The organism is Streptacidiphilus sp. BW17 (genome assembly GCF_041262485.1).
In the GTDB taxonomy this organism is placed as follows: Bacteria; Actinomycetota; Actinomycetes; order Streptomycetales; family Streptomycetaceae; genus Streptacidiphilus.
The window spans coordinates 1-55,994 of sequence record NZ_JBGCCR010000023.1 but is presented as its reverse complement, the minus strand read 5'-3'; the positions used below and the strand labels follow the sequence as shown (position 1 = coordinate 55,994).

The window sequence follows — 55,994 nt, the reverse complement described above, 5'->3', positions numbered from 1 at the left end:
TGGGCCATCGGCAGCTCGGGCAGGCGGCCGAAGAGTCCGTTGAAGTAGATCTCGTTCTGGTAGTCGCCGAACTGCGCACTCATCGAGCCGATCGCCTCCCTGGCAGCGGGTGTCGCCCGCCAGCCTCCCGCCTCGGGTGATCACTGGCAAGCACGCGAGCCAGGGGGGAGGAGGTGAGAATGGGGACGTGGTCACCGGCGTGGTGGACATCGGCACCGAGGTACGCGTGGACGAGGCCGTCCGCGCCGCGCCTGCGCCCGCGCTGCACGGGCTGGTCGGCTGGTACTCCGGCTACCGCCAGCGCGGCCTCCCGGAGGCCCGCCACCGCGGCCTGCCCTCGCCGTGGCTGACACTGATCCTCACCCTGGACGAGCCGCTCAGCATCGCCGCCCACCCGGATCCGGCAGGTGCGCCCGGCGAGTACCCCACCCTGCTCGGCGGCCTGCACACCTCGCCCGCACTGATCGCCGTGCCGGGACGGCAGTCAGGCGTGCAGATCGCCCTCAGTCCGCTGGGCGCGCGGTCCCTGCTGGGGCTGCCGGGCGGCGCGCTGGCCGGGATCGACGTCCACGCCGACGACGTGCTGGGCGCTGACGCCCGCGAGGTCCACGAACGGCTGCGCGCGGCCACGGGATGGCCGGAGCGGTTCGCGGTCGTGGACGGCTGGTTGGTGGGTCGCCAGCTGCGTGGCGCGGTGGCGTCCGGCCGGATCTCGTCCGTGCCGCCCCCGGAGGCGGTGCACGCGTGGCGGTTGCTGGTCGCCAAGGGCGGGCACATCCGCGTTGACTCGCTTGCCGCGGAGGTGGGTTGGAGCGCACGGCACCTGCAGAGCCGGTTCGTCGCGGAGTTCGGCCTCAGCCCGAAGGCCGCGGCCCGTGTCGTCCGCTTCGACCTGGCCAGACGCCTCCTGGCCACCCGCCCGGACCGCCCCGACCTCGCCGGTCTGGCCGCGGACTGCGGCTATGCCGACCAGTCCCATCTGGACCGTGAGTTCGCCGCGTTGGCGGGGTGCTCGCCGAGTGCGTGGCTCGCGGAGGAGTTCCGAAACATCCAATCCGGCCACCACCCGGCGAGTTGATGCTGGGAGCAGCAGCCCGTCCGGAGAAGCCGGAGCAGCAGGAGCAGAAGGAGGCGCATCCACCATGCCCACCGATCCCGCACCGCAGGTCTGGCCGACCTTGCGCGCGAACGACGCCCGCGCGCTGATCCGGTTCCTGGTCGACGCGTTCGGCTTCGAGGAGACCGTTGTCCACGGCGAGGGCGACGACGTCCAGCACGCCCAACTGAGCTGGCCGGAGGGCGGCGGCGTCATGCTCGGCTCGGTCCGCCCGGACCAGACGGGCGACGCGTGGCCGCTTCAGCCCGGCACCTTCGGCGCCTACGTCGTCACCGCCGACCCGGACGCGGTCCACGCCCGCGCCAAGGCGGCGGGCGCGGAGATCACCGCGGACCTCCACGTCACCGACTACGGCTCCCGCGACTTCGCCGCCCGCGACCCGGAGGGCAACCGCTGGTCCTTCGGCACGTACCCGGGCGAGCCGAGGTAGACCGTGCTAACGGCCCGGTAGGTGCACCACGGGGGCGCGGGGATTCTTGAGGCGAGCAAGCGCGCGCTTGGCCCGAAAGGCTTGCTCAGTGCAGTGCCGGATGGTCGGCGACCACCGTGCAGGAGCCCGGGGCGATCTCGGTGAAGCCGGCGTCGCGGACCAGCGGCAGCCCCGCGTCCGGTGACGTCAACTCCGCCCACCGCGCGGCCTGCGCGGGGCGCACCGCCAGTGGGAAGCCCTCGGCGCGCCAGGCAGCGCGCGCCTCGCCCCCGAGTGCCCACCAGGCGAGCTGCGCGGCGTGGCCGACCTGGGCCATCGCCTTGCCGGTGGACATGGTCAGCTCCGGGTTGAGCCAGAGCACCGGGGTGTCGGGGGCGGCCGGGGGAGGGGGAGTCTCGTCGGTCAGTTCGGTGCCGGAGACCTGGAGCTTGGCCAGTTCCTTCGGCCAACCGTCCAGCGGGATCGGCGGGAAGACGCGGACCTCCGCGGCCTTGCCGACCGTGGTGAGGCCGGGCAACTCCGCCGCGCGGCGCCACTCGCCGCCGCGGGCGCGGCGGACCACCTTGCGGATCCGGGCGTCCTCCCAGGCCGCGACGGCCTCGGCCCACTCGCCGTCCGGCTCGGTCACCCGCTCGTCGCTCAGGAAGGCGAGCACGGCGCGTGCCGCGGTCTCCAGGGCATCGGTGTGACCGGGCGGGTCCGCGCGCTCGACCCGGACGACGAGGGGGAGCACGTACTGCGGAGCGCTGTCCCGCAACTCGGCCTGGTCGGCGAAGGGGTTGGCCGACGGAGTGTCGGTCGGGGCGGGTGCGGAAGAGGAGTGCTCAGCGTTGGTCGTCACCGGTCCAGTCTCCCAGGCGTGTGGAGCGGTCGTCCGGTGCGCCCTCTGCACCGCGCGCCCCCTGCGCGCCTCCCCTGTCCGCGCCTCTGAGGTTCCTCTGAGGGTGCTGGTTCGATCACGTTCTGCTACGCGCGCTTATGCGTCATGACCAGCGCAGATCTACTCGACAGTAAGATCTGCTGATCTTGCGCCCAACAAGTGCATGTTCTGTGCATGTTGACGAGATGTCAGGCCCCTGCTTCGCTGTGCATGCACAACACCACCACAGGTGGTGGCAGCCCTGTTTCCCCTGATCCACGCGCTACGGGCAGTCACGTGTACACCCAAATGATGTGTACACGACAGGACGTTCTCCATGAGAGGATCCGCAGACGATGGGCATCCCCCTTCGCGGTGGAGCGGCACGCGCGGCCATGGCCGGCCTCGCCTCGCTCTCCCTGGCCGGCGCAGTCGCGTTCGGCATGGCCACACAGGCCGACGCGGCCCCGGCACACACCGCCGGCGCATCGACCGCAAGCACCCAGTCCGCCAATCCGTACAACCCGGCCACCGGACACTCCTACCGGCACGGTGTGATCCCGACCCTCTCGCAGAACGCGAAGATGAAGTCGTGGGCGGCCTCGCACGAGTCACCGCAGGCCACGACGGGTCCGGAGACGCTGTCCTACGGCGGCGGCATCAACAGCGTCGGTGTGCTGGACGGTCACGCCAAGGTCTACCTGGTCTTCTACGGCAACCAGTGGGGCACCCAGAGCACCAACAGCAGCGGCGACGACACGTTCTCCGGTGACCCGGACGGCGGCGCGCCGGCCGCGCAGGAGATGTTCAAGGGCATCGGTACCGGTAACGAACTGTGGTCGGCGACGCTGACGCAGTGGTGTGACGGCACCGGTGTCTCCTCGGGGGCGACCAGCTGCCCGGCGTCCGGCGCCAGCTACGTCCCCTACATGAGCGGCGGCGTGCTGTCCGGCGTCTGGTACGACAACTCCAAGGCGGAGCCGAGCGCGGCGACCGGCAACCAGCTGGGCACCGAGGCCGTCAGCGCGGCGGCGCACTTCGGGAACACCACCTCCGCCGCCAACCGTGACGCCTACTACGTCATCCTGTCGCCGACGGGCACCAACCCGGACAACTACCAGGGCCAGTACTGCGCCTGGCACGACTACACCGGCGACTCCTCGCTGACCGGCGGTGCGGTCAACTCGCCCTACGGCGACCTGGCCTTCTCCAACCAGCCCTACAACATGGACTCCGGTTCGGGCTGTGGCGTCGGGTTCGTCAACTCGCCCGGAACGCTGGACGGGTGGACCATCACGATGGGCCACGAGTTCGCGGAGACGGTCTCGGACCAGTTCCCGGCGGGCGGTTGGACCAACCAGCAGTCCGGCAGCAGCTACAACGGCCAGGAGAACGGCGACGAGTGCGCCTGGCTCTCTCCGGGCACGGCGGGCGGCGCGGGCATGGTCTCCATGGGCACCGGCTCGTTCGCGATGCAGGCGACCTGGTCCAACGACACCAACGAGTGCGACCTGTCGCACGCCATCGTCAACCACGGCGGTAACACCGTCACGGTGACCAACCCGGGCAGCCAGACCTCGACCGTCGGCACCGCCGCCTCGCTGCAGATCAGCGGCTCCGACTCGGGCGGCGCGAGCCTGACCTACACCGCCACCGGTCTTCCGGCGGGTCTGTCCATCTCCTCCTCCGGTCTGATCTCCGGCACCCCGACCGCCGCCGGCACCTCCAGCGTGACGGTCAAGGCCACCGACAGCACCGGCGCGAGCGGCACCACCTCCTTCACCTGGACCGTCAACTCGCAGGGCGGCAACGAGACGGTCAGCGTGACCAACCCGGGCAACCAGACCGCGACGGTCGGCACCGCTGCCTCGCTGCAGATCAGCGGTTCGGACTCGGCGGGCAAGTCGCTCACCTACAGCGCCACCGGTCTTCCGGCGGGTCTGTCGATCTCGTCCTCCGGTCTCATCTCCGGCACCCCGACCACGGCCGGGACCGACAGTGTGACGGTCACCGCCTCCTCGGGCACCGCGTCCGGCAGCACCTCCTTCACCTGGACCGTCAACTCGTCCACCGGCGGTTGCACCAGCCCCGGCCAGAAGCTCGGCAACCCCGGCTTCGAGTCCGGTAACACGACCTGGTCCGCCACCTCCGGTGTCATCGGCCAGTACAACTCGTCGGGTGAGCCGGCCCACTCGGGCACCTGGGACGCGTGGCTGGACGGTTACGGCACCACCCACACCGACACCCTCTCCCAGAAGGTCGCGATCCCGGCCGGCTGCAGCGCCAACTTCTCCTTCTGGCTGCACATCGACACCGCCGAGACCACCACGACCACGGCTTACGACACCCTCAAGGTCCAGGTTCTGAACAGCAGTGGCACCGTGCTCGGCACCCTGGCCACCTACTCGAACCTGAACGCCGCCAACGGCTACAGCCAGCACTCGTTCAACCTGAGCAGCTACGCCGGGCAGACGGTCACCCTGAAGTTCACCGGCAGCGAGGACGCCAGCCTGCAGACCAGCTTCGTGGTCGACGACACGGCGCTGAACGCCTCCTGAAACACCCGCTGATCGGATCTGATCCGACGGCACGGCAGTAACCGGCCGGTGGCCGTGACGCTCAGCGCGTCGCGGCCACCGGCTCCGTGTTGTCCGGCAGCACTTCTGTTTCTGCCCGAAGCATGGACAGGGCCTGGCAGCGGGCCTAGCTTGACGAGCGCGCTCCGCCCCCGCTCGAAGGGAGTTGTCGGATGACCCGCGACCTCTGGCCGGTCGGTATGCCCCGCACGCTCGACTATCCGACCACCGGGCTGCACACCCTGCTCCCCTCGGCGGCCCGTGCCCACGGTTCGCGCACCGCGCTGGTCGACGGCGAACTACGGCTGAGCTTCACCGAGTTGCTCGACAAGGCGCTGCGCTTCGCGCAGGGGCTGCGGGAGCGCGGAATCGGCCGAGGCGGTGTGGTCGCGCTGGTGCAGCCCAACAACCTCTGGTTCTCCGTCAGTTACCACGGCTCGCTGCTCGCCGGGGCGACGGTGTCACCGATCAACCCCACCCAGCCGCCGGAGGCGCTGGCCGCCGCGCTGCGTGAGGTCGACGCCGCCGCCCTGGTCACCCACCCCGCGTACCTGACCGCCGTGGCGCAGGCGGTGGAGGAGTTCGAGCCGCCGCTGATCGTGCTGGTGCCGCCGACGGCGACCGCGCCCGCGCCGCCGCCCAAGCCGGGTCCGCCGACCGCGAGCCCCGCGTCCACGGGGGCCGCCGGGGTGGTCCCACTGGCCGAACTGCTCGCCGCCGAGCCGGCTCCCGCCACGGTACGAACGCCGGACGACCTCGCCCACCTCTCCTTCACCGGCGGAACCACCGGCCGCTCCAAGGCGGTTCGGGTCCGCGACCGCCATGTCTGGGCCAACGTCCTGCAGTCGCTCTGCGCTCGTGCCGCCGTGCTGCCCGAGTACGACGCCGACGGGATGGTGACGCTCCGTCAGGTCGCGGGCGCGGCAACGCCGTGGACCGCGCAGATCGGTGCGGAGCTCGGGGTCAACGTGGTCCCGGTCTTCCACGCCATGGGCCTGATCAGCGCCAGTATCGCGGTGTTGGGCGGAACGACGGTCGTCGCCCACGGCCGGTTCGAGCCGCACGCGTTCCTCGCGGCCATGGTGCGCAACGGCGCGACCGGGCTGACCGGCTCGCCCGCCCTGCATCACGCACTGCTCGCCGCCATCGACGCGGGGTCCTACGACCTGCGGGCGGTGCGCCTGGTCAACTCCGGTGCCGCGCCGCTCGATTCGCCGACCATCGCGCGCCTCGCCGCGGCGTTCCCCAACGCGGCCGTCGCCGAGGGCTACGGGATGACGGAGGCGACCATGGCGCTGACCATGGTCACGCCTGACCGCGACCACCCCAACGAGCCCGGCAGCGTGGGCGTTCCGCTCTTCGACACCGAGTTGGAGATCCGCTCGCCCGCCGACCCGGCCAAGGCGCTGCCCGTGGGCGAGACCGGCGTGGTCTTCGCCCGCGGCCCGCAGATCGTCGACGGATACCTGAACCGCCCCGAGCTCACCGCCGAGCAGTGGGTGGACGGCTGGCTCAACACCGGTGACGTCGGGCGGCTGGACGAGGACGGTCAGCTGTTCCTCTCCGGGCGAGCAAAGGACATGCTGATCTACAAGGGCTACAACGTCTATCCGACGCAGCTGGAGGAGGTGCTGGCCGCGCATCCGGCGGTCGCGCAGGTCGCCGTCATCGGCGCACCGCACCCGGACGCGGGCGAGGTCCCGGCCGCGTACGTGGTGCTGCGTCCGGGCGCCGAGGTGTCGGCGGAGGGGCTGACGGCGTTCGTGGCCGACCGTGTCGCGCCCTACCAGCGGATCAGGGAGCTGTACTTCCTGCCCGCGCTGCCCGTCTCGGCGGCGGGCAAGGTGCTCAAGACCGAGCTGCGCGCACTCCGCGCCCGCAAGGGCCGGAGGGAGTGACCACAGGCGGCGCCGCGAAGTCGTCACCGTCGAGGCACTCCCGGAGAACGCCACCGGGTCGGGGGTCGTAGCCTTCCTCTAGAGTGCAGGCAAGCCTTACGACCGAGGAGCAAGCGTGTCCGACCTGGCGTCCGCGTCCCAGCAGCAGGTGCAGCAGGAGATCGCCCGGGATCTCCAGGTGAGCCCGACCTTCGACGCCGGGCAGGAGATCGAGCGCCGGGTGGCCTTCCTCGCGGAGCGGCTCACGTCCACCGGGCTGCGCGCGCTGGTGCTCGGCATCAGCGGCGGCGTGGACTCGACCACCGCCGGTCGGCTCTGCCAGCTCGCTGTGGAGCGGGTCCGCGAGGCCGGGGGCAACGCTACCTTCTACGCCATGCGCCTGCCGTACGGCGTCCAGGCCGACGAGAAGGACGCCCAGCTGGCGGTGGAGTTCATCCGCGCCGACAAGGTGCTGACCGTCGACGTGAAGCCCTCCAGCGACGCCGCGCTGGACGCCGTCCTGGCCGGTGACGCGGTCTTCCGCGACGAGCACCACCAGGACTTCGTGCAGGGCAACATCAAGGCCCGGCAGCGCATGGTCGCCCAGTACGCCGTGGCCGGCGCGCACGACGGGCTCGTGGTCGGCACCGACCACGCCGCCGAGGCGGTCTCGGGGTTCTTCACCAAGTTCGGCGACGGCGCGGCCGATGTGGTCCCGCTGACCGGCCTCACCAAGCGGCGCGTCCGGGCCGTCGCGGATGCGCTCGGCGCGCCCGCCGAGCTGGTCCACAAGACCCCGACCGCCGACCTGGAGACGCTGAACCCGGGCAAGCCCGACGAGGACGCGCTCGGCGTCACCTACGACGACATCGACGACTTCCTCGAAGGCAAGCCGGTCGCCGAGGACGCGTTCGCGGCGATCGTCCGTCGCTACGGCATGACCGAGCACAAGCGGCAGCTGCCGATCGCTCCCTGAGCGTTCTGCCTTTTGCTGTGGCCCGGGGTCTCGTGCTCCGGGCCACAGCTGTAGACGTCCCCGGGTCAGGCCTTCGGGATGTCGAAGTAGTGCGTCAGCCGGGCGGCCAGGCTGAGGTCCCCGGTGACCTTGAGCTTGCGCGAGAAGAACATCGTCACCGGGCTGGCGTTGCCCGAGACCAGGCTGAGGAACTCCGCGTCACCGAGGGTCAGCGTGACCTTGGGGGTCTCCTCGCTGCGGCCCTCGGTCACGGCGCAGCTGCCCTTGTCGATGGCGGTCTCGAAGACGCTCTCGCCGTCCTCGCCCACCTTCCAGCGGATCAGCGCCACGGTCTGACCGGCGTTGTCCGGGCGGAACTGGCGCTCCATGCGCCCGAAGACCTCGCGCAGGACCTGGAGACGCAGCTCGCCGCGCATGATCTCGCGGATCTCCTTGGCGGAGAGCCCGTTGACCAGCCGGGCGAACTCCTGCGGGGAGACGGTGGCGAAGTCCAGCTCGGCGAGCTGCGCTGCGGTGGTGTCTGCCATGACGGGCTCCTGTGACTGATGGGTGGGGTGGGTGGTGCCCGCGCGACGGGCGGACGGGCGGACGGGTGCACGGGCGGATAGGCCCTATGTGGCGCTGACCCGGCCGAGCAGATGGCGGCGGTCCGCCGTCGGGTCGGTGAGCTGGAAGGACCAGTCCCGCTCCGCCACGCGCGCCGCCCGGAACCGCACCGAGCCGGGGAGCAGCACCGGCGTGCGGAAGTCCACGCCGACGGTGAACGCGTCGGGCAGGTGCGGCTCCAGAGCGGCCAGGCAGCGGGCCTTGGTCCACATGCCGTGTGCGATCGCGCGCCGGAAGCCGAAGAGGCGGGCGGTCAGCGGGTGCAGGTGGATGGGGTTGCGGTCGCCGGAGACCGCACCGTAGGCGCGGCCCAGGTCGCCGGGCAGCGTCCACGACGCGTCCAGCTCCGCGCCGGTCAGCTCCTCGTCGACCGGGCGTGGGCCTTTGGCGTCATCGCCAGGTCCGCGGTGCAGGTAGGTGCTGACGGAGCGCCAGACCCGCTCGGCGTCGGCCGTGGTGGCCTCCGCGACGACGTCGAAGACGCGGCCCTTGGCGTGCGGGCGCGGCGCGGTGGTCCGGACGAGGTGGTCGAGGCGGGTGTCCGGGGCGACCGGTCGCAGCTGCTCGATCCGGTTGGCCAGATGGACCAGGCCCAGCAGCGGCAGCGGGAAGTCCCTGGCCGTCATCAGCGCCATCGAGAGCGGGAACGCGACCAGGTGCGGATAGGTCGCGGGCAGCCGGTCCACGGCCGCGAACCCGCACAGCTCGCGGTAGCGGTCCAGCCGTTGCGGATCGGGCGCGACGTTGCGCAGCCGTACCGCGCGCTCGGGCACGGAGGCGCCGTCCCGGCGCGACTTGGGCAGCACGGCACGGGCGTACAGGCTTGCGATCGACGGAGTTCCGCTCAGTTCGATCACGTCGATCGCGCTGTCTGTCGAGTCCGTTGTGATCATTCGATCACGCTCCCAGCAGGGCCTGGCCGCAGACGCGCAGCACCTGACCGTTGACGCCGGCGCTGGCCGGGGCCGCGAAGAAGGCCACCGCCTCGGCCACGTCGACCGGTTGGCCGCCCTGCTTCAGGCTGTTGAGTCGGCGTCCGGCCTCGCGGATGAAGAGCGGGACGGCCGCGGTCATCAGGGTCTCGATAAAACCCGGAGCGATCGCGTTGATCGTGATCCGACGGTTCGAAAGCCCGGGGTCGTCGGCGAGCGACTGCACCAGTCCGATCAGACCGGCCTTGCTGGCCGCGTAGTTGGTCTGGCCGACATTGCCCGCGATGCCGCTGATCGAGGAGGTGCAGACGATCCGTCCGTCCTCGCGCAGTACGGGGGACTGCGCTGCCGACGGGCTCTCCAGCAGCGCCTCCGTCAGCCGCTCCACCGCGGTCAGGTTGACCGCGACGACCGCGTCCCACTGCGCCGCCTCCATCCGGCCGAGCGTCTTGTCGCGGGTGATGCCCGCGTTGTGCACGACGACGTCCACACCGCCGTGGTGCTTGCGGAGGTGGGCCGCGACCCGCGCGGGCGCGTCCACGGCGGTGAGGTCCAGCTCCAGCGTCGCCCCGCCGATCCGGTCCGCCACCGCTCGCAGCTCGGCGGACTGCGCGGGCACGTCCAGGCAGACGACGGTGGCGCCGTCCTGCGCGAGCGTCTCGGCGACGGTCGCGCCGATGCCGCGTGCGGCGCCGGTCACCAGCGCCACCAGACCGGCCAGCGGCGCACCCCAGTCGAGCGCCTCGTCCCCCTGCCCGCCGGCCACCGGGGCGATCCGCAGCACCTGCCCGGAGACGTAGGCGGAGCGGGCCGAGAGCACGAACCGCAGCGTCCCGGCGACGGTGTTCTCCGCGCCCGGTGCGACCAGCAGCAGGTGGGCGGTGGCACCGCGCCGCAGCTCCTTGCCGACCGAGCGGACGAACCCCTCCAGCGCACGCTGCGCGGCGGCCTCGCGCGCGTCGCCCGCCAGCTCGGGCGGAGTACCGAGGACAACGACCCGCCCGCAGGGCGCGAGCGAGCGGATCCGGGAGCGGAAGAAGGCGTGCAGCGCGGAGAGTTGGGCGCTGTTGGTGATGCCCGTGGCGTCGAAGACCAGGGCTGCGGGGGAGTCGGCGGCATCCGGGACGGTGACACCCCAGGAGTCCAGCAACTCCCGTACCGGCTTGGCCAGTCGGCCGGTGCCGGTGTCACTCTCGCCGGTGCCGGTCTCGCCGGTGCCGTCGCCGACGAGCACCGGCCCGGAGATGTCGGGACGCCCGGGCCGACGCCGGATCAGCGGCTCGGGTCGCGGCAGGCCCAGCCGTGACGCGACGAAGCCGCCAGGGCCGCTCGCGGTCCACGAGAGGTAGCGGTCGGGCATCTTGATTTCTCCTTACGGCTGAGTAAGTTTACTAGAGAGTAAGGACTAGCTCGCCCGCCGCACAAGGAGCCGTCGACGTGCCATCCTCCGCCTCTCCTGCCGCGTCGCCCGCCGATCGGTCGGCCGTGCCGTCGGCCGTGCGCCGCGTGGCGATCGTCGGCGGCAACCGGATCCCGTTCGCTCGCGCGGACGGCCCCTACGCGACCGCGTCAAACCAGGAGATGCTGGGCGCGGCACTGGCCGGGCTGGTCGACCGGCACGGCCTGACCGGCGTCCGGCTGGGGGAGTTCGTGGCCGGTGCGGTGCTCAAGCACAGCCGTGACTTCAACCTTGCGCGCGAGGTGGTCCTCGGCAGCGCGCTTGACCCGCGCACCCCCGCCTACGACCTCCAGCAGGCCTGCGGCACCGGCCTGGAGGCGGTGATCCTGCTCGCCAACAAGATCGCGCTGGGTCAGGTCGACTGCGGCGTCGCGGGTGGTGTCGACACCGCGAGTGACGCGCCGCTGGGCGTCAATGACGAGCTCCGGCGCGCACTGCTCGGCGCACGCCGGGCGCGCAGCCTGGGCGGACGCGTGCGCGCCCTGGCCGGTGTGCGTCCTCGCCACCTCGTGCCGGACATCCCGCGCAACGCGGAGCCGCGAACCGGTCTCTCCATGGGCGAGCACGCGGCCCGGACCGCCGTCCAGTGGGGCGTCAGCCGTGCGGACCAGGACGCCCTGGCGGCCACCAGCCACCAGCGCCTGGCCCGCGCCTACGAGGAGGGCTTCTTCGACGATCTGCTCACCCCCTACCGAGGATTGACGAAGGATCAGAACCTGCGACCCGAAAGCACGGCGGAGAAGCTGTCCCGGCTCAAGCCGGTCTTCGGCGGCGCGGGCGGGACGATGACGGCGGGCAACTCCACGCCGCTGACGGACGGGGCGTCGACGGTGCTGCTGGCGAGCGAGGAGTGGGCCGCGCAGCGCGGCCTGCCGGTGCTGGCATACCTCACGCACTCCCGCACGGCTGCGGTCGACTTCGTCGGCGGCGAGGACGGGTTGCTGATGGCACCGGCCTTCGCGGTGCCCGAGCTGCTGGCGGCGGTCGGGACGACGCTGGGCGAGCTCGATCTCTACGAGATCCACGAGGCCTTCGCCTCTCAGGTGTTGGCCACGCTGGCCGCGTGGGAGAGCGCGGACTTCTGCAAGGACCGGCTGGGCCTTGATGCTCCGCTCGGCTCGGTCGACCGCGACCGGCTGAACGTCAACGGGTCCTCGCTGGCGACGGGCCACCCCTTCGCCGCCACCGGCGGCCGGATCGTCGCCACGGCCGCCAAGCTGCTGCACGAGCGTGGCGGCGGCCGTGCCCTCATCTCCATCTGCGCGGCGGGCGGTCAGGGCGTCACCGCGCTGCTCGAAGCGCCGCAGCCGCGGTAGGCCGGCGCCCCGCCGAGCTCAAACCCCTGCCCCTGCCCCTGCCCCTGCCCGGCTTCCGCAGCCGTTGCGCCTCATCCACGTCTGGACCGCCCCACGCCGCACCACCCCCACTCACAGGAGCCGCGTATGGGAACCACCTTCTTCCGGGACCTCAGAGCCGCTCGCGCGCGGCCCGAACTCGCGGAGCGGGTCGAGGTGGAGATCGTCCGCGAGGACGGCGTCGTCCGGGAGGTGCGGGCCGCGCCGCTGGTGCCGGAGCCCACGCGAGGGAGCCTGGCGGACATCCCGTTCGACAACGCCGCCGCAGCGCCGCAGTACGTCGCGCTGCGCCGCCTGGTGGGCGGGAGTTGGCAGCCGGTCAGCGCCGCCGCGTTCGCGGACGCGGTGCGGGCCACCGCCAAGGGCCTGATCGCGGCGGGCGTGGAGCTGGGCGACCGGGTCGCGCTGATGGCGCGGACGCGCTACGAGTGGACCGTCCTGGACTTCGCCGTCTGGGCGGCGGGCTGCCAGACCGTCCCCGTCTACCCGACGAGCTCGGCCGACCAGGTCGACTGGATCCTGCGCGACTCGGGCGCGGTCCTGCTCCTGCTGGAGAGCCCCGAACTGGCCAAGCTGGCCGCCCCCGTGCTCGACGGACTCCCGACCCCGACCCGGATGCCGGTCCCGTCCGTCGACGAGGACCTGCTCGGCTTCCTCGCCGACCTCGGCCGGGACGTGCCGGACGCCGACGTGGAGGCCCGACGGTCGGCGCTCACCCCGGACACGGTCGCCACCCTCGTCTACACCTCCGGAACCACCGGGCGCCCCAAGGGCTGTGTGCTCACCCATGCCAACCTCCATGCGGGCTCGGCCAACCTGGTCGAGCTGCTGCAGCCGGTCTTCGTCGAGGCGACCCACCAGGACCCGACGACGCTGCTGTTCCTGCCGCTGGCCCACGTGCTGGGGCGGATGCTGCAACTGGCGTGCCTGATCGGGCGGATCACCCTCGGGCTGTTCCCCTCCATCAAGCCGGACGAACTGCGGCCGGAGCTGGAGCGGTTCGGGCCGACGTTCCTGGTCGCCGTCCCGTACTTCTTCGAGAAGGTGCACGGCACCGCCCGTGCCATGGCCGAACGGATGGGCCGTGGCACGTCGTTCGTCCGCGCGGACCGGATCGCCGTCGCCTACGGGGAAGCGGAGATGCGGCGGCTGCTCGGCACCGGCGACGGGCCGGACCTGCTGCTCCGCGTCGCGCACGGGCTCTACGACCTGCTGGTCTACCGTCGGGTGCGCAAGGCGCTGGGCGGATCGGTCCGGTACGCGGTCAGTGGCGGCTCGGCGCTGGATCCGAGGCTGGCGAGCTTCTTCTTCGGCTGCGGGATCCTCGTCTACCAGGGCTACGGCCTCACCGAGACCAGCGCCGCCACCACCGTGATGCCGCCGCTGGACCCCCGCCCCGGCAGTGTCGGACGGCCGGTGCCGGGCGCGACGATCCGGATCGCGGCCGACGGCGAGGTGATGCTGCGCGGCGGAAGCGTCTTCACCGGCTACTGGAACAACCTGGAGGCCACCCAGGCCGCCCTGCCTGGCTCGTGGTTGGCCACGGGCGACCTGGGGCGGCTCGACGACGAGGGCTACCTCTCCATCGTCGGGCGGAAGAAGGACATCCTGATCACCAGCGGCGGCAAGAACGTCTCGCCGAGCGTCCTGGAGGACCGGCTGCGCAGCCGTCCTCCCGTCGGTCAGTGCATGGTGGTCGGCGACGGCCGCCACTACATCGCCGCACTGGTGACGCTGGATCAGGAGGCCGTCGAGCACTGGCTGTCCGTCCGCAAGCGCGCCAAGGACACGCCGTTCGGGCAGCTACGCCAGGACCCGGAGCTGCTGGCCGAGGTGCAGCGCGCGGTCGACTACGCCAACGAGGCGGTGTCGCGGGCCGAGTCGATCCGCCGGTTCACCGTGGTGGCAGGGGAGTTCAGCGAAGAGAACGGCCTGCTGACCCCGTCCCTCAAGGTCAAGCGCCATGCGGTGACGACCGCCTACGCGCGCGAGATCGAGGAGCTCTACGGCGGGTGAGGTCTTCGGCGGCAGCGAGTTCGATGGCGTGATCGACCCGTACCACCGCCGCTACGGCCATCTGGGCGTGTCGGTGGTGGACGGCGGGGGCACAGGGTCCGGCCACCTCGCGAGCGTCCGGCTGGTCGTGAAGCGCAGCGGCTCGCCGGTCACCGGGTCGGTGAACTCCAGCACCGAGGCCAGCAGTTGCAACGGCTCGGAGAAGTCGTCCGGGGCGGGCTCGTCCCGGACGACGGGGTAGACCGGGTCGCCGAGGATCGGGACGCCGAGGCTGCTCATGTGCAGCCGCAGCTGGTGCGTCCGGCCTGTGGTGGGCACCAGCCGGTACAACCCCAGGCTTTCGTCGGGGAGTCCGGGCGTGTCGCGGTGGTCGGCGAGCTCGATCCGGCTCTCGGCGTTCGGCTCCGCGCCCGGCACCTCGTGGGCGGCGATGATCCCGCGCTCCTTGACGATGTGGCTGTGCACGGTGACCGGCAGCGCCAGTTCGGGCCGGTAGGGCGCCACGGCCCGGTACTCCTTGTGGGCCCGGCGGTCGCGGAACATCGTCTGGTACGCGCCGCGCCGGCGCGGCTGGACCACGAAGAGCGCCAGTCCGGCGGTCAGCCGGTCCAGCCGGTGCGCGGGGCTCAGCTCGGGTAGGTCCAGATCCCGGCGCAGCCGGGCCAGGGCGGTCTCGGTCACGTGCCGTCCGCGCGGGGTGGTGGCCAGGAAGTGCGGCTTGTCGACGACCAGGATCCGCTCGTCCCGATGGAGCACCGTCAGCGGGAACGGCACCGGCGTCTCGGGCGCCAACTCGCGGTGGAACCAGACGTGGTCACCCGGACGGTAGGGGGCGTCCGGGGCCAGCGGGCCGTGCTCGTCCCAGATCTCCCCGGCGGCCAGCATCGCGTCGAAGTGTTCCGGCGGTACGCCGGGCAGCCGGTGCACGAGGTAGGCGCGGACGGTCGGCCAGACACCGGGATCGGGGAGGCGGAGCCGTACCGGGTCGATGCCGTCCCGTTGCGGGAGGGGCGCGGGCGGTGCCGCTCGTCGGCGACGCATCGGTCCACCCTCCTCGGCCTTGTGGGTCGGTCCGGCCAGGGCGACAACAGCGGGCGGCCGATGGGTCGCTGCGGTGATCGCGAGGCCGTGTTGGCGTCACGAGCAGCGGAGGGGTGGCTCACCCCCGTTGCCCGGCACCGGCCTTGACCTTCCGCACCGCCCGAGGGCCGCCCGTGTCGTCGTTCAACTCGCTCAGGAATATATCAGGCGAATCAGCCGAAATGGACACTTGGGGCAAACCGCTTGAGTGTTGCGGCCGACGTCAACGTATCACCACTCACATCACCTTTCTGACGCGGCGTGGCAGCACGAATTCGAGGCGGACATCCGTCAACTGGAGCTGACGGAGCGTCCGCCGGGTCATCCACCGTTCATCGGGTCGTTGCCTGTCCGATCCCTTGCGTGGCACCGGCACCCCCTAGCGTGGTGGCGTTCCGTGCGCCCTCCGTCCTGTAGTCACTGCTCTGGGAGTCCAGGTGAACGACGCGCCCAAGCCCACCACTCGCTCGGCCGACAGGGCGTCAAGTCAAGGTGACGATTCGTCAACGAGCGTTGACCGAAGGACCGCTCTGCGCCTGGTCGGCGCGAGTGGCGCGCTGGCTGTCGGGGCGAGTCTGGTCGGCGCGTCGCCCGCGTCGGCGGCGGGATCGGGCAGGACGGGCACGACGACGGGCGGAAACGGTTCGCCGCTGCTGCTGACCGCGCCGGAGCGGCTCGGCGCCCCTCCGGTCGAGGGACTGCACCTGACCTTCGGCGAGGACCCGGCCACGCAGATGACGGTCAGTTGGACCACCGAGACACCGGTCGGCGAGCCGCGCGTGACGTACGGCACAGTCGAGGGCGGCTTCGGCCGCAGTGTCGGCGCGGAGACCGTCAGTTACGTCGACGGCGTCAGCAGCCGCACCGTGTACGTGCACCACGCCCGGCTGACCGGCCTGCGGCCCGACACGTACTACACCTACGCCGCGCTGCATGCCGGCAGCCGACCCGACGCGGGTACCTTCCGCACCGCGCCGCGCGGTCGCCGTCCGCTCACCTTCACCAGCTTCGGCGACCAGTCCGTCCCGAACACCGTCTGGCAGCCCAACGGCAACGGCGGTTTCACCGTCGTCGACGCGGGCATCGGCTCGCCGGCCTCCGCCGACATCGTGGGCGGCATCGAGCAGGTGGACCCGCTCTTCCACCTCCTCAACGGCGACCTCTGCTACGCCAACATCAGCGCCGACCGGCTGCGCACCTGGCAGGGCTTCCACGCCAACAACAGCCGCTCCGCCCGCTTCCGCGCCTGGATGCCCGCCGCGGGCAATCACGAGGACGAGCACGCCAACGGGCCGATCGGCTTCTCCGCCTTCCAGACCCGCTTCGCCCTGCCGGGAAACGGTTCGAGCGACGCGGAGACGGCCGGGCTCTGGTACTCCTTCACGGCCGGCTCGGTCCACGTGGTCGTGCTGCAGAACGACGACGTGGCCTACCAGGACGCGGGCGACAACTACGTGCACGGCTACAGCGGCGGCGCGCAGCGCGACTGGCTGGAGGCCGACCTGCGCAGGGCGCGCGCCGACACGGGCGTCGACTGGGTCGTGGTCTGCATGCACCAGGTGATGATCAGCTCCGCCGACGCCAACGGCTCCGACCTCGGCGTGCGGCAGCAGTGGGGTCCGCTCTTCGACCGCTACGGCGTCGACCTGGTCCTCTGCGGCCACGAGCACCACTACGAGCGCTCGCTGGCCGTCCGCGGCACCGTCTCCGGCAGCGAGACGCTGACGCCGAACCCGGTCTCCACCGCGACCGAGTCGATCGACACCTCGCTCGGCACCGTGCACATGGTCCTCGGCGGCGGCGGCAACTCCGCGCCCACCAACGGCGAGCTCTTCCCGGTCGGCAAGGCCAAGGTGATCACGGGTGTCGGCGCGGCGCCCGGTCCCAACGGCAAGCGTCCGCCGGTCTATGTCGACGAGGGCACGCCGTGGTCGGCCTACCGCGACGCGGAGCACGCCTACGGCTTCGCGGCCTTCACCGTCGACCCGGGCACGTGCCCCGGCGACACCACGCGGATGCACGTCACGTACTACAACGTCGGCCAGCCGGACGGCTCCATCACGCCGCTGGAGAGCTTTGTCCTCCACCGCAAGCGGAGCGACGGCTGACAGGTCCGGACTGGTGCACCGGGCTGGTCGCGGGGTTTGTCGGTGGTGACGGTTAGCCTGCGGGTATGCCGTCACCACTGCCGTCCAGCGCCCCGGCTCCGCGCGAGCTCGACGACCTCCCCTTCGCGCCGCACCTGCGCCGCTTCCCCGCGGGCGGGCGGCTCGGCCCGGAGGAGTCGTTCGACACCGTCCACGTCGACGGGGCCGCCTTCGAGGAGGAGCGGGCGGACGGCGCGCGCTTCGTCGAGGCGGCGCTGACGGCCACCTCCTTCGAGGACGTCCGGCTGCGGCGGGCCCGGTTCAACGACGTCTGGATGCAGGGCGTCCGACTGGTCGGCTGCGACCTGGTGGAGAGCGGCTGGCTGGACGCGGAGCTGATCGGCGGGGTCCTCGCCGGGCTGGAGTTCCACGCCGCGTCGCTGCAACGGGTGGTCTTCCACGGCTGCAAGTTCGACTCGGTCAACCTGCGCGGGGCCAAGCTGCAACAGGTCGTCTTCCACGACTGCGTGCTGCGCGAGGTCGACCTCTCCGGCGCGGCGCTCACCGGCTGCTCCTTCCCGGGCAGCCGGTTGGAGGGCGTCCACCTCCACAGCGCCAAGCTCGCCGAGGTGGACCTGCGCGAGGCCGCCGTGCTCGACCTCGCCGACGGCGTCGACGCCCTGCGCGGCGCGGCCGTCACGCCGCTGCAACTGCTGGAGCTGGCCCCGGCGCTCGCCGCCTCGCTCGGCCTGACCGTCCGCGAGGCGGGCGAGCCGCTGCGTCCCGCTACGGTCAGGCGGGGCAGCCGGAGTCGGCGATGACGTAGTAGCCGGGCGCGGTCTCCTCCAGCGTGTGGGTGTAGAAGACGTTGTCCAGGCCGAGGTCGGCGGCGGAGCCGTCGGCATAGGCGTATCCGCCGGAGTCGTAGGCCCGACCGGCCTGGACCTGGGCGTAGTTCGAGGCGTCGTAACAGGACGGCGTGTAGGTGGAGGACGGGCTGGCGCTGGCCGACGTGCTCGGGCTCGCGCTGGCGCTCGTGGTCGGCGTGGGTGTGGGCGTCGGGGTCGCCGTCGACGTACTGCCGGTCAGGCCCCAGAACTGCGCCGTGTAGTAAGACGAGCAGATGTAGTCGAGGAAGTACGCACCGGTCGTCCCGCACTGGGTCGGCCCGGTCCCGGGGTTGACCGCGAGGCCGTGGGCCATCCCGGAGATGCTGTAGACCTGGACCGCCGGATTGCCGTTGGCGTCGTCGTAGCTGCTCTCGGTGGTGCCGCCGGTCAGTGACCGGGTGCTGGACGCGGTCTGGGAGATGCCCCGGACGTTCGTCCACTGGTCCATCAGCTCGGTCGCGTTGACGGGGTAGACGGTGGTGTCGGCCGTCCCCTGCCAGATCGCGACACGCGGCCACGGCCCGCTGTAGCCGGGGTCGGAGTTGCGGACGAGGTTGCCCCACTGGGCGGCGGTGAGGTTCTGGTTGTTGTCCTGACAGCCCGTCGCGGCGGTCTCGGTCGTCGCGCACTGCGCGGGCAGCCCCGAGTCGACCGACCCGGCGGCGAAGACGTCGGGGTAGTCGGCCAGCAGGTCCGCCGTCATGCCCGCGCCCGCGGAGAGGCCGGTGACGAAGACCCGCTTGGTGTCCGAGCCGTACTGCTGCTCGGCGTGGTTCACCATCGAGATGACCGACGCCGCCTCGCCGTTGCCCCGGGTGTCCTTGGTCGAGTCGAACCAACTGAAGCAGGACAGCGCGTTGTTGGTCGAGTCCGTCTGCGGGAGGACGACGGCGAATCCGTACTGGTCGGCGAGTTGGGGCCAGCCGGAGTCGTTGTAGTAGTCGCTCGCGGACTGCGTGCAGCCGTGCAGCGCGACGACGACCGGCGCGCCGCTGGGCAGGTTCGCGGGCGCGTACTCGTACATGGCGAGGTTGCCGGGGTTGCTGCCGAAGCTGCTGACCTGGGTCAGCGAACCGGAGTTGGCGCGGGCGGCACTCGGCAGCGTGATCAGCGCGGCAAGCGCGAGGCCTGCGGCGGCAGCGGTCGCTAGGAGGGAACGCGTGGCGTTCATGGCGAGCTCCTGGGGGTGGGGGTGAGACCAGGGGGACCGTAGGAGCGCGCGTCCCCTCCGCGACATGTGCGGGCACACCACAAGCGGGCCGCAGCGCATGGCGCCGGCACACCGGAGGACGTGAAAACCCGTTGCGCCGCGCGCTCGCGGTGATCACCATGGCTCCCGTGTTTCGGTAGCAACTAGCGACAGCGATACCGGCCGGTGACCACCCCCGGCCGGTGCTCGCGTTTCCTCCGCACCCGTGCCCCGTTCGGTGGGCCGGGTACTCCGCCGCGCGCCGAGTCGGTGGGGCGATGCGTCATGCCCTCAACTCGCTGCCGGCGATGTCTCGCTATGTGCCGTCCGAATCCCGGAAGCCATCTCTTTCATGCATACAACCACGTATACAGCCATGCATTCAGTGCCCAGATCGACCGTCGTCCCGGACCGCAAGTCCCTGTGGGTGGTCCACGAACTCGGCCTGCCCGCCATCGTCCGGCCCTGCGTGGACTGCAGGTCCACGCGTCATCACCCCTCGGGCAAGATCCGTGTCAACGCCAGCGGCAAGCTGCTCGACGTGTGGATGCTGATCTCGTGCGAGCAGTGCGACCGCACCTCGAAGATCCCGGTGCACGAGCGCATCCACGTGCAGTCGCTCGACCCCGCCCGCCGCGTGCGGTTCGAGGAGAACGACGCGGGCGTGGTGCGCGAACTGACGATGAGCGCCTCGCTCGCCGCCAAGTCCCAGTACCGGCTCGACTGGGCCGGCACGTGGGAGCTCGCCACGGACGTGCCGTTCGAGGACACCCCCGAAGGGATGACCGCCGAGGTGCATGTCCGGTTCGAACTCCCGGCGCCGATACGGGTGGAGCGGCTGCTCATGCTCGGCCTGCGTGCGAGCCGGTCCAAGGTCAGGAACCTCGTCGAGGCGCGACGGGTCCTGCTGCCGTTGAATGCCGACGCCAAGGCGCACGGCGACTTCAGCTTCGTCGTCAACGCAGAGCAGGCGTAGGAGTACTGAGCTGACGAGGTCTCCGGTGCCGGGTGGCGCCGGAGACCTCGTGTCGCTCACTTGTCCCGCACCAGCTCCGCCGCCTCCGCCGCCGCCCAGCAGGCGGGCAGTTCCGCCTCCGCCGCGGCGACCGCGGCCTGCTGGCGCGCGTACAGCACCCCGTACGCGAACCCCGGCTCGCCCGCCGTCTGTGCCGCGGCGGCGAGCTCCGGCAGCGCCTGTGCGGCGAGCAGCGCGTCCTGGCGGTCGCCGAGCAGGGTCTGCAGATCCTTCATCGCCGTGGCGTAGCCCGGTTGGCCCGCGCCCTCGCCCGCGTACCGGGCGCGCTTCGCCGCGCGCCGCGCCGCATGGACCGCCGCGTCATGGGCCGCGGTGCCCGACGGGAGCCGTCGCGCTTCGCGGACCCGGCGGGCGACCCGGAGGCGTTCTCGTTCCAGCAGGCGCGGGAGCTCCCTTTCGGCGCGCCGCCGTGCGCGCTTGCGGAGCGGAGGCGCATCCGCCAGCGCGTCGAGCGCGTCCAGCAGCGCGAAGTACCGTGCGCCGTCCAGCTCCCGGAATGCCTGTCGCCACGCCGACCGGTAGCCGCGCCGGGACCAGGCGGAGAGCCGCCGCCGGATCGGGCCGGGACGCTCCTCGGGCCGGAGCTCTGCCAGCTCGCGCAGCAGCCGCTCGCCGAGCACCTCGCGGTCGCGCGCGACGCCGAGCGTCCGGCCGAGCTGCCGCAACTCCTCCTCCACGGAGGCGATCTCGTCCACCCGCAGAAGCCGCTCGTACACCCGGAGCGTGCTGCGCAACCGCCGTGCGGCGACGCGCATCTGATGCACGGCGTCCGGCGCGTCGACACGGACCTCGGCGTCGCAGGCGAGCAGGCGGTCCACCTGCTGCCGCAGCAGCGTCGCGACCAGCGCGCCGACGGTTCCCGTGCGCTGCGGGTCTGCGGGGGCGGTTGATCCCGGCCTCGTCGGCTGCCCGAGCGCGCGGGCCACCTTGGACGCGCTGGCGCTGCGCCGCAGGCCGTCGGCGAGCAGCCGGGCCTCGACCGCGTCGAGCAGCGCCTCGTCACCGCCGACCAGTTCGGCCTCCACCTCGCGCCAGGACGACGAGCCGACCACCGTGCCGTCCGGGTCCAGGCGCTCTGCGGTGACCGTGTCGTCGGCGACCTCGACCAGCGGCCGGTCGGCGTCGTCCAGGAGCAGCGTGCGGTGCCGCACGGTCCGGAGCCGGGCGACCGGCGTCAACGGGACCTCGCGGACGTACGCGCGGACCCGCGCGGCGAGCTCGTCGGGCACGTGCGGAACACCCGCCTCAGACGCAGCGGCAGGCGGAGGCGCAGACGCAGCGGCGTCGAGCGCTACGTGCAGCTCCAGCCGCGCTCCGTCGGCGGTGGGCAGCTTGAGGTGCCAGCCCGCGTCGTGGCCGCCGGTGCGGCGGCGCAGCGTGATCCGGCGGGAGAGCAGTCGGCGGTCCGGGGTGTCGTAGTAGACGGCGTCCAGCAGCTCGGTGTCGGCGGCGACGCCCTTGGCGACCCCGCGCAGCGGGGCCGGGCCGGTCAGCCGGACCGCGGCGCCGGAGCCGGAACCGTGCCCGGCGTCGCCCTCGAACTTGCGCTCCCGCTCCACCTGAGCCGTCGCGCGCGCCGCTTTCCGTGCCATGGCCGCAGCTCCTTCTGGTCCGTCCACCGGTTCATTCACCGGCCTGTCCACCGGCCCGTCTGGTCCGTATGTTCCCGGACAGCTGTTCAGTTGTCCGGAACGGACTCCGGGCAACCCTGCATGGCGGCCAGTATTCGCGTCGCCACCTCCCCGAGCTGGATGAGCTGGCCCTCGCTGAGCGGGTCGAAGAAGAGCTTCCTGACCGTCTCGACGTGCCGGGGCGCGGCGTCCTCGATCGCATGGCGGCCCGACTCCGTGATCACCACGAACGAGCCGCGGCCGTCGCTCTCGCACTCGGCGCGCTCGATCAGGCCGCGCTTGACCATCCGGGTGAGGTGGTGCGACAGCCGGCTCTTCTCCCACCGCAGGTCCCGGGCCAGCTCCAGTACCCGGGCCTGGCCGGCGGGCGCGTCGGTCAGCTGCACCAGGACCGAGAAGTCGGCCATGGACAGCTCCGAGTCGCTCTGCATCTGGCGGCTGAGCTGGGCCTCCAGCTCCTTCTGCATCTGCAGGAAGGTACGCCAGAGGCGCTGTTCGTCCGGGCTGAGCCAGCGCGGCTCGGCGGGGGTGGGGGCGGGAACGGGGGTTGCGGTCGCGGATGCGGGGGGAGGAGGCGGCGTGGTGGTCATGGATTCATTCTACATCGATGGTTGACATGTCATCCATGGCCGGTATCGTGGTAGATGAAAGTTCAACCACCGGCCACATCGGCCCCGCCCGTCCCAGGAGGAACGCCATGACTACCGCCATCACCCCCGCGCTGACCGGCAGCTACAGCATCGACCCCGCCCACAGCCGGATCGGCTTCGTCGCCCGTCACGCCATGGTCACCAAGGTCCGTGGTTCCTTCAACGCCTTCAACGGTGCGGTCCAGGTCGACGCGGAGAAGCCGGAGCAGTCCTCGGTCGAGCTGACCATCGAGGTCGACTCCATCGACACCCGCAACGCCGACCGCGACGGTCACCTGCGCGCCAACGACTTCCTCGACGTCGCCAACCACCCGACCATCACCTTCCGCTCGACCGGCGCCACGCTCGACGGCGAGAGCCTGGAGCTGGCCGGCGACCTGACCGTGCGCGGCGTCACGCAGTCCGTGGCCATCCCGTTCAGCTTCGAGGGCTCGGCCACCGACCCGTTCGGCAACCACCGCCTCGGCTTCGAGGGGGAGCACGCCATCAGCCGCAAGGACTACGGCATCACCTGGAACGCCGCGCTGGAGACCGGCGGCGTCCTGGTCAGCGACAAGATCGTGCTCGAGTTCGAGATCTCCCTGGTCAAGAACGTCGCCGAGGCCTGAGCGCTCCGGCATCGCAGCACTGCAGCACCGCGGTGCGGTAGCACGGCGCAACTGCCGTGCAAGTAGCCTGTCGTGATGTTCAATCTGACAGGCAAGCACGAGAACCGTGAGCACACCGAGAACAGCCAGCAGGAACACGGCCGTTACGGCTCCACCGCAACCGTGCAGGTGGAGCCGCGGCGTCTCGGGTCGGTGCACACCTCCTACTCGCCGCAGCACGACGGGCAGCCCGACCCCGGCGAGATCGTCTGGACCTGGGTCCCGTTCGAGGAGAACGACGGACGCGGCAAGGACCGTCCCGTCCTGATCGTGGCCCGTGAGCACACCGGCACGCTGCTGGCCGTCGAACTCACGAGCAAGCGTCACGACGCCACCACCGGTGCCGACGTCGCCGAGTGGGTCGCCCTCGGCGAGGGCCCCTGGGACCGCGAGGCCCGCGCCTCCTGGGTCAACCTGGAGCGCGTCTTCCGCGTCCACCCCACCGGCATGCGCCGCGAGGCCAGCGCGCTGGACCGCCCGCGCTTCCTCGTCGTCGCGGAACGCCTGCGCCGCCTCTACGGTTGGTGAGTTGGTGACATGTCCCGTCAACCCGCATAGTCTGACCCTGACTTGACGCGAAGCGGGGAGGGGACTGCCGTGACCGAGGTGACGCACGTCGAAGGCGTCGAGCACCACACCGTCCGGGTGAACGGGCTCACGCTGCACTACGCGGCGGCTGGTCCGGCGGACGGTCCACTGGTGGTGCTGCTGCACGGGTTTCCCGAGTGCTGGTACTCCTGGCGGCACCAACTCCCCGCGCTGGCCGCCGAAGGCTACCGCGTCGTCGCCCCCGACCAGCGCGGCTTCGCCCGCAGCGACGCGCCCGAAGCCGTCGAGGCGTACACGCTCCCGCACCTGGTCGGCGATGTCGTCGCACTCGTCCGGGAGTTGGGCGCGCAGCGGTTCGCCGTCGTCGGCCACGACTGGGGCGCGCCGGTCGCCTGGCTGACCGCGCAGCTGCGTCCGGACCTGGTCCGCGGCGTGGTCGGCCTGAGCGTCCCGCCGCAGCCGCGCTCGCAGGACGTCGCGCCGCTCGCCGCGATGGACGCGATGTTCGACGGGCGCTTCTACTGGACCTACTTCTGCCGTCCGGGCGGAGCCGACACCGAGTTCAACGGCACGCCGGCGGACGAGGTCTTCCGGCGCTTCCTCTACGGTGCGAGCGGCGACAACCCGCTCACCGACCCGCCCCCGCAGCCGCTGCTGCCGGACAGCGGACGCTTCCTCGACTCGCTCGGCGAGCCGAAGGAACTCCCGGACTGGCTCACCGAGTCCGACATCGCGACCTTCGCCGCGGAGTACGCGCGCAACGGCTTCACCGGCGGCCTGAACTGGTACCGGAACCTGGACCGCAACTGGGAGTTGTCCGCTGCCTGGGACGGTCTGCCGATCCAGGTCCCCGCGCTCTACGTGCTCGGCGACCGCGACCTGGTCGGCGCGTTCCCCGGCATGGACCAGCTGCTGCCCGCACTCCAGGCGCTCAACCCGACGCTGCGCCCGACGATCACCCTCCCGGGCTGCGGCCACTGGACCCAGCAGGAGCGCCCGGCCGAGGTCAACGCGGCCCTGACCGACTTCCTGGCCTCGCTGCCGGAGTAGGCCCCGCCGCCTTGGCTAGTCCTCTCGGCCCGGTCCTCTCGGCTCAGTCCTCGATGCCGAGCCGGGAACGGATCTTGGCACGGGTCTTCGCGGGCAGCGCGTCGGCCGCCAGGAGCCGGGACAGCAGCTCCGGCTCGCGCGTCACCGCACGGAAGGCGAGGGCCACCGTCACGTCGTGGTCCGGCCGGTGCTCGACGACGACCGGGTCACCGGCCTGGACCTCGCCGGGCGTGACCACGCGAAGGTACGCGCCCGGCACCGCCGCCTCGGTGAACCGCTTGATCCAGCCGGCACGTTGCAGCCACCCCTGGAACGTCAAGCACGGCACGCGCGGCGCGGACACCTCCAGCACCAGGTCCCGCCCGATCCGCCAACGCTCGCCGATCAGCGCCCCGTTGACGTCGACGCCGACGGTGGTCAGGTTCTCGCCGAAGACGCCGCTCGGCAGCGTCCGCCCGAGCTCGGGCTCCCAGCGGTCCAGATCCTCGCGCGCGTAGGCGTAGACGGCCTGGTCGGGCCCGCCGTGGTGGTCGACGTCGTAGACGCGGTCCCCGGCCAGCCCCACCTCGCCGCTGCCCTTGGGGCCCGGCACGGTGACGGCGACCGGACCGTCCACGGCCTGCTTGTCGATGCCGGTGGCCTCGATCCCCTTCCACGGGTTCGACCGGGCCCGGCCGACGTTCACCGAGAGCACGTTCATCGTCATCCTCCTGACGTTACGACCAGGACCGCAGCCGGCACGAATCGATTTCGGGCAGCTCGGACGCCGCGTGGTCCATCGCCCGTTAGCGTGACCACATGACCGACGCCATGACCGACGCCGTCGGCTCCGCTGCGACTGCCGACTTCGCCGCGCTGCCGCCCACCACCCTTGCCGACCTGCTGGGCCGCGCGCAGGTCATGGACCACGCCATCCGCCCGCTCTACGCGCCGATGCCGCGCCTGGCCGGTCCGGCCTTCACGGTCAGCTGTCCGCCGGGCGACAACCTGATGCTCCACGCCGCCATCCACCGAGCCCCGGCCGGCTCCGTCGTGGTCGTCGACGCGGGCGGCGACACCGACTTCGCCCTCGCCGGCGGCAACGTCTGCGCGGTGGCACAGCGCCGCGGCATCGCCGGGTTCGTCCTCGACGGCGTCATCCGCGACCTCGCGGAGATCCGCGCCATGGGCTTCCCCGTCCTCGCCCGCGGCGTCGTCCCGATCCCGGGCACCAAGCGGGCCGTCCGCCCCTTCGGCGCGCCCGTCACCTGCGGCGGTGTCACCGTCCACCCGGGCGACCTGGTCGTCGCCGACGAGGAGGGCATCGTCGTCACCCCACACGCCCGGACCACCGAGATCCTCACCGCCGCCCGCGCCAAGCTGGCCAAGGAGGCGACGGAATCCCTCGACTCCTGGGAAGCCGCCCACCGCACCCGCATCGACACCCTCCTCGCCGAGGGCGGCTTCACCGACTGACCAGCCGTCGGCGGTCTTGGCGTGACGTGACATCTCCTCATTCGCCCGAAATGCTCCCATCATCGGAGAAGATGATCGCCGGACCGGTCGTCGGACCGAACGCCGGGAGCGGTATGCGGGAACAGACGGAGCGGCGCGTGGTCGCGGTTGCGCGCTCGGAGTTCGGCGGGCTGACCGCCGCCGCGCTCTCCCAGTACGGGGTTCCTCGCCGTCGGCGCGGTGCTCGTGTCGGTCGGGAACGCGCTGGGCCGGCGTCGCGTCGTCGCGGCGGAACCTGTCGCGACGCTTACGCCTTCTGTATGACAAATGCTGACAAATCGGGCGTAGTAGCCATACGGCTGAAAGACCAACGGGCAGCAACAAAATGGGATCAATCGAAAAAATCGGGCGCCCGCGAAGGTCCCGTGGAGACGGGCACCCCCCCGTAGTGCCCGCCACCTGGCACGTTGCCGTGCAGCTCGGCCATCATGGTCGTACTCGAACCGGAACCGGCACCCCCGTTCGGAGGTGATCCCACCGCCGATCGGGGGTTCGATTTTCATAAATATGAACCCTGAGGTACGGTCGCGCGGGGTTCTCCCATCGCAGGCTGGAACGCACAGGGTAGGAAACAGGCACGTGGTTCCCTCGCAAGCGGGCAGTCCGATCAGGGCGATGATCGTCGACGACGAGGCGCTGATCCGCTCCGGCCTGGCGATGATCCTGAACACCGCACCGGACATCGAAGTGGTCGGGACCTGCTCCGGCATCGAGGCCGTCGCCGAGGTGCGTCGCCACCAACCGCACGTGGTACTGCTGGACATCCGGATGCCCGACGTCGACGGCCTGACGCTGCTGCGCCGCATCCGCGAGCTGCCCGACGCGCCGTACGTCGCCATGCTGACCACCTTCGACACCGACGAGTACCTCGACCAGGCGCTGCGGCTGGGTGCCAGCGGCTTCCTGCTCAAGGACACCGAGCCGGAGGTGCTGGCCCGCTCCGTCCGCGCGGTCTCCACCGGAGCCGGTTGCCTCTCCACTCCCGTGCTGCGCCGCCTCGGCCAGACCCGCCGGAAGAACGACCACCCGGCCGCCGCCGCGGTGGAGACCCTCACCGACCGCGAGCGTCAGGTCCTCGGCTTCCTCGGCCACGGCCTCTCCAACGTCGAGATCGGCGCCCGGATGCACCTCGGCGCCGCCACCGTCAAGGACTACGTGAGCGCCGTGCTCACCAAACTGGGCGTCACCAACCGGATCCAGGCGGCCGTGCTGGCCGAGCGGGCGGGCCTGATCGAGGAGAGCGAACTGTGAGACGTCGGCTCAAGCTCTGGGCCGTTCGTTTCAGCAGACGGGTCAAGGCGTGGGTGATGCGGCTGCCGAAGCCGCTGCGCGACGCCGCGGTCACCCTGGTGCTGATGGCTGCGGCGTTCCTGGACGCCGGGCTGAACTACCCGGGCTCGAAGGACTGGACCTTCTGGGCCTCCATGGTCTCCTGCGTGGTGCTGGCCGGCCGTCGCCGCTGGCCCCGACTGGTCCTCTTCGGCACCCTCACCGGCCTCTTCGCCGGAACCGCGCTGGTCGCGTCGCTGGTCGCCCTCTACACGGTCGCCCGCTCACGCCGGGTGGACTGGCAGGCGTGGGTCGCGGCGACCGTCGTCGGCATCGGCATCTTCCTGCCGTGGCCGCTCAGCAAGGTCATGACCGAGTCGGCCAGCGACCACATCCAGCAGCTGATCTATGCCGTGATGTTCTCGATAGGACCGACCGCGCTCGGGTTGCTGCTGCAGACGCGGGAGGCGCTCTCCGCGCGGATCGTCGAGCTGGCCACCCTGCGCGACCACGAACGCGAACTGCACGCGCAGACGGTCATCGCGCGCGAACGGGCGCGGATCGCCCGCGAGATGCACGACGTCGTCTCGCACCAGGCCGGACTGATCGCGGTCCAGGCGGGCGCGCTCCAGGTCACCGCGAAGGACCCGGACGTCCGCGAGGCCGCCGGCACGATGCGCGGCCTGGCGGTCGCGACACTGGAGGAGCTGCGCAGCATGATCCTCGTGCTGCGGGCGGCGGGCGCGGGCCCGACCGAGCTGGTCCCGCAGCCGCGCCTGACCGATCTGCCGCGCCTGGTCGCGGAGTCCGAGGCGGGGGCCGAGCTGGAGGTCGTCGGCTACGCGCAGGGCGACATGCCGGTCCTGCCCGAACCGATCGAACGCGCCGCGTACCGCACGGTCCAGGAGGCCCTCACCAACGCCCGCAAGCACGCGCCGGGCGCGGAGACGCAGGTCCGCGTGGAGCTCCGCGACGACTCGTTGCGCGTCGCCGTGACGAACGGCGCGCCGCTGGAGATCGCCCCGGATCCGGCGGAACACGCCGTGGCGTCATGGGAGCCGCTGCCCGGCGGCGGCCACGGCATCGTCGGGCTCCGCGAACGCGCCGCGCTGCTCGGCGGCACGCTCGCGGCCGGGCCGACGGCGGACGGCGGGTTCAAGGTCCGCTTGAGTCTGCCGTTGACGGTCGCCGGACGGTAACTGAGGACACTGCAACTTCCCCGCGCTGTAACAGAGGCTCACATCCGCGCTTTCGCGCGCAGTTCCCCGCGCCCCTATCGGGTTGCAACCTCCCGTCTGCTCGAACGCATAGGCTCGTTCCGACGACCGAATCCAGGATGGAGTAGTGCGCATGGCTGAGGGAACGCGTCTGGACCAGCTGCCGGTCTGGGACTCGCTGCGCGAACACCGCGCGGAGCTGGGGGACACCCACCTGCGCACGCTGTTCGCCGAGGATCCCAAGCGTGGCGAGTCCTACACCCTGCAGGTCGGCGACCTGCACGTCGACTACTCGAAGCACCTCGTCACCGACGAGACCCTCGCGCTGCTGCGCCAGCTCGCGCAGGTGCGCGGGGTGGAGGCCCTCCGGGACGCCATGTTCCGCGGCGAGAAGATCAACATCACCGAGAACCGCGCCGTGCTGCACACCGCGCTGCGCGCGCCGCGTGACGCGGTGATCGAGGTCGACGGCGTCAACGTGGTCCCCGAAGTCCACGCCGTGCTCGACAAGATGGCCGACTTCGCCCGCCGGGTCCGCTCGGGGGAGTGGACCGGTCACACCGGCAAGCGGATCCGCAACATCGTCAACATCGGCATCGGCGGCTCCGATCTGGGTCCGGCCATGGCCTACGACGCGCTGCGCAGCTTCAGCGACCGCGACCTGACGGTGCGTTTCGTCTCCAACGTCGACGGCGCCGACCTGCACGAGGCCGTGCGCGACCTGGACGCCGAGGAGACGCTCTTCATCGTCGCCTCGAAGACCTTCACCACCATCGAGACCGTCACCAACGCCACCAGCGCCCGCAACTGGCTGCTCACCGAGCTGCGCGCCGACCAGAGCGCCGTGGCCAAGCACTTCGTCGCGCTGTCGACCAACGCCACCGAGGTGGAGAAGTTCGGCATCGACGTGGCCAACATGTTCGAGTTCTGGGACTGGGTCGGCGGTCGCTACTCCTTCGACTCCGCCATCGGGCTCTCGCTGATGATCGCCATCGGCCCGGAGGCGTTCGAGGAGATGCTGGAGGGCTTCCGCCTGGTCGACGAGCACTTCCGCACCGCGCCGCCGGAGCAGAACGTGCCGCTGCTGCTCGGCCTGCTCGGCGTCTGGTACGGGGCGTTCTTCGACGCGCAGGCGCACGCCGTGCTGCCGTACTCGCACTACCTGTCCAAGTTCACCGCCTATCTGCAGCAGCTGGACATGGAGTCCAACGGCAAGTCGGTGCAGCGCGACGGCGAGCCGGTGCACTGGCAGACCGGCCCGGTCGTCTGGGGCACGCCCGGCACCAACGGCCAGCACGCGTACTACCAGCTGCTGCACCAGGGCACCAAGGTGATCCCGGCCGACCTGATCGGCTTCGCCCGCCCGGTCGCCGACCTGGCGCCCGGCCTGGTCGCGCAGCACGACCTGCTGATGGCCAACCTCTTCGCCCAGGGCCAGGCGCTGGCCTTCGGCAAGACGCCGGAGGAGGTCCGCGCCGAGGGCGTCGCGGAGGAGCTGGTGCCGCACAAGACCTTCCGCGGCAACCACCCGACCACGACCATCCTGGCCGGCGAGCTGACCCCGTCCGTGCTGGGCCAGCTGATCGCGCTCTACGAGCACAAGGTCTTCGTCCAGGGCGCGATCTGGAACATCGACTCCTTCGACCAGTGGGGCGTCGAGCTCGGCAAGGTCCTGGCCAAGTGGATCGAGCCCGCGCTCGTCGACGGCACCGGCCTTACCGCGCTCGACTCCTCCACGGCCGGCCTGGCCACCCGCTACCGCGAGCTGCGCGGGCGCTGAGGTATCGGAGAAGCCCTCACCAGGGCATCGCCACGCCGCCGTTGGGACGCAGGATCTGTCCGGTCACGAACCGGGCGGCATCGCTGACCAGGTAGTGGAAGGCGTAGGCGATGTCCTCGGGCTCGCCGATCAGCCCGAGCGGCGACATCCGCCGCAGCGGCTTCTCCCCGGCGGCGCGGGCGGCCTCGTCCACGCTGCCGTCGGGGCGCAGGTAGTGACGCGCGGTCATCGCGGTGCGCACCAGTCCGGGTGCGACCGCGTTGACCCGCACGCCGTAGCGGCCGACCTCGGCGGCCAGGTTCTTCGTGAGCTGGACCACGGCGGCCTTGGAGGCCGAGTAGCTCATGATCGCGGGCGTGGCGCTGTCCACCGCGCCCGACGCGGTGTTGACGATGGCTCCGCCGCCCTGCGCGCACATGATCCGCGCCGCCGCCTGGCAAGCGTGGAAGGTGCCCTTGAAGTTGACGTCCATCACCGCGTCGAGGTCCTCCTCGGGGACGTCGACGACCAGCCCGGTGCGGATCACCCCGGCGACGTTGCAGAGGATGTCGAGCCTGCCCTGCTGCTCGGCGGTGCTCTCGACCAGCGCGAAGACGGCCGCCCGGCGGGAGACGTCCACGGCGGCCGGGATGCCGTCGCACTCCTTCGCCGTCGCGGTGGCGGCCTCGCCGTCGAGGTCGGCGCAGACGACGCGCGCCCCCGCCTCGGCCAGCACCCGGGCGGTCGCCCGCCCGATGCCGCTGCCGGCGCCCGTCACGATGGCCACCCGTCCGTCCAGCGCATAAGGAAGCATGTCTGTGGTGGTAGCAGATGCGTCTTGACGTTGGAAGCGAAGGTGTAGTTAGCTACTGATAAGTAACTTATGGGAGAGTGCACCGTGAGCGAGTTCGACGAGGGCACCGCCGTCGTCCGCCGTCCCGACGAGGCCGCCGGGACGACGGCCGGGACGATGGCCGCGACCACCAGCGTCTTCGACGCCGAGCTGGACAAGGGCTGGCAGATCGGCGGCGGCATCAACGGCGGCCTGCTGCTCTCCCTCGCGGCGCGCGCCGTGGGGGAGCACTTCGCGGCAGCAGGGGCTTCGCACCCGTACCCCGTCTCGGTCAGCGGCTACTACGTCAGCGCCTCCCGCCCCGGCCCGGCCGAGCTCCGCGTCGAGACCGTCCGCACCGCCCGCAGCCACTCCACCGGACAGGCCTCGCTGCTGCAGGCCGACGACGAGGGCCTCCCGCTCGAACGGCTGCGCGTGCTGGCCCACTTCGGCGACCTGGCCCGCGCCGACGAGGACGTCCGCACCAGCGCGACCCCGCCGCAGCTGCCCCCGGTCGAGCAGTGCATCGGCACCGAGCATGCCCCGCCGGAGTTCCTCGCCTCCGCCAACCTGCTGGAGCGGATCGACCTGCGCCTCGACCCCGCCTACGTCGGCTGGGCCCTCGGCAAGCCCTCGGGCGAGGGCCGCCTCCAGGGCTGGCTCCGCCTCGCCGACGGCCGCGAGTCCGACCCGCTCTCGCTCCTCTTCGCCCTCGACGCACTCCCGCCGGTCACCTTCGACCTCGGCCTCTTCGGCTGGACCCCGACCGTCGAACTCACCGCCCACATCCGCGCCCTCCCCGCCCCGGGCTGGCTCCGCGTGACCCACTCCACCCGCAACCTCGCGGGCGGCTACCTGGAGGAGGACTGCGAGATCTGGGACTCCCGCGACCGCCTGGTCGCGCAGTCGCGCCAGTTGGCGGTCGTGCCGCGCTGAGGAGGCGTGGACCGGGACGGCTATAGGCTCGATGCATGACCGACGACCGTCCCCAGCTGGCTGTGGAGGAGATCGTTCGGCTGCGCGCCGTCGCGGACGAGCTGGCCGAGGTGACCGACCGTCAGTAGGAGCACTGGAAGGTCGAGATCACCGACGGCCAGGTCACCGTGATGATGATGAGCCCCAGCGGTCAGCTCGGGGTCAACGTGGTGCGGCTCCGTCGTCAGATCGAACAGCAGGACCCGAGCGTTGCCGCGTTCTCCGACACGGACACGGAGGACCCGGTCACGGGCTGCGTAAGGTTCCTGACCTGATGGTGGTGCCCGAGTCCGAGGTTGACTCCGTGGGAAGCCGGGTCAGCAGCCGCATCGTGCTGCTTGCGGCCGAGGTCGTGTCCCCGAGCAACCCGCGCAATGCCCTGGAGGTCAAGGCGCGGGACTACCCGGCGATGGGCGTGCCGCTCTATCTGATCGTCGATCCGCGCAAGGGTGACGGCATCGTCTATTCCGAGCCCAGCCACGGGCCGGACGGAATCCGCTACCGCAAAGCGGTCCCCTTCGCCTTCGGTGACCGCATCGCCGTCGGGCCGTGGTCAGTCGATACCTCCGGCCTGCGCCTCTACCAGGACTGACGGCCGTGCGCTGAGGTCTACCTGGGCCGGCGCGAGACCGCGACACCGGCGAAGGTCAGGCCGCAGGTGACGCCGATGCCCCAATCGTCGCCTTCGTAGCGGATCGCAGGGTCGGCCAGCGCCGTGCGCAGTTGCTCCAGGGGGATCACGGTGTAGTCCGCTGAGTCGGTGGCGGCCACATGGCGGACCTCGATCCAGCCGTTGCGGACCAGTGGGAGCAGCGGGGCCACCTGTTCGTCGACGAACGCCAGCCGAGCGGCCTCGTCGAGCCCCTGCCGCATCTCCTGCCAGATGCCGTACGGGCCGGTCAGCCAGCCGCTGTACTCGAAGGCACAGATCATGTGCTCGTGCTCGTCGGCGCTCAGCGTGGGATGGTCCTTCGGGTCGAGGCGGTCCACGACGGCGGTCAGATGCTCGCGCAACGCCGGTTGGACGGCGAGGGCGATGCGACGCCCTGCAGGCTCGGTGGCCGGCTTCACGAGCCAGTTCTCCGGATCGGCGAGGAACGCGCGTTGTTCGGTCGGCGGCAGCAATTCGTGTGTGTAGGCCCAGGGTTGGCCCGTGGCCTTGGCGACGAAGAGCTCACCACGCTCGTGGAGGTCGAGTGCGACCGGCATCAGCTCGGTCGCCCGCTCACGCGACTCCTCCGTCGTCAGGCTGCGCAACGGTGCGTCCGCGTCTCCGACCCACCGCTGCGCCGTGGAGTAGTGCTCGGGCGTCCACGCCGCGAGGAGATTCCGTGCCCCCGCGCGCAGCAGGGTCTGCTCGGCGAGGGTGAGCGAATCCCAGTCCCGCACGTTCGTCACAGCCTCACGTACATGATGTGCAGCCCCACATAGCCCAGCGTCGGGTGGCGGAAGCCCTCCGGGATCGTGGTCATGACCTCGAAGCCGAGCGACTCGTAGAGCTTCACCGCACGGGTGTTGCTGGCCGCTACCGCGTTGAACTGGACCCCGCGGAAGCCGTGTTCGCGCGCCCAGGCCAGCAGGTAGGTGCAGAGCGCGCGGCCGACGCCGTGGCCGGAGTACTCAGCGGCGACCATGAAGCTGCCGCTGGCGATGTGCGCGCCCGGGCCCATCTTGTTGGCGTACATGTTGGCCGTGCCGAGCACCGTGCCGTCGTCGTCCACCGCGACAACGACATGGCCCGGCGCGCGGACCATCCACATCGCGCGGCCCGTCGGCTCGTCGACGTCGGTCGGGTAGGTGAAGGTCTCTCCGGCCGCCGTGATCTCATGAAAGAAGGGCCAGATCGACGCCCAGTCGGCGTCCGTGGCCTCGCGGATGTGCATGGCGTGATCGTGACACCGCGACCCGCCCGAACGCGAGGTGGTTTTCCTCGCCGCGCCGGTCGGGACAGAATGGCGCCGCACGTATCCAGCGAGAGAGCGGTAACCAAGAGTGACCCTGTCCATTGAGCAGACCATCGCCGAGGAACTCGGCGTCCGTCCCGCACAGGTGCAGTCCGCCGTGGAACTGCTCGACGGAGGGGCGACCGTCCCCTTCATCGCCCGGTATCGCAAGGAGGCGACGGGGTCGCTCGACGACGCCCAGCTGCGCACGCTCGAGGAGCGCCTGCGCTACCTGCGCGAGCTGGAGGAGCGCCGGGCCGCGATCCTGGAGTCGATCCGCAGCCAGGGCAAGCTCGACGAGGCCCTGGAGGCGCAGATCCGCGCCGCCGACTCCAAGGCGCGCCTGGAGGACATCTACCTCCCGTTCAAGCCCAAGCGCCGCACCAAGGCCCAGATCGCCCGCGAGAACGGCCTGGAGCCGCTCGCCGACGCCCTCCTCGGCGACCCGACGCGCGACCCGCAGACGGAGGCCGCCGCCTACCTCGGCGAGAACGTCGCCGACGCCGCAGCCGCGCTCGACGGCGCCCGCGCCATCCTGGTCGAGCGCTTCGGCGAGGACGCCGACCTGATCGGCGAGCTGCGCGAGCGGATGTGGGGACGCGGTCGGCTGGCCGCCAAGGTCCGCGACGGCAAGGAGCAGGACGGCGCCAAGTTCGCCGACTACTTCGACTTCGCCGAGCCCTACGTCAAGCTGCCCTCCCACCGCGTGCTGGCCATGCTGCGCGGGGAGAAGGAGGACGTGCTCGAACTCACCATGGAGCCCTACGCCGACGAGGCCGACGCGGAGGCCCCCGGCGGCTACGAGTCCCGGATCGCCAACCGCTTCGACGTCGCCGACCGCGGCCGTCCGGCCGACAAGTGGCTCAAGGACACCGTCCGTTGGGCGTGGCGCACCCGGATCCTGGTCCACCTCGGGATCGACCTGCGGCTGCGCCTGCGCACCGAGGCCGAGGACGAGGCGGTGCGCGTCTTCGCCGCCAACCTGCGCGACCTGCTGCTCGCCGCCCCCGCCGGCACCCGCGCCACGCTCGGCCTGGACCCGGGCTTCCGCACCGGCGTCAAGGTCGCCGTCGTCGACGCGACCGGCAAGGTCGTCGCGCACGACACCATCCACCCGCACGTCCCGGCCAACAAGTGGGACGAGTCGATCGCCACGCTGGCCAAGCTCTGCGCCCAGCACCAGGTGGACCTGATCGCCATCGGCAACGGCACCGCCTCCCGCGAGACGGACAAGCTGGCGCTGGACCTGATCAAGCGTCACCCGGAGCTGAAGCTCACCAAGGCCGTCGTCTCCGAGGCGGGCGCGTCGGTCTACTCGGCCTCCGCCTTCGCATCGCAGGAGCTGCCGGAGCTCAACGTCGTCATCCGCGGCGCGGTCTCCATCGCCCGCCGCCTGCAGGACCCGCTGGCCGAGCTGGTCAAGATCGACCCCAAGTCGATCGGCGTCGGCCAGTACCAGCACGACATCTCCGAGACCAAGCTGTCGCGTTCGCTGGACGCGGTGGTCGAGGACTGCGTCAACGGCGTCGGCGTGGACGTCAACACGGCCTCCGCGCCGCTGCTGACCCGCGTCTCCGGCATCGGCGCGGGCCTGGCGGACAACATCGTCGCCCACCGCGACGCCAACGGTCCGTTCCGCAGCCGCAAGGAGCTGAAGAACGTCGCGCGGCTCGGCCCGAAGGCCTTCGAGCAGTGCGCGGGCTTCCTCCGGATCCCCGGCGGCGAGGACCCGCTGGACGGCTCCAGCGTCCACCCGGAGGCGTACCCGGTGGTCCGCCGGATCCTGACCGCGACCGGTGGCGACCTCAAGGCGCTGATCGGCGACGGCGCGAAGCTGCGTGCGCTCAGGCCGACCGACTTCGCTGACGACACCTTCGGTGTGCCGACGATCGTCGACATCCTGGGCGAGCTGGAGAAGCCCGGTCGCGACCCGCGTCCGGCCTTCAAGACGGCCGCCTTCAAGGAGGGCGTGGAGAAGCTCGGCGACCTCACCCCGGGCATGGTCCTGGAGGGTACGGTCACCAACGTCGCCGCCTTCGGCGCCTTCGTCGACATCGGCGTCCACCAGGACGGCCTGGTCCACGTCTCCGCGCTGTCGAAGACCTTCGTCAAGGACCCGCGCGAGGTGGTCAAGTCCGGCGACATCGTCACCGTGAAGGTGATGGACGTGGACATCCCGCGCAAGCGCATCTCGCTGACGCTGCGTCTGGACGACGACGCCCAGGCGGGCGGGGAGCGCGGAGACCGTGGCGAGCGTGGCGAGCGCGGCGACCGGGGCCCGCGCGGCCAGCGTCAGGGCGGGCAGCGTCCGGGCGGCCAGGGCGGCCAGGCCCAGGGTGGCGGCGGGCAGAACCGTGGCCAGCGCCAGGGCGGTCAGAGCGGCCAGGGCGGTGGCCAGAACCCTGGCCAGGGCCAGGGCGGGCAAGGCGGTCAGGGCGGTCAGGGCGGCAACCGGGACCGTCGCGGCGGCGACCGCCGCACTCCGGCCCCGCGCGACGGCGGGATCGCCAACAGCGCGATGGCGGACGCCCTGCGACGCGCCGGTTTGGCGAAATAGCGGGCACGAACCATACGGATGGGACCGTCAACCTTGCCAGTGATCGATGGCTCAGTGAATCCTGACGTGGATTTGGCATTGTTGACGGTCCGACAGCTCGTACCATGAGTGCCGAGGCCCCTCCCGTCCCCCCGTGCGGCAGGGGCCTCTTCGCGTTCCACCCCAGGCAACACCCGTTGCGCCGTCGGCGAACGATTCCGGCCAGGCGGACCGTCCCCGGCCTACGGTGAGGTCATGGAGACGGACATCGAGATCGTCGAGCTGTTGCCGGGTCGCCTGCACCAGCTGAACTTCTGGGTGGGTCAGGGCTTCGTCTGGCGGGACGACGACGGCACGCTGACCCTGATCGACGCCGGTCCCGCCGGTTCCGGCCCCGGGATCGCGGCAGCCGTGCGTGAGCTCGGCGCCGATCCGGGCGACGTGCGTCGGCTGCTGCTCACCCACTTCCACCGCGACCACGCGGGCGCGGCGGCGGAGGTGGCCGCCTGGGGCGGGGTGGAGGTTCTCGCCCACCGCCTCGACGCCGCGGTCGTCCGAGGTGAGCAGCCGGTGATCCCGCCGGACCTCTCCGACGCGCCGGAGTGGGAGCGCGAGTTCCACGCCAACCTGGCTCCCATGCCGGACGTGCCGCCCGTCAAGGCGATCACCGATCTGGACGAAGGCGACACCCTCCACGTCGGCGGTGGCACCCGCGTGGTGGCCCTCCCGGGCCACACCCCGGGCAGCGCGGCCTACCACCTGCCGCCGCACGGCGTGCTCTTCCTCGGCGACACGGTCGCCAACGTGGAGGGCCACACTATGCGCGGGATCTTCAACGTCAACCGCAGGCAGGCGGGGGAGTCGCTGAAGCGGTTGCCGCAGCTCGACTCCGTCGACGTCGCCTGCTTCGGACACGGCGACGCGATCGTCGGCGGGGCTGACGTTGCACTCCGGGCGGTGGTCGAGGCGCTGACGGACTGACGCTTAGGCCCCCGCTTGGAAGAGGTGGCTCTACTCCGCCTGGCTGAACACACCCCGCCTGGCTCAGCACTCTGTCTGGCTCAACCGCGACCCTGCTCGCCCCTTCCGGACGTGCAACTGGTTCGGGATCCGGTCCCGCAGCTCCGAGACGTGGCTGACGATGCCGACCGCACGGTCCCGCTCGCGCAGTGAGTCGAGGACGGACATGACCTCCTCCAGCGCGTCCGCGTCGAGCGAGCCGAAGCCCTCGTCGACGAAGAGGGTGTCCAGGGGCATGCCGCCCGCCTCGTCCGTCACCACGTCGGCCAGGCCCAACGCGAGGGCCAGGGAGGCGAAGAAGGACTCGCCGCCGGACAGGGTCGAGGTATCGCGGTAGCGGCCGGTCCAGGCGTCCAGGACCTGGAGGCCGAGCCCGGAGCGGGCGTTGTTGCGGGAGCGGGCGTCGGTGTGCTCCAGGGTGTACCGGCCGCCGGACATCGCGGCCAGTCGCAGGCCCGCCGACGCGGCCATCTGCTCCAGCCGTGCGGCCAGCACGTAGTTCTCCAGCGACATCCGCAGCTCGTTGCTCCGGCTCGTGCCCGCGACCAGCTGGGACAGCTCCGTCGCCGTGGCCAGCCGCTCAGCGAACGGGCGCAGGCGGGTGACGTCCTCGACCAGCTGCCCGCTGAGCCGGGCGAGTTGGGCGACCCGGTGCGTCGCGCTCTCCAGCGCGGCGTGCGCGTCGAAGAGCGCGGCCTCCACTGCCGCCGCCCGCGCCTGGTCGACGGCGGGATCGGCCTCCGGCAGCGCCGCCGCGGCGACGAGCTCCGGGGACGCCGCCTCCGCGCGGGTACGGGCCAGGCCCTCGCCGTGGCGCGTGACGGCCGCTCGCAGGGCGTCCGCCTCGGCCGCGCCGAGCGCGGCGTGCTGCGCCTCCGCAGGGGACGGGAAACCGACCGCCGTGCACTCCTCCTCCGCCGCCGCACGGGCCGTTGACGCCGCGTCCGCCGCAGCGGACGCGGCGGTGACCGCCTCGGCAGCCTGGCCCAGCAGCGCGCCCCGGGCCTCCAGCGCGGCGATCCGGGCCGCCACCGAGGGCGCTCCGGCGCGGGCCTCGGCAAGCCGGACGTCGAGCTGCTCGCGTTCGGCGGTGAGCCGGGAGAGTGCCTCCTCCGCGGCGGCCAGGGTCTCGCGTGCGGACGAGAGCGCCGCCGAACGCCGCTCGTGCTCGCGCTCCAGCCGCTCCAACTGCCGTGCGGCGGCCAGACCTGCGGCCTCGGCCCGCTCGGCGTCGGCGTGCTCGCGCCGCAGCGTCTCGGCCTCCTGGGCCAGCTGGGCCGTGGCGCGGCTGTCGGCGAGGGCCTCAGCGGCGGCCGAGTCGGCAGCGAGGCGCGCCAACTGCTGCTCGGCCTCGTGGAACTGCTGCTCCGCCGCGCGGTAGGCGGCCTCGGCCGTCCGCTCCGCCTCGGGGGTGACCTGGTCCGGCGCGGCCTCGGCGGGGCGCGGGTGTTCGGTGGCCCCACAGACCGCGCACGGCTCGCCCGGCTGCAACCGGGCGGCCAACTCGGCGGCCATGCCCTCGATCCGGCGCTGTTTCAGCTCCAGCCAGGACTCGTGTACGACGGAACGCTGCTCGCGCAGCCCGGCCACTGCGCGCTCGCCCGTGGCGACCCGCGCGGACAGCCCGTCCCGGCGCTGACCGGCCTCCAGCCGCTGCGCGGCGGCACGCAGCCGCTCGGCGAGCGCGTCCCGGCCGGTGGCCGCCTCGCGCGCGGCCTCCGCGTGACGCTGGGCGGCCTGGCGTTCGCGCGGCCACTCGTCGGCGAGCCAGGCCTCGGCCTCGGACCGCTCGTCCTCGGCGTCGGCAGCGCGTCGCTCCAACTGCTGCGCCTCGCGGACGATCGCCGCCTGCCGCTGCTCGGCCTGGAGCAGGGCGCGCAACTCCCCGGTACGGCCCAGCGCTTCGCGCTCCTTGGCGCGGAGATCCGCAGCACGCACGTTGGCGTCGCGCACATCGGCGGCACGAACGTCGGCGTCGCGGAGCTCAGCCGGGAGCGCGGTGAGCGCGTTGAGCGCCCGCTCGCGGGCCGTGGCGGCCCGCTCGGCCTCCCGCTCGGCCTCGGCCAGGCGGCGCAGCAGCGGGGTGACCGTGGCGGCCCGCTCGGCGCGGGCGAGGCGTTGCTCCCGCTCCTGCTGGGCGGGCTGCTCGGCGACCAGGGCGTCGCGCGTGTCCAGCGCACGCCGGTGGCGTTGCTGACGGTCGAACAGCTCCTGTGTCGCGCGCAGGCGTTCGTCCGCCGCCGCGCGGCGCTCGGCGACCAGGGTGTGGCGGACCTCCGCCACCTCCTGCCGCAGCGCGGCACCCTCGCGCAGCGCCGCCGCCCAGGCGAGCGCCTCGTCCGGCGCCGGAACCCCCTCGGGCACGGTAGCGGCCGGGGCGAGCTCCCCGGCAGCCTCGGACAGGCGCTCCACCCGGGCGGCGATGTCGGCCTGGACGGACTGGGCCTCCTTCTCGCAGCGCTGCCGACGCTCCGTCAGCCACGCCTCCACCGCGCCGAAGCGGCCGGTGTCGAAGAGGCGGCCCAGCAGCTCCCTGCGCTCCTGCGCGTTGGCCTGCAGGAACCGGGCGAACTCGCCCTGCGGCAGCAGCACGACCTGGCAGAACTGGTCCCGGCTCATGCCGATCAGCTGCTGCAGCTCCGCGCCGATCTCCTGGTGCGAGCCGCTGCGCGGACGCCACTCGTCGAGCTCGGCCGACCACTCACTGAGCAGGGTCTGCGCCTTCTCCGGCGTGCTGCCCTCCCCGCGACGCTTGGGCCGGTGCTGCTCGGGGCGCCGCAGGATGCGCAACCGTCGGCCGCCCAGCGTCAGTTCGAGCTCGACCTCGGTCAGCTGCCCGGCCGCGGCGTGGTCGCTGCGCAGGCTGCGGGCCCGGCCACGACTGCCGGGGACCGAGCCGTAGAGGGCGAAGCAGACGGCGTCCAGCACGCTCGTCTTGCCCGCGCCCGTCGGGCCCGCCAGCAGGAAGAGCCCGCCGGAGGCCAGCGCGTCGAAGTCCACCTCCTCGCGTCCGCCGAAGGGCCCGAAGGCCGTGACGGTGAGCCGGTGCAGTCGCATCAGTCGTCCCCCTCGGTCCGCGCCGCCGCCTCGACCGCCGCGACCAGCAGCGCCGACTCCGACTCGCTCGCCGCCGAGCCGCGCACGTGGCGGACGAAGCCCAGCGCGACCGCGCCGTCGTCCCGCCCACGCACGCGCGAGCCGTAGGAGGCGAGGCCGTCGTCGGCGCGGTTCTGCGGCTCGAAGGCCAGCTGGAGCGTGTGCGGGAAGCGCTGACGCAGCTTCTCCATCGCCTGCGCCGGGCGCGCCGCGTCCGTCAGCGTGGCCTGCACCCAGCAGTCCTCGACGTCGTCGTGGTCGGGGGAGGTGAGCAGCTCGTGCAACTCGCCGCGCAGCCGCACCAGGCGGCGCGGCGCCGGGCAGTCGACGCGCCGGGCCGCGACTTCGCCCCGCGGGCCGAGATCGACCAGCCACATCGACTTGCGGTGGTCGGCCTCCGAGAAGGAGTACGCGAGCGGTGAACCGCTGTAGCGCACCCGCTCGTTGACGGTCTGGCAGCCGTGCAGATGGCCCAGCGCCGCGTAGTCGACGCCGTCGAAGACGGACGCGGGCACACTCGGCACGCCGCCGACCGAGATGTCCCGCTCGCTGTCGCTGACCTCGCCGCCGATGACGAACGCGTGCGCCAGCACCACCGACCGGCAGCCGCGTTGTGCCTGTCGACGGTCTGCCAGGTCCGCGCGGACCGCGTCCATCGCCGCGCCGAGCACGGCGGCGTGGCTGACCTCCTCGGCCCCGACCCGCCGCCCGACCAGCGCGGGCTCCAGGTAGGGCAGGCCGTAGACGGCGACCTCGCCGTGCTCGTCCCGCAGCAGCACCGGCTCGGCGACCGCGTCCGGGTCGGTCCGCAGGTGGACCCCGGCGCGAGCGATCAAGCCCGCGCCGATCCCGAGCCGCTGCGCGCTGTCGTGGTTCCCGCTGATCAGCACCACCGGGATGCCGAGCGCGGCCAGCTTGTGCAGCACCTCGTCGAACAGCTCGACCGCCCCGAGACTCGGCACCGCCCGGTCGTGGACGTCACCCGCCACGAGCACGGCGTCGACGGACTCCGCCTCGGCGGTGCGGACGAGGTGCTCCAGGAAGGCACGCTGCGCGGGCAGCAGGTTCTCCCGGTGCAGCGACCTGCCCAGGTGCCAGTCGGAGGTGTGCAGAAATCTCACGCCGGCGCCCCCACCTGCATCTTTGCCACGCTCCACACCATCGAGTCAGCACCGGATCCGGACGGGTCACGCGACGACCGGCACGTCGGCACATCCCGGCTTCGCACAACCCGCACCGAGTATCACAGGTGCCACTGACAACTCCGGTCAGTCCCGCCTCTCAGCGCAGGTCTGCGGCCGCCGCGCGCAGTTCGTCGAATGCGGCTCGGGTGTGCGGGGCCAGCTCGCCGGGGTCCTCGTCGCGACTGGGGTCGGCCCACCGGCTGAATCCGAGCCTGAACGCGAGCACGCCGAGTTCGGCGGCCACGTGCGCCGCGGGTTCCGGGACGCCCCGTCGCTGCAACGCCTCGACCATGGCCGCGGCCATGCCGATGCTCTTCAGCGCGTTGCGCTCCTGCAGTTCCTCGTTCGCCTCGACGGCCGCGTGCAGCAGCGGGCTGAGCTCGCGGTTGAACGATGTCATCTCGCCCGATGCGCGTTCCAGGCCGGCGGCGACGGCCGTCATCGGTGTCGCGTCCGCAGGGGCGGCATCGATGCCCTCGGCCAGCAGGCGGCTGAGGGCCTTCTGACCCGTCGTCAGGATCTCCCGTTTGTCGGTGAAGTGGCGGAAGAACGTGCTCCGCGTGAGCCCCGCCCGCTCGGAGATCTGAGCGACCGTCGTGTCGTCGTAACCCTGCTCGGCGAACAGCCCGAGGGCCGCCACCACCAGGCGCTGTCGGGCATCGGGCTTCCATCTGGGCATACGGCCATTCTAGATGATGCGACATGTGTCGCATCGCGGTGTACGGTGATGGGACAGTAGTAGCATCACTCTGGGAGTCCACCATGCGCGTCTTCATCACCGGCGGAACGGGCCTGATCGGCACGGCCGTCGTCGCCGAACTGCTCGCCGCAGGCCACTCCGTCACCGCCCTCGCCCGTTCCGACGCGTCCGCGGCGAGCGCACAAGCCGCCGGGGCCGACGTGCTGCGCGGCGGACTCACCGACCTCGAGGTGCTGCGAACCGGCTCCGAACGGGCAGACGGCGTCATCCACCTCGCCTTCGGCAACGACTTCAACTCGCCCGAGGCGCTTGCCAAGGCCGTCGCCGAGGAGGGTGCCGCGCTCGCGACGCTCGGCGACACCCTCGTCGGCACGGATCGACCGCTGGTCACCGTGTCCGGCACGCCCCACGTGGCGGGACGCGCATCGACCGAGGAAGACTCGCTGCCGACCGACGGACCCGTCGGCGGACGCAGTCAGTCGGTATCGCGCGCACTCGCTCTCGCCTCACGCGGCGTGCGCAGCTCGGCGGTACGGCTGCCGCGCACGGTCCACAACCAGGGCCGGGGCGGGTTCGCCGGGCTGCTCGCGGACATCGCCCGGCGCACCGGCGTCGCGGGCTACCCCGGGGACGGCGCGCAGCGCTGGCCCGCCGTCCACGCGCTCGACGCCGCCGTCCTGTTCCGCCTCGCGCTGGAGAAGGCACCAGCGGGAAGCTCGTGGCACGCCGTTGCCGACGAGGGTGACGCGGTCTGCGACATCGCCGCGGTCATCGGGCGGCGGCTCGACCTCCCGGTCACGTCGGTGCCGCAGGACCGTTTCGGTCCGCTCGGCCCGATCTTCGCGACCGACCAGCCCTCATCCAGCGGTCGCACCCGCACCGCTCTCGGCTGGGAGCCGACGCACCCGAGCCTGCTCGACGACCTGGAGAACATCGAAGCCTGAGACGACCTGAGACGGCCTGAGACGACCACCGGACCGACCGGCGGCCGCTGAAGCGCGTCAGCCGTTCCGCAGCGCTTCCACGAAGCCTGCCGCGACGGCGTGTTGGAGGCGGGCCGAGCGGGCGCGAGCGATGGGGCCGGAGAACTCCTTCGGCGGAGGGAAGTAGAGCAGCAGGTAGGCGTCGAGGACGCCCAGGGTCTGGGCGAGGGCATCGGGCTCGTCGGAGTGGCTGCGGACCAGTTGCGAGCCGATGGCCCGGGCCGGGCGCGGGTCGAACCGGTCCTGGTGCAGGGCGTCGCGCAGCTGCCCCGCGAGCGGGGTCAGCAGCAGCGTCAACTGATCGCGCGTCAGCCCGCTCCGCGCGGACGGATAGAGCGCGCGACTCCAGATCGCGGCGAAGCTGCCGACCGCGGTCGGGGCATCCGGGAGTGCAGGCACGGGGGAGAGGCTACTCATCCGATGATCGCGAAGTAAGAGGAGACAGGTGATGTGCACCTTGTGACGTGAGCCGGTCATGTGGCGGCGCAAAGATACCCGCCCGGGGCCCGGCAGGGAATGCCGGGTCCAGGGCGGGCGCAAAACAGCAGGTCAGTCCCGCTCGGCCAACGCCTCGGCGGGGGCCTCCGCTCCGTCCGCGACCGGCGCGAGGGCCTCGGCGGCAACGGCGTCCGTGACGGCTGCGGTCGAAGTGTTCGCCGCGTCCTTGGCCGGAATTGACGATGCTGTAACGGTGGTCAGCGGTCGGTGGTGCCGGCTCAGGCCGATCAGTGCCACCGGGACGGTGAGCACCATGGCCGCCATGCCGATCACGAAGCTCGTGGTGAACTGGCTCTCCTGCGGCAGCGGCGGCACGCCTGGCGGCAGCCCGTGGATCAGCTTGGAGGCCAGCAGCGAGGTCACCACCGCCGAGGCGACGGAGCTGCCGACGGACCGGGAGATGGAGTTGATCCCGTTGGCGATGCCGGTCTGCTCCAGCGGCACGCTGGCGGCGATCAGCGCCGGCATCGAGGCGTAGCCGAAGGCGATCGCCGTACCGGTCAGCAGTCCGGCCAGGATCACGCCGGTGCTGCTGCCGTGCCCGAACGCGAGCCAGGCGAAGCCGGCCGCGCCGAAGACCGCGCCCACCGCGAGAGTGCCGCGCGCGCTGATCTTCCGCACCAGCACGCCGCCGATCGGGGCGGCGATCAGCGCGATCAGCGAACTCGGCAGCAGGTACTCGACCGAGGCGCGCAGCACCGAGGCGGTGAAGCCGTAGCCGGTCAGCTGATGCGGCATCTGGACCAGGTACGAGATGCCGATGAACTGCGCGAAGGAGGCGAAACCGACGAAGAGTCCGGCGGCGTTGGTGAAGGCGACCTGACGGTGGGCGAACATCCGCATGTCCACCAGCGGTGCGGCGACCTTGCGTTCGACCAGCACCCACACGACCGCCATGACCATCGCGCCCGCGAAGCAGCCGATGATCGAGCCGGACGACCAGCCCCACTCGTGGCCCTGCGAGATGCCGAGCAGCAGCAGGACCAGGAACCCGGCCAGGGTGACCGTGCCGAGGTAGTCGATCCGCCCGCCGGTGGCGTGCCCGCGGTTGGGGACGAGGAAGACGACGGCGATCAGCGCGAGCAGCGACAGGCCGGTGGAGACCCAGAAGACCGAGTGGTAGTTGGGGTTGTGGCCCTGGGTGAGCAGGCCGGTGATCACCAGCGAGAGGCCGGAGCCGAACGCCAGCGTGCTGCTGACCAGCGCCATCGCGCCGTGCAGCTTCTCGTGCGGCACCTGGTCGCGGATGATCGACAGTGCCAGCGGGAAGATCGCGGTAGCCGAGCCCTGCAGCACCCGCCCGACGATCAGCAGCGTCAGCGAGGTGGTCGTGGCGGCCAGCAGCGAGCCCGCGACCATCACCGCGAGCACGGCGACGAGCGTCTGCTTCTTGCCGTACAGGTCGCCGACCCGCCCGAGCAGCGGGGTGAAGACGGCGGCGGAGAGCAGAGTGGCCGTGGTCACCCAGCTGACGCCCGCGCTGGACGCGTGCAGGTCGTTGCCGAGCAGCGCCAGGATCGGCACGACCTGGGTCTGGGCCATGGAGACGACCATGGCCGCCAGGCCCAGGGCCAGGATCAGCGGGGTGCTCCCGCGACGGGGGGAGAGGGGAGTGCTGCTCATCGGAGCGGGTCCTTCGCCAGGTGTTTCAGTGTGTGGATACTTGAGAGCATGAAGTAAATCTGTCGAAACTTTAGGCGAGAAAGGTTTAGTTAGTCAACCTCTTCACCGGAGGGGCACCCCGGCTCTACGCTGTCGCGATGACGACTCGACCTTTCGACCTGCGTGCGGCCCGCGCGATGCGCGACTGCCTGGACGCGTACCACGCCGCCCTGATCTTCAGCCCGGCCTCGGTCCCGGTGTTCGACAAGGTCGGCCTGGACCGGTGGGGCGCCTACTTCGCCGGCCGCTCGGCGCCGCTGGGCGCGGCGTCGGAGGGCCTGGTGGAGGCGATCTTCTACCACTTCGAGCCCGCCATGGTCGCCCGGTGGATGGCGGCGGTCCGCGCCGCCGCAGCCCCTGACAAGCTGCTCGCCCTGCGACTGGAGGCGACCGACGCCGCGCTGCGCGACGTGCTGGGCGAGGAGGTGCTGGCCTCCGCGGACATGGCAGAGGCGGCGGAGCTTGCCACGGAGGCCGCGCAGGCCTGCCGCCCGGCGGGCCGCCCGCTGGGTGCGGCGAACGCCGCGCTGCCGCTGCCGGACGCGCCGCACCTGGCGCTGTGGCAGTCGATCACCACGTTCCGCGAGTGGCGCGGTGACGGCCACAACACCGCGCTGCTGGCCTCCGGCCTGGACGCCGTCGAGGTCCTGGTGAACGCGGTCGCGACCGGCCACGAGAGCCGCGCCTCCATCCAGCCGCGCCGCGGCTGGACCGACGCGGAGTGGGAGGCGGCGGAGCAACGCCTCCACGACCGCGGCCTGCTGACGGAGGACGGCGAACTGACCCTGCGCGGACGCGAGATCCGCGAGGAGATCGAGGATCTGACGGACCGCCTGGGGCTGGCGCCCTGGCAGGCGTTGGGCTGGGACCGCACGCGTCGCCTGCACGAGCTGGTCCGGCCCTGGAGCGCGACTGTCATGGAGCGCTACCTCCGCAGGGGCGGGCCGGAGGCTTTTCCTGCGGAGTGAGTCGCACCACCCACGGGCGCGGGGGCCCTGCTGATGTGCGGCTCCGCCGAGCCGGGCTGATGTGCGGCTCCGCCGAGCCGGCGCGACGCGCTGGGCCTTCGCTGGCCCTGGAGGTGCAACTACCTGCGGGGGCGCAGCGTCGACCGCTCAGTCTCCCGCGCCCAACCCCTCCGCCAAGCGCGGCGAGATCCGCTTCACCTCGCGTTGGACGCGGCGGTCCATCGCGAGGGAGAACTCGACGTCCACGACGGTGCGCGCCACGCCGCGCAAGCGGGTGAGGGCGTCGGCGAGGCGGGTGGGTTCGCCCGGCGGGAGGGGGTCGTCGAGGCCGGAGAGCAGCTGGTCGACGATCAGGTCGACGAACTGGTCGGCGAGGGCGTCGGCGCTGGCGCGGACCCCACGCGCGGTGGTGAGGACCGCGGCGAGCGGCAAGCCCTCGCCGACCAGCGCCGCGGAGGCGTCCAGCAGGCGGCGGCTGACGTGGACGTAGGCGTCCTCGCCCTGCGGCCTGAGGTAACCCAGCTCGAGCGACGTGGTCAGCGCGGCCTCGGCCTCCTCCTCCGGGAAGTTGGCGAGCAGCTGCTCGCGGGTCAACGGGACCTCGGTCTCCTGCGACCAGGGCTCGGCGATCGCGGCCCGCAGGCCGAGCAACTCGGCGACGTCCTGGCCGGATTCCCACGCCGCCAGCAGTTCGGCGATGCCGCCGAGCGTGTGCCCGCGCTCCAACAGGTCGGCGATGACCCGGAGTCGGGCCAGATGGTCCTCGTTGTACCAGGCGATCCGGCCCTCGCGGCGGGGCGGCGGAAGAAGCCGGCGTTCCCGGTAGAAGCGGAGGGTTCGCACCGGAATGCCCGCCTCGCGGGCCAGCTCCTCGGTGCGGTACTCGCGGGGCTCGCAGTACTCGTGGGGCTCGCGTGGGTGGGAGGTTCCGCTCTCGTTCACGTGGTCGAGAGTAGCGATCCGGACGCCTGTGGATCATGCTCCTTTGAGTACGCGTACTCATGCGCGTCGGGTTCGTGGCGCGCATTCTGCCGACATGGCCAACACTCCGCCCGTCAGACCGGGCACGACCAGCGCTTACTCCGTCCAGGCCGTTATCTCCTTCACGGCCTCGCTGGCGGCGATGGGTCTCGGCATCGCCTACCTGCACACCGACGCGTGGGAGCGGGCGTTCCTCGCGCTGGGGCTCCTCTACGTCGTCACCTCCGCCTTCACCCTGGCCAAGGTCGTCCGCGACCGCCAGGACGAGGGCCGCTACAGCAGCCGCGTCGACCAGGCCAGGTTGGACAAGCTCCTCGCCGAGCACGACCCGTTCCGGGTGGACGCGTCCTGACGCGCACCGCCTGTCCGACGCGTCGGTGTTGAGGCGTCCTTACCGGTGCCCGGCAGAATGTCCGCCGTGACAGAGCACATCGAGCCGAACGATCACCACACGTCCGCCCCCGCCGACGCCCTCCCCGCGTGGCTGCGGCGGACCGAGGGCGAGCAGCGCTGGGGCGTGACCGCGGCGCTGCTCGTGGCCATCGTCATCCAGTGGATGCTGCCGGAGCGGCTCACGATCCACCCGCACTGGCTGCTGCCCGTGCTGGAGGCCGCGCTGATAGTGGCGCTGGTCGTGGTCAACCCGCATCGGCGCATCGCCAAGCAGTCGCGAGCCGTGCGCGTGCTCGGCCTGCTGCTGGCCGCAGCGGTCAGCCTGGCCAACGGGTGGTCCGCGGTGCTGCTCGGCCGGGATCTGATCCAGGGCTCGCACGGGTTCACCCCGGTGCAGCTGCTGATGACGGGCGCGGGCGTCTGGCTGACCAACATCATCGCCTTCAGCCTCTGGTACTGGGAGTGGGACCGCGGCGGCCCGTTGGCCCGGGCGGCGGGCACGCACCAGTACCCCGACCTGCTCTTCCCGCAGATGCAGCAGCAGGGGATAGCGCCGCCCGACTGGGAGCCGGAGTACGCCGACTACCTCTACGTTGCCTTCACGAACGCGACCGCGTTCAGCCCCACCGACACCATGCCGCTCTCCCGCTGGGCGAAGCTGCTGATGGCCTCTCAGTCGATGATCTCGCTGCTGGCCCTGGCGCTGATCATCGCCCGCGCCGTCAACGTGCTGCAGTAGGCGGTAGGAACGTGTTGGGGCCCGGTGGGCACAAGCCCCATTAGTCCAGCACACCCCGCCCTTCCCCGCCGGGCTTTTGCCCATGTCCGCGATTTCGAGTGAACCGCGGAATAGCGTCCGTGACCTCTGCCGGACCACGGAGGGCACGGAGGGCCGCCGCATGGGCGCCATGGGGAGCATGACCGAGCTGGGCTACGGCTGGCTCACGCCGATCCTGTCGTATCTGATGGCGGTCCTCGGCTCCGCCTTAGGGCTGCGCTGCACCGTCCGCGCGGTCGCCGCGACCGGGCGGTCCAAGCGCAACTGGCTGCTGACCGCCGCCTCGGCGATCGGCGCGGGCATCTGGACGATGCACTTCATCGGGATGCTCGGCTTCACCGTCACCGGGACCGACATCCGCTTCAACGTCCCGCTGACGGTGCTCAGCCTGGCCAGTGCGATGGCCTTCGTCGGTTTCGGGCTCTTCGCCGTCGGTTACGGCACGCACAAGTGGCGCTCGCTGCTGGCCGGCGGGGTCACCACCGGTTTCGGCGTGGCGGCCATGCACTACCTGGGCATGATGGCCCTCGACCTGCACGGCACCCTGCACTACGACCCGACCACGGTGGCGCTCTCCGTCGTGATCGCCGTGGTCGCGTCGACGGCCGCGCTGTGGGCCGGACTGAACGTCAGCGGCCCGCTGGCGGCGGCCGGAGCGGCGATGGTGATGGGTCTGGCCGTCAGTTCGATGCACTACACCGGGATGCGCGCGGTCAGCGTGCAGGTGCACCCGTCCAACACCCCGCTGCCGGGCGCGTCGCTGATGCAGTTCATCTTCCCGCTCGCGGTGGGCCTCGGCTCGTACCTTTTCCTGACGTCCGCGTTCGTCGCGCTCTCGCCCACCGCACAGGAACGTGCCGCCAACGCCAGCGCCGAAGGCCTGCGCCAACTCCCGGCGGTGACCCGATGACCGCAGCGTCCCCAGAGCCTCCCAAGTCTCCCAAGTCTCCCAAGTCTCCCAAGACTTCCATGACTTCCAAGGCTCCCGAGCCTCCCAGGGCGGCCAAGAACCCCGACGGCGCGAACCGCACCCGTCCGCGCCCCGCCCATGCCGGTCGCCCCGCCGACGAGGGGCTGGGCGCGGCGCACCGCCCGTCCGGCTACCGGTCCCGCCCGCTGACCGTCTCGGTGCGGCTGCGACCGCGGACCGTCCGCGCCAGGATCATCTCGCTGCTGATGGTCCCCGTCGTCTCCCTGCTCGCGCTCTGGGCCTTCGCGACCGTCACCACCGCGCAGTCCGTCGACGAGCTGATCCAGCTCAAGCAGGTCGACCAGACCCTGCTCGCCCCGATCGGCGCCACCGTCGACGCGGTCCAGGCCGAACGCACCGCCGCGCTCGCCTACCTGGCCGCGCCCGCAGCGGACCGACTGGCCACCTACCAGGGCAGGCAGCACCTCTCCGACATGGCGGTCGGCACGATGAACCAGGACGTGCTGCGCGGCGAGGACGCAGCCAGCGGCCTGTCCGCGACCCTGGTCTCCCGGATCGGCGCGCTCGACACTGCCACCGCCTCGCTCCAGCAGCTCCGCGACCGGGTGACCGGCGGTCAGCTGAGCTGGCCGGATGCGTCGACGTCCTACACGGGCGTGATCGACAGCGGCTTCGGCGTCGTCGGCTCGCTCAGCAGCGTCACCGGGGCGATCACCGGCGCGCAGAACGGTTCGGCCGCCTCCGACGCGCGGGTGCTGCTGGAGCTCTCCCAGGCCCGCGACATGCTGACCCGCGAGGACGCCGCCGTCCAGGCGGCCCAGGCGCAGGGCCGGATGACGGCGGACCAGTACCAGGAGTTCGTCGGCGCCCGCTACGCGCGCCAGGCGCTGACACAGACCGCCGCGCCGGACCTGGCGGCGACCGACAGCGCCGCCTTCCAGCAGGTGACGGCGGGTCAGCAGGCCGTGGCGCTGGCCCAACTGGAGGACGCGGTCCGGGTCAGCGGCGGCGGAACCCGCGCCGTGCAGGCCGCCGGCGCGGGGTGGACCGCCACCGCGACCGGGGTCGAGCAGCAGCTCGACACCGTGCTCACCCAGGCGCGTGAGACCGCGACCGGAGCCCAGAACGACCCCTATCTCGGGCTGCTGAGCAAGAACGGCCTGGCCGTCGTCCTCGGTCTGGCCGCAGTCTCGCTCTCGCTCATCATCTCGGTGCGGATCGGCCGCGGCCTGGTGGTCGAGCTGGTCGGCCTGCGCAACTCCGCGCTGGAGCTGGCCGGACGCCGGCTGCCCGACGCGATGCGGCGGCTGCGCGCGGGGGAGGAGCTCGACATCGAGTCCGAGGCCCCCGTGATCGAGCCCGGCGACGACGAGATCGGCCAGGTCGGCGAGGCGCTCAACACCGTCCAGCGCGCCGCGCTCACCGCCGCCGTCGAACGCGCGGAGGTGCTGTCGGGCGTCTCCGGCGTCTTCGTCAACCTGGCGCGACGCAGCCAGGTGCTGGTGCACCGTCAGCTGATCCTGCTGGACGTGATGGAGCGCCGCACCGAGGACCCGGCCGAGCTGGAGGACCTGTTCCGGCTCGACCACCTCACCACCCGGATGCGCCGCCACGCCGAGGGCCTGATCATCCTCTCCGGCGCCACGCCCGGCCGCGCCTGGCGCAAGCCGGTCCCGCTGCTGGACGTGGTCCGCTCGGCCGTGGCCGAGGTCGAGGACTACGCCAGGGTGGACGTCCGCGCCCTGCCGGGGGTCTCGGTGGTCGGCGCGGCGGTGGCCGACCTCACCCACCTGCTGGCCGAACTGGTGGAGAACGCCACCGCGTTCTCGCCCCCGCACACCCGGGTCCAGGTCACCGGCGAACAGGTCGGCACCGGCTACGCGGTGGAGATCGAGGACCGCGGCCTCGGCATGGGCAAGGACGCCGTCGGCGACGCCAACCGCAAGATCGCCGACGCCCAGCAGGCGGACCTCTTCGACAGCGACCGGCTCGGCCTCTTCGTGGTCAGCCGCCTGGCCCGCCGCCACGGCGTCCGGGTCAGCCTGCGGCCGTCCGCGTACGGGGGGACGACGGCCGTCGTGCTGCTCCCGAACGCGCTGCTGGAGACCGGCCGCCAACGCCAGCGGGACGCGGGCGGTCCGGCGATCGTCACCGCGCCGCCGATCGACGCCGAGCTCGACCTCCCGCCGCTGGCGGCTCCGCCCCGACCGAGCGTTCCGCCTGTGCCGACTGTTCCGCCTGTGCCGACAGCGCCGCCTGTGCGAGTGCCGTCCGCGCAGGCGGGGACCGTACTGCCGACCCGGCCTCCGACCGGGCCTCCGACGCGACCCCCGGCGCAGCGCAGGTCGGCGCCGACCGCCGAGGCTGCCGAGACCGCCCATGCGCCGCAGCACGGGCAAGGCCCGTCGAGCCTGCCGCATCGTCAGCACCCGCGGAGGGACCGGCAGGTGGCGCCCGACCGGATCGCGCCCGGCCAGCCTGGGCCTGACCGAGCCGAGGCCGTCCCCGCCCCGACCCCGCTGCGCCGCAACGGCGACGAGCTTCCGCGACGGGTCCGGCAGGCCAGCCTCGCCGTGCAGCTGCGCGAAGCGCCGACCGAGACACACCGGGCGCCCGACCGCTCCGACGGCACGCCGGAACGCAGCCCCGAGCAGGCCAGGGCCACCATGTCCGCGCTGCGCGACGGCTGGACCCGTGGTCGCGGCGCGGCGGCAAACGGACCGGCGATGAACGGACCGACCCGCCATCTGAAGATCCAGGAACCAGACTTCGAGAGGAAGGCCGCAGATGGCCGCGACGACCAATCCGACCCCCACCGGTGAGCTCAACTGGCTCCTCGACGAGCTGGTTTCCCGCGTCGCCCAGGTGCGCCACGCCGTCGTGCTCTCCCGCGACGGTCTGGCGCTGGGCGTCTCCGCCGGGCTGAGCCGGGAGGACGGTGACCACCTCGCGGCCGTGGCCTCCGGCTTCCACAGCCTGGCCAAGGGCGCAGGCCGCCACTTCGACGCGGGCGACGTCCGGCAGACCATGGTCGAACTTGACGGCGGCTTCCTCTTCGTCGTCGCGGCCGGGGACGGAACCTGCCTGGCCGTCTTCGCGGGCGCGGACTCCGACATCGGCCTGATCGCCTATGAGATGGCCCGCCTGGTCCGCCGGGTGGGCGAGCACCTGTACACGCCGCCGCGCACCGCGGCGGACTCGCCGTCAGCGGGATGAGAGTGATGGATCCGAACGATCCCAACTGGTTCGACGAGGAGGCGGGCCCGATGGTCCGCCTCTACGCCCTGACCAAGGGCCGGACCAGGCCGGCCAGCGAGGTCTTCGACCTGATCGCGATGGTCGTCGCCGACACCCCGTACAGCGCGGACACCCCGTACGGCGCGGACGCCCCCTACGCCGGGGACGGCCCGTACGGCTCCGAACCCGGCCTCGCGCCCGAGTCCGTCGCGATCCTGAGTCTGTGCCGCTACCGCCCGCAGTCCGTGGCCGAGATCGCCGCCGACCTCGACCTCCCGGTCGGCGTGGTCCGCGTCCTGCTCGGCGACCTCCTGGACGCGGGTCTGATCCGCGTCAGCCGCCCCGTTCCTCCCGCCATGCTCCCCGACGAGCGCATCCTGCGAGAAGTGATCAATGGCCTCCGTGCACTCTGACGCCGTCCCCACCCCTACCAAGACGCACGCTCACCACGACGCCCAGCACGACGCTCAAGAGCCGCCCGACGATCCCGCCCTCGCCCTGAAGATCCTTGTCGCGGGCGGCTTCGGTGTCGGCAAGACCACGCTGGTCGGCGCGGTGAGCGAGATTCGCCCGCTGCGTACCGAGGAACTCCTGACGGAGGCCGGCCGCGGCGTGGACGACCTCGGCGGCGTCGAGCAGAAGACCACGACGACGGTGGCCATGGACTTCGGCCGGATCACCATCCGCGACGGACTCTCGCTGTACCTGTTCGGCACGCCCGGCCAGGACCGCTTCTGGTTCCTCTGGGACGAACTGGCCCACGGCGCCCTGGGCGCAGTCGTCCTGGCGGACACCCGCCGCCTGGAGGACTGCTTCCCGTCCGTGGACTACTTCGAACGCCGCGGCATCCCCTTCGTCGTCGCCGTCAACTGCTTCAGCGGCGCCCGCCGCCACGCCGTCGAAATGGTCGGCGACGCCCTCGACCTGGAGGCCGAGACCCCCGTCCTGCTGTGCGACGCACGCGAGCGCGACTCGGGCAAGAAGGTCCTCATCGCCCTGGTCGAACACGCCAGCCGCCTGCACGCGGCGCGGATGCTCCGCTGAGCGACAACCAGGCAGCTGCACTATGAGGGGCGCGGGGAACTGCGCGACAAGCCACCCTGTGCGGTAGAGCCCGGATCGAGCAGGGCCATCCGCTCATCAGTGGTGTCTCGCGCAGTTCCCCGCGCCCATGGGTAGTGCAACTTCCGCACCTGGCAACCGCAATGGCGGTGCAACTGCGGCGCGATAGAAAATCAGGCGTCTTCCGCCCGGCGTGCAGCGGCCGCCTCGTCCTCCGCCTCCGCGACCTCGGGGGTCGGCGCCGTGCCGCCGAGGGCTGCGGGGAGCCACCAGCGGTCGTCGGGGCCGGAGGGCTGGTCGGGGTAGGCACGCTGGGCGCGCTCGAGGAGGTCGGTCATGGCCGCGCGGAGGCGGCGGGTGACCATGACCGGGCGGTCCTTCTCGGACAGGGTGATCGGCTCGCCGATGTAGATGGCGACGGGGGTGTGGCGGCGCGTCAGGTTCTTCGGGCGGCCCTTGGTCCACAGCCGCTGGGTGCCCCACAGAGCCATCGGCAGCATCGGGACCTGCGCGTCGGCGGCCATCCGCGCCGCGCCCGTCTTGAACTTCTTCAGCATGAACGACCGGCTGATCGTCGCCTCGGGGAACACGCCGACGACCTCGCCCGCGCGCAGCGCCCGAACGGCCTCGTCGTAGGCGGGCTGGCCGTCCGAGCGGTCCACCGAGATGTGCTTCATGCCGCGCATCAGCGGGCCGGAGATCCGGTGCTTGAAGACGTCGTCCTTGGCCATGAAGCGGGTCATGCGCCGGCCGGACTTGAACGCGCCGAGCCCGGCGAAGAGGAAGTCGAGGTAGCTGATGTGGTTGCTGACCAGCACGGCCCCGCCCTGGCGCGGTACGTTCTCCGCGCCGACGATCTCGATCTTGAGGTCCAGCGCGCGGAATGCGGTCAGCGCCGCCCCGATGACCGGCGGGTACACCAGATCTGCCACAGTCAGCCCAACGTCAGCGGGCCTGTGCCCGAGCCTACGGTTACGTCAGCGTAAGTTGCTGACGTCAGATGGTGCCCCTTTGGGGCACCTCGTGTCACGTAGGGAGCAGGCCGGGGCGGGAGATTGTCGTCACATCCGGACCGTTGTCGGCGGTGGTCAATCGGTGATCGATCGGTGGTCAATAGGGTCGATGTCACAGGTGGTTGCGCCACCCTCGGCATTCCCTTCTCGGCGCGGTGGGGGAGTATGGGCCTCGAACAGCACTCAAGGGTGGGTGTCCTCTCGTCGGCGCGCGGCAGGGCGTAAGCTACCTGGCAGTAACAACGTGACCAGTACAGGAGACAGGTCGTGAGCTTGAGGATCGTTGTCTGTGTGAAGTACGTGCCCGACGCGACTGGTGAGCGGCGGTTCGCGGAGGATTTCACGACCGACCGTGGCGGTGTGGACGGCCTGTTGTCCGAGCTGGACGAGTACGGCGTGGAGCAGGCGCTGCGGATCAAGGAGGCGTCGGGTGACGCCGAGGTGACCGTGG

50 protein-coding genes and 1 pseudogene (1 of these 51 running past the window's edge) are annotated in these 55,994 nt (G+C 71.8%); 31 read left to right on the top strand and 20 right to left on the bottom strand.

The window, feature by feature from the left end; genetic code table 11:
- On the bottom strand, positions 1-83 hold the 5' end (the start) of the coding sequence (locus tag ABH940_RS25205) for an alpha-hydroxy-acid oxidizing protein (RefSeq protein ID WP_370071348.1). 1,090 nt of this gene lie to the left of the window's left edge; only the first 83 of its 1,173 coding nucleotides appear in the window; it begins with the start codon at positions 81-83; its stop codon lies off the left edge, out of view.
- A 104-nt stretch (positions 84-187) separates the two neighbouring features.
- Between ABH940_RS25205 and ABH940_RS25200 the strand changes: the two genes are divergently transcribed.
- Entirely contained in the window at positions 188-1,078 is an 891-nt protein-coding gene (locus tag ABH940_RS25200) for a helix-turn-helix domain-containing protein (protein WP_370106220.1), read from the top strand.
- A 64-nt stretch (positions 1,079-1,142) separates the two neighbouring features.
- On the top strand, positions 1,143-1,547 hold the full coding sequence (locus ABH940_RS25195) for a VOC family protein (protein ID WP_370106219.1): 405 nt from the start codon (positions 1,143-1,145) through the stop codon (positions 1,545-1,547).
- Positions 1,548-1,632: 85 nt separating this feature from the next.
- Here ABH940_RS25195 and ABH940_RS25190 read toward each other — a convergent pair whose 3' ends face one another.
- Positions 1,633-2,388 (bottom strand): peptidyl-tRNA hydrolase, encoded by a 756-nt coding sequence (locus ABH940_RS25190; protein ID WP_370071354.1) that lies wholly within the window; start codon positions 2,386-2,388, stop codon positions 1,633-1,635.
- Between the two features lie 374 nt (positions 2,389-2,762).
- On the opposite strand from ABH940_RS25190, the gene ABH940_RS25185 reads away from it, so the two are divergent.
- The 3 genes from ABH940_RS25185 to nadE all read left to right on the top strand — a co-directional run bounded on the left by ABH940_RS25185 (position 2,763) and on the right by nadE (position 7,835).
- Positions 2,763-4,964: a putative Ig domain-containing protein gene (locus ABH940_RS25185; protein ID WP_370071356.1), complete on the top strand. Its 2,202-nt coding sequence runs from the start codon at positions 2,763-2,765 to the stop codon at positions 4,962-4,964.
- 191 nt (positions 4,965-5,155) lie between these two features.
- Positions 5,156-6,880: a class I adenylate-forming enzyme family protein gene (locus ABH940_RS25180; protein WP_370071358.1), complete on the top strand. Its 1,725-nt coding sequence runs from the start codon at positions 5,156-5,158 to the stop codon at positions 6,878-6,880.
- 115 nt (positions 6,881-6,995) lie between these two features.
- Complete coding sequence (gene nadE, locus ABH940_RS25175; RefSeq protein ID WP_370071360.1) at positions 6,996-7,835, top strand: ammonia-dependent NAD(+) synthetase; 840 nt, start codon at positions 6,996-6,998, stop codon at positions 7,833-7,835.
- Between the two features lie 65 nt (positions 7,836-7,900).
- Here nadE and ABH940_RS25170 read toward each other — a convergent pair whose 3' ends face one another.
- From ABH940_RS25170 to ABH940_RS25160, 3 genes are all read right to left on the bottom strand, one after another.
- Positions 7,901-8,362 (bottom strand): SCP2 sterol-binding domain-containing protein, encoded by a 462-nt coding sequence (locus ABH940_RS25170; protein WP_370071361.1) that lies wholly within the window; start codon positions 8,360-8,362, stop codon positions 7,901-7,903.
- An 84-nt stretch (positions 8,363-8,446) separates the two neighbouring features.
- Positions 8,447-9,334: a MaoC family dehydratase gene (locus ABH940_RS25165; protein WP_370071362.1), complete on the bottom strand. Its 888-nt coding sequence runs from the start codon at positions 9,332-9,334 to the stop codon at positions 8,447-8,449.
- Between the two features lie 4 nt (positions 9,335-9,338).
- Positions 9,339-10,733, bottom strand: a complete 1,395-nt coding sequence (locus ABH940_RS25160; RefSeq protein WP_370106218.1) for a 3-oxoacyl-ACP reductase — start codon at positions 10,731-10,733, stop codon at positions 9,339-9,341.
- Between the two features lie 125 nt (positions 10,734-10,858).
- Between ABH940_RS25160 and ABH940_RS25155 the strand changes: the two genes are divergently transcribed.
- The gene (locus ABH940_RS25155) at positions 10,859-12,148 is read left to right on the top strand and encodes an acetyl-CoA C-acetyltransferase (RefSeq protein ID WP_370106251.1); all 1,290 of its coding nucleotides are present in this window, start codon (positions 10,859-10,861) and stop codon (positions 12,146-12,148) included.
- Between the two features lie 126 nt (positions 12,149-12,274).
- Positions 12,275-14,203, top strand: coding sequence for a long-chain fatty acid--CoA ligase (locus ABH940_RS25150; protein ID WP_370106217.1), 1,929 nt, complete (start codon positions 12,275-12,277; stop codon positions 14,201-14,203).
- Between the two features lie 51 nt (positions 14,204-14,254).
- Here the strand turns inward: ABH940_RS25150 and ABH940_RS25145 are convergent, their stop codons facing one another.
- Positions 14,255-15,244, bottom strand: a complete 990-nt coding sequence (locus ABH940_RS25145; RefSeq protein ID WP_370106216.1) for a pseudouridine synthase — start codon at positions 15,242-15,244, stop codon at positions 14,255-14,257.
- Between the two features lie 476 nt (positions 15,245-15,720).
- Here ABH940_RS25145 and ABH940_RS25140 point away from each other — a divergent pair, with 476 nt between their 5' ends.
- Positions 15,721-17,391 (top strand): purple acid phosphatase family protein, encoded by a 1,671-nt coding sequence (locus ABH940_RS25140; protein WP_370071366.1) that lies wholly within the window; start codon positions 15,721-15,723, stop codon positions 17,389-17,391.
- Between the two features lie 65 nt (positions 17,392-17,456).
- On the top strand, positions 17,457-18,191 hold the full coding sequence (locus tag ABH940_RS25135; RefSeq protein WP_370071367.1) for a pentapeptide repeat-containing protein: 735 nt from the start codon (positions 17,457-17,459) through the stop codon (positions 18,189-18,191).
- Here the strand turns inward: ABH940_RS25135 and ABH940_RS25130 are convergent.
- Entirely contained in the window at positions 18,163-19,431 is a 1,269-nt protein-coding gene (locus ABH940_RS25130; RefSeq protein ID WP_370106215.1) for a PHB depolymerase family esterase, read from the bottom strand. The genes ABH940_RS25135 and ABH940_RS25130 overlap by 29 nt on opposite strands.
- Positions 19,432-19,834: 403 nt before the next feature.
- Here ABH940_RS25130 and ABH940_RS25125 point away from each other — a divergent pair, with 403 nt between their 5' ends.
- The gene (locus tag ABH940_RS25125; protein WP_370071369.1) at positions 19,835-20,425 is read left to right on the top strand and encodes a DUF1062 domain-containing protein; all 591 of its coding nucleotides are present in this window, start codon (positions 19,835-19,837) and stop codon (positions 20,423-20,425) included.
- Positions 20,426-20,481: 56 nt separating this feature from the next.
- On the opposite strand, the gene ABH940_RS25120 is transcribed toward ABH940_RS25125, so the two are convergent.
- Both ABH940_RS25120 and ABH940_RS25115 read right to left on the bottom strand, forming a co-directional pair.
- Positions 20,482-22,077: a CHAD domain-containing protein gene (locus ABH940_RS25120; RefSeq protein WP_370106214.1), complete on the bottom strand. Its 1,596-nt coding sequence runs from the start codon at positions 22,075-22,077 to the stop codon at positions 20,482-20,484.
- A gap of 86 nt (positions 22,078-22,163) precedes the next feature.
- A complete protein-coding gene (locus ABH940_RS25115; protein ID WP_370071371.1) occupies positions 22,164-22,706 on the bottom strand; it encodes a MarR family winged helix-turn-helix transcriptional regulator in 543 nt (180 codons plus the stop codon).
- A gap of 107 nt (positions 22,707-22,813) precedes the next feature.
- Here ABH940_RS25115 and ABH940_RS25110 point away from each other — a divergent pair, with 107 nt between their 5' ends.
- From ABH940_RS25110 to ABH940_RS25100, 3 genes are all read left to right on the top strand, one after another.
- Entirely contained in the window at positions 22,814-23,374 is a 561-nt protein-coding gene (locus tag ABH940_RS25110) for a YceI family protein (RefSeq protein WP_370071372.1), read from the top strand.
- A 75-nt stretch (positions 23,375-23,449) separates the two neighbouring features.
- Positions 23,450-23,941 carry a type II toxin-antitoxin system PemK/MazF family toxin gene (locus ABH940_RS25105; RefSeq protein ID WP_370071373.1) on the top strand — a complete coding sequence of 164 codons (492 nt, stop codon included), beginning with the start codon at positions 23,450-23,452 and terminating at the stop codon, positions 23,939-23,941.
- Between the two features lie 69 nt (positions 23,942-24,010).
- A complete protein-coding gene (locus ABH940_RS25100) occupies positions 24,011-25,012 on the top strand; it encodes an alpha/beta fold hydrolase (protein WP_370071374.1) in 1,002 nt (333 codons plus the stop codon).
- A gap of 43 nt (positions 25,013-25,055) precedes the next feature.
- On the opposite strand, the gene ABH940_RS25095 is transcribed toward ABH940_RS25100, so the two are convergent.
- On the bottom strand, positions 25,056-25,712 hold the full coding sequence (locus ABH940_RS25095; protein ID WP_370071406.1) for an MOSC domain-containing protein: 657 nt from the start codon (positions 25,710-25,712) through the stop codon (positions 25,056-25,058).
- 110 nt (positions 25,713-25,822) lie between these two features.
- On the opposite strand from ABH940_RS25095, the gene ABH940_RS25090 reads away from it, so the two are divergent.
- The 4 genes from ABH940_RS25090 (at position 25,823) to pgi (ending at position 30,772) form a co-directional block, all read left to right on the top strand.
- Entirely contained in the window at positions 25,823-26,467 is a 645-nt protein-coding gene (locus ABH940_RS25090) for an RraA family protein (protein WP_370071407.1), read from the top strand.
- A 654-nt stretch (positions 26,468-27,121) separates the two neighbouring features.
- The gene (locus tag ABH940_RS25085) at positions 27,122-27,757 is read left to right on the top strand and encodes a response regulator (protein ID WP_370071375.1); all 636 of its coding nucleotides are present in this window, start codon (positions 27,122-27,124) and stop codon (positions 27,755-27,757) included.
- Positions 27,754-28,974: a sensor histidine kinase gene (locus ABH940_RS25080; RefSeq protein WP_370071376.1), complete on the top strand. Its 1,221-nt coding sequence runs from the start codon at positions 27,754-27,756 to the stop codon at positions 28,972-28,974. Before ABH940_RS25085 ends, ABH940_RS25080 begins: the two co-directional genes overlap by 4 nt.
- Before the next feature lie 151 nt (positions 28,975-29,125).
- On the top strand, positions 29,126-30,772 hold the full coding sequence (pgi, locus tag ABH940_RS25075; RefSeq protein WP_370106213.1) for a glucose-6-phosphate isomerase: 1,647 nt from the start codon (positions 29,126-29,128) through the stop codon (positions 30,770-30,772).
- Between the two features lie 16 nt (positions 30,773-30,788).
- Here the strand turns inward: pgi and ABH940_RS25070 are convergent, their stop codons facing one another.
- Positions 30,789-31,565, bottom strand: a complete 777-nt coding sequence (locus ABH940_RS25070) for an SDR family NAD(P)-dependent oxidoreductase (RefSeq protein ID WP_370071378.1) — start codon at positions 31,563-31,565, stop codon at positions 30,789-30,791.
- Positions 31,566-31,634: 69 nt separating this feature from the next.
- On the opposite strand from ABH940_RS25070, the gene ABH940_RS25065 reads away from it, so the two are divergent.
- Together ABH940_RS25065 and ABH940_RS25060 are read left to right on the top strand one after the other, a co-directional pair.
- The gene (locus tag ABH940_RS25065) at positions 31,635-32,519 is read left to right on the top strand and encodes a thioesterase family protein (protein WP_370106212.1); all 885 of its coding nucleotides are present in this window, start codon (positions 31,635-31,637) and stop codon (positions 32,517-32,519) included.
- Between the two features lie 313 nt (positions 32,520-32,832).
- Positions 32,833-33,150 carry a Uma2 family endonuclease gene (locus tag ABH940_RS25060; RefSeq protein WP_370071380.1) on the top strand — a complete coding sequence of 106 codons (318 nt, stop codon included), beginning with the start codon at positions 32,833-32,835 and terminating at the stop codon, positions 33,148-33,150.
- A 17-nt stretch (positions 33,151-33,167) separates the two neighbouring features.
- Here the strand turns inward: ABH940_RS25060 and ABH940_RS25055 are convergent, their stop codons facing one another.
- Both ABH940_RS25055 and ABH940_RS25050 read right to left on the bottom strand, forming a co-directional pair.
- Positions 33,168-33,956 carry a hypothetical protein gene (locus ABH940_RS25055; protein WP_370071381.1) on the bottom strand — a complete coding sequence of 263 codons (789 nt, stop codon included), beginning with the start codon at positions 33,954-33,956 and terminating at the stop codon, positions 33,168-33,170.
- Positions 33,953-34,441: an N-acetyltransferase family protein gene (locus ABH940_RS25050; protein ID WP_370106211.1), complete on the bottom strand. Its 489-nt coding sequence runs from the start codon at positions 34,439-34,441 to the stop codon at positions 33,953-33,955. Before ABH940_RS25050 ends, ABH940_RS25055 begins: the two co-directional genes overlap by 4 nt.
- Before the next feature lie 109 nt (positions 34,442-34,550).
- Between ABH940_RS25050 and ABH940_RS25045 the strand changes: the two genes are divergently transcribed.
- Both ABH940_RS25045 and ABH940_RS25040 read left to right on the top strand, forming a co-directional pair.
- On the top strand, positions 34,551-37,058 hold the full coding sequence (locus ABH940_RS25045; protein WP_370071383.1) for a Tex family protein: 2,508 nt from the start codon (positions 34,551-34,553) through the stop codon (positions 37,056-37,058).
- A 234-nt stretch (positions 37,059-37,292) separates the two neighbouring features.
- Positions 37,293-38,018, top strand: coding sequence for an MBL fold metallo-hydrolase (locus tag ABH940_RS25040; RefSeq protein ID WP_370106210.1), 726 nt, complete (start codon positions 37,293-37,295; stop codon positions 38,016-38,018).
- Between the two features lie 63 nt (positions 38,019-38,081).
- Here the strand turns inward: ABH940_RS25040 and ABH940_RS25035 are convergent, their stop codons facing one another.
- The 3 genes from ABH940_RS25035 to ABH940_RS25025 form a co-directional block, all read right to left on the bottom strand.
- Positions 38,082-41,114 carry an AAA family ATPase gene (locus tag ABH940_RS25035; RefSeq protein ID WP_370106209.1) on the bottom strand — a complete coding sequence of 1,011 codons (3,033 nt, stop codon included), beginning with the start codon at positions 41,112-41,114 and terminating at the stop codon, positions 38,082-38,084.
- Positions 41,114-42,274 (bottom strand): exonuclease SbcCD subunit D, encoded by a 1,161-nt coding sequence (locus ABH940_RS25030; RefSeq protein WP_370071386.1) that lies wholly within the window; start codon positions 42,272-42,274, stop codon positions 41,114-41,116. Before ABH940_RS25030 ends, ABH940_RS25035 begins: the two co-directional genes overlap by 1 nt.
- 160 nt (positions 42,275-42,434) lie before the next feature.
- Positions 42,435-43,016, bottom strand: a complete 582-nt coding sequence (locus ABH940_RS25025) for a TetR/AcrR family transcriptional regulator (RefSeq protein WP_370106208.1) — start codon at positions 43,014-43,016, stop codon at positions 42,435-42,437.
- Positions 43,017-43,099: 83 nt separating this feature from the next.
- Between ABH940_RS25025 and ABH940_RS25020 the strand changes: the two genes are divergently transcribed.
- Positions 43,100-43,981, top strand: coding sequence for an SDR family oxidoreductase (locus tag ABH940_RS25020; RefSeq protein WP_370106207.1), 882 nt, complete (start codon positions 43,100-43,102; stop codon positions 43,979-43,981).
- Between the two features lie 57 nt (positions 43,982-44,038).
- Here the strand turns inward: ABH940_RS25020 and ABH940_RS25015 are convergent, their stop codons facing one another.
- Positions 44,039-44,419 (bottom strand): hypothetical protein, encoded by a 381-nt coding sequence (locus ABH940_RS25015; RefSeq protein ID WP_370071389.1) that lies wholly within the window; start codon positions 44,417-44,419, stop codon positions 44,039-44,041.
- Positions 44,420-44,569: 150 nt separating this feature from the next.
- A complete protein-coding gene (locus ABH940_RS25010; protein ID WP_370071390.1) occupies positions 44,570-46,141 on the bottom strand; it encodes an MFS transporter in 1,572 nt (523 codons plus the stop codon).
- Between the two features lie 137 nt (positions 46,142-46,278).
- Between ABH940_RS25010 and ABH940_RS25005 the strand changes: the two genes are divergently transcribed.
- Positions 46,279-47,148: a hypothetical protein gene (locus ABH940_RS25005; RefSeq protein ID WP_370071391.1), complete on the top strand. Its 870-nt coding sequence runs from the start codon at positions 46,279-46,281 to the stop codon at positions 47,146-47,148.
- Positions 47,149-47,295: 147 nt separating this feature from the next.
- Here ABH940_RS25005 and ABH940_RS25000 read toward each other — a convergent pair whose 3' ends face one another.
- Positions 47,296-48,090: a MerR family transcriptional regulator gene (locus ABH940_RS25000; RefSeq protein WP_370106206.1), complete on the bottom strand. Its 795-nt coding sequence runs from the start codon at positions 48,088-48,090 to the stop codon at positions 47,296-47,298.
- Positions 48,091-48,184: 94 nt separating this feature from the next.
- Here ABH940_RS25000 and ABH940_RS24995 point away from each other — a divergent pair, with 94 nt between their 5' ends.
- From ABH940_RS24995 to ABH940_RS24965, 7 genes are all read left to right on the top strand, one after another.
- A complete protein-coding gene (locus ABH940_RS24995; RefSeq protein WP_370071393.1) occupies positions 48,185-48,481 on the top strand; it encodes a YiaA/YiaB family inner membrane protein in 297 nt (98 codons plus the stop codon).
- A 66-nt stretch (positions 48,482-48,547) separates the two neighbouring features.
- Positions 48,548-49,261 (top strand): hypothetical protein, encoded by a 714-nt coding sequence (locus ABH940_RS24990; protein WP_370071394.1) that lies wholly within the window; start codon positions 48,548-48,550, stop codon positions 49,259-49,261.
- A 169-nt stretch (positions 49,262-49,430) separates the two neighbouring features.
- Positions 49,431-50,210 (top strand): MHYT domain-containing protein, encoded by a 780-nt coding sequence (locus tag ABH940_RS24985; protein ID WP_370071408.1) that lies wholly within the window; start codon positions 49,431-49,433, stop codon positions 50,208-50,210.
- A gap of 59 nt (positions 50,211-50,269) precedes the next feature.
- A complete protein-coding gene (locus ABH940_RS24980; RefSeq protein ID WP_370071395.1) occupies positions 50,270-53,053 on the top strand; it encodes a nitrate- and nitrite sensing domain-containing protein in 2,784 nt (927 codons plus the stop codon).
- Positions 53,019-53,447: a roadblock/LC7 domain-containing protein gene (locus ABH940_RS24975; RefSeq protein WP_370071396.1), complete on the top strand. Its 429-nt coding sequence runs from the start codon at positions 53,019-53,021 to the stop codon at positions 53,445-53,447. The genes ABH940_RS24980 and ABH940_RS24975 overlap by 35 nt, the downstream gene beginning before the upstream one ends.
- Before the next feature lie 5 nt (positions 53,448-53,452).
- Positions 53,453-53,881 (top strand): DUF742 domain-containing protein, encoded by a 429-nt coding sequence (locus ABH940_RS24970; protein ID WP_370071397.1) that lies wholly within the window; start codon positions 53,453-53,455, stop codon positions 53,879-53,881.
- A complete protein-coding gene (locus ABH940_RS24965) occupies positions 53,862-54,512 on the top strand; it encodes an ATP/GTP-binding protein (protein WP_370071398.1) in 651 nt (216 codons plus the stop codon). The genes ABH940_RS24970 and ABH940_RS24965 overlap by 20 nt, the downstream gene beginning before the upstream one ends.
- Before the next feature lie 191 nt (positions 54,513-54,703).
- Here ABH940_RS24965 and ABH940_RS24960 read toward each other — a convergent pair whose 3' ends face one another.
- Positions 54,704-55,462 carry a lysophospholipid acyltransferase family protein gene (locus ABH940_RS24960; protein ID WP_370071399.1) on the bottom strand — a complete coding sequence of 253 codons (759 nt, stop codon included), beginning with the start codon at positions 55,460-55,462 and terminating at the stop codon, positions 54,704-54,706.
- Positions 55,463-55,810: 348 nt separating this feature from the next.
- Here ABH940_RS24960 and ABH940_RS24955 point away from each other — a divergent pair.
- Positions 55,811-55,994: pseudogene (locus ABH940_RS24955) on the top strand (electron transfer flavoprotein subunit beta); the annotation flags it as partial.

What these genes read in the sequence shown, in the direction of transcription:
- ABH940_RS25025 (WP_370106208.1), bottom strand. Translation starts at nt 43,016, where the DNA reads ATGCCCAGATGGAAGCCCGATGCCCGACAGCGCCTGGTGGTGGCGGCC.
- ABH940_RS25180 (WP_370071358.1), top strand. Translation starts at nt 5,156, where the DNA reads ATGACCCGCGACCTCTGGCCGGTCGGTATGCCCCGCACGCTCGACTAT.
- ABH940_RS24995 (WP_370071393.1), top strand. Translation starts at nt 48,185, where the DNA reads ATGGCCAACACTCCGCCCGTCAGACCGGGCACGACCAGCGCTTACTCC.
- ABH940_RS25145 (WP_370106216.1), bottom strand. Translation starts at nt 15,244, where the DNA reads ATGCGTCGCCGACGAGCGGCACCGCCCGCGCCCCTCCCGCAACGGGAC.
- ABH940_RS25160 (WP_370106218.1), bottom strand. Translation starts at nt 10,733, where the DNA reads ATGCCCGACCGCTACCTCTCGTGGACCGCGAGCGGCCCTGGCGGCTTC.
- ABH940_RS24975 (WP_370071396.1), top strand. Translation starts at nt 53,019, where the DNA reads ATGGCCGCGACGACCAATCCGACCCCCACCGGTGAGCTCAACTGGCTC.
- ABH940_RS25120 (WP_370106214.1), bottom strand. Translation starts at nt 22,077, where the DNA reads ATGGCACGGAAAGCGGCGCGCGCGACGGCTCAGGTGGAGCGGGAGCGC.
- pgi (WP_370106213.1), top strand. Translation starts at nt 29,126, where the DNA reads ATGGCTGAGGGAACGCGTCTGGACCAGCTGCCGGTCTGGGACTCGCTG.
- ABH940_RS24985 (WP_370071408.1), top strand. Translation starts at nt 49,431, where the DNA reads ATGGGGAGCATGACCGAGCTGGGCTACGGCTGGCTCACGCCGATCCTG.
- ABH940_RS25010 (WP_370071390.1), bottom strand. Translation starts at nt 46,141, where the DNA reads ATGAGCAGCACTCCCCTCTCCCCCCGTCGCGGGAGCACCCCGCTGATC.
- ABH940_RS25130 (WP_370106215.1), bottom strand. Translation starts at nt 19,431, where the DNA reads ATGAACGCCACGCGTTCCCTCCTAGCGACCGCTGCCGCCGCAGGCCTC.
- ABH940_RS25115 (WP_370071371.1), bottom strand. Translation starts at nt 22,706, where the DNA reads ATGACCACCACGCCGCCTCCTCCCCCCGCATCCGCGACCGCAACCCCC.
- ABH940_RS25110 (WP_370071372.1), top strand. Translation starts at nt 22,814, where the DNA reads ATGACTACCGCCATCACCCCCGCGCTGACCGGCAGCTACAGCATCGAC.
- ABH940_RS25195 (WP_370106219.1), top strand. Translation starts at nt 1,143, where the DNA reads ATGCCCACCGATCCCGCACCGCAGGTCTGGCCGACCTTGCGCGCGAAC.
- ABH940_RS25020 (WP_370106207.1), top strand. Translation starts at nt 43,100, where the DNA reads ATGCGCGTCTTCATCACCGGCGGAACGGGCCTGATCGGCACGGCCGTC.
- ABH940_RS25095 (WP_370071406.1), bottom strand. Translation starts at nt 25,712, where the DNA reads ATGAACGTGCTCTCGGTGAACGTCGGCCGGGCCCGGTCGAACCCGTGG.
- ABH940_RS25035 (WP_370106209.1), bottom strand. Translation starts at nt 41,114, where the DNA reads ATGCGACTGCACCGGCTCACCGTCACGGCCTTCGGGCCCTTCGGCGGA.
- ABH940_RS25165 (WP_370071362.1), bottom strand. Translation starts at nt 9,334, where the DNA reads ATGATCACAACGGACTCGACAGACAGCGCGATCGACGTGATCGAACTG.
- ABH940_RS24980 (WP_370071395.1), top strand. Translation starts at nt 50,270, where the DNA reads ATGACTTCCAAGGCTCCCGAGCCTCCCAGGGCGGCCAAGAACCCCGAC.
- ABH940_RS25060 (WP_370071380.1), top strand. Translation starts at nt 32,833, where the DNA reads ATGGTGGTGCCCGAGTCCGAGGTTGACTCCGTGGGAAGCCGGGTCAGC.
- ABH940_RS25135 (WP_370071367.1), top strand. Translation starts at nt 17,457, where the DNA reads ATGCCGTCACCACTGCCGTCCAGCGCCCCGGCTCCGCGCGAGCTCGAC.
- ABH940_RS25050 (WP_370106211.1), bottom strand. Translation starts at nt 34,441, where the DNA reads ATGCACATCCGCGAGGCCACGGACGCCGACTGGGCGTCGATCTGGCCC.
- ABH940_RS25150 (WP_370106217.1), top strand. Translation starts at nt 12,275, where the DNA reads ATGGGAACCACCTTCTTCCGGGACCTCAGAGCCGCTCGCGCGCGGCCC.
- ABH940_RS25185 (WP_370071356.1), top strand. Translation starts at nt 2,763, where the DNA reads ATGGGCATCCCCCTTCGCGGTGGAGCGGCACGCGCGGCCATGGCCGGC.
- ABH940_RS24965 (WP_370071398.1), top strand. Translation starts at nt 53,862, where the DNA reads ATGGCCTCCGTGCACTCTGACGCCGTCCCCACCCCTACCAAGACGCAC.
- ABH940_RS25005 (WP_370071391.1), top strand. Translation starts at nt 46,279, where the DNA reads ATGACGACTCGACCTTTCGACCTGCGTGCGGCCCGCGCGATGCGCGAC.
- ABH940_RS25090 (WP_370071407.1), top strand. Translation starts at nt 25,823, where the DNA reads ATGACCGACGCCGTCGGCTCCGCTGCGACTGCCGACTTCGCCGCGCTG.
- ABH940_RS25065 (WP_370106212.1), top strand. Translation starts at nt 31,635, where the DNA reads ATGGGAGAGTGCACCGTGAGCGAGTTCGACGAGGGCACCGCCGTCGTC.
- ABH940_RS25040 (WP_370106210.1), top strand. Translation starts at nt 37,293, where the DNA reads ATGGAGACGGACATCGAGATCGTCGAGCTGTTGCCGGGTCGCCTGCAC.
- ABH940_RS24970 (WP_370071397.1), top strand. Translation starts at nt 53,453, where the DNA reads ATGGATCCGAACGATCCCAACTGGTTCGACGAGGAGGCGGGCCCGATG.
- ABH940_RS25170 (WP_370071361.1), bottom strand. Translation starts at nt 8,362, where the DNA reads ATGGCAGACACCACCGCAGCGCAGCTCGCCGAGCTGGACTTCGCCACC.
- ABH940_RS25070 (WP_370071378.1), bottom strand. Translation starts at nt 31,565, where the DNA reads ATGCTTCCTTATGCGCTGGACGGACGGGTGGCCATCGTGACGGGCGCC.
- ABH940_RS25085 (WP_370071375.1), top strand. Translation starts at nt 27,122, where the DNA reads ATGATCGTCGACGACGAGGCGCTGATCCGCTCCGGCCTGGCGATGATC.
- ABH940_RS25105 (WP_370071373.1), top strand. Translation starts at nt 23,450, where the DNA reads ATGTTCAATCTGACAGGCAAGCACGAGAACCGTGAGCACACCGAGAAC.